This is a genomic window from Paenibacillus sp. GSMTC-2017, from assembly GCF_016019935.1.
Classification (GTDB): domain Bacteria; phylum Bacillota; class Bacilli; order Paenibacillales; family Paenibacillaceae; genus Pristimantibacillus.
Genome location: NZ_JAECMT010000001.1, coordinates 807,400 through 865,070, shown reverse-complemented (window position 1 = coordinate 865,070; position 57,671 = coordinate 807,400). Strand labels below are relative to the sequence as shown.

General features: G+C 40.3%; 44 protein-coding genes, 3 tRNA genes and 2 CRISPR repeat arrays (2 of these 49 only partly in view). Of the genes, 32 read left to right on the top strand and 15 right to left on the bottom strand.

The window, feature by feature from the left end:
- Both I6N90_RS04060 and I6N90_RS04055 read left to right on the top strand, forming a co-directional pair.
- Positions 1-196 carry the final stretch of a Bug family tripartite tricarboxylate transporter substrate binding protein gene (locus I6N90_RS04060; RefSeq protein ID WP_442950940.1) on the top strand. Its footprint begins 863 nt before the window's first position, so 196 of the gene's 1,059 nt are visible here — the last part of the coding sequence; the start codon falls outside the window, past its left edge; it ends in the stop codon at positions 194-196.
- A gap of 32 nt (positions 197-228) precedes the next feature.
- The gene (locus I6N90_RS04055; RefSeq protein ID WP_197934202.1) at positions 229-1,008 is read left to right on the top strand and encodes a class I SAM-dependent methyltransferase; all 780 of its coding nucleotides are present in this window, start codon (positions 229-231) and stop codon (positions 1,006-1,008) included.
- 63 nt (positions 1,009-1,071) lie between these two features.
- Here the strand turns inward: I6N90_RS04055 and I6N90_RS04050 are convergent, their stop codons facing one another.
- Together I6N90_RS04050 and I6N90_RS04045 are read right to left on the bottom strand one after the other, a co-directional pair.
- Positions 1,072-1,824 (bottom strand): response regulator, encoded by a 753-nt coding sequence (locus I6N90_RS04050; protein WP_232242517.1) that lies wholly within the window; start codon positions 1,822-1,824, stop codon positions 1,072-1,074.
- 12 nt (positions 1,825-1,836) lie between these two features.
- Entirely contained in the window at positions 1,837-3,429 is a 1,593-nt protein-coding gene (locus tag I6N90_RS04045) for an ATP-binding protein (protein WP_197934200.1), read from the bottom strand.
- A gap of 218 nt (positions 3,430-3,647) precedes the next feature.
- Between I6N90_RS04045 and I6N90_RS04040 the strand changes: the two genes are divergently transcribed.
- The 11 genes from I6N90_RS04040 to I6N90_RS03990 all read left to right on the top strand — a co-directional run bounded on the left by I6N90_RS04040 (position 3,648) and on the right by I6N90_RS03990 (position 12,672).
- Positions 3,648-4,079 (top strand): N-acetyltransferase, encoded by a 432-nt coding sequence (locus I6N90_RS04040; RefSeq protein WP_197934199.1) that lies wholly within the window; start codon positions 3,648-3,650, stop codon positions 4,077-4,079.
- A 278-nt stretch (positions 4,080-4,357) separates the two neighbouring features.
- Entirely contained in the window at positions 4,358-5,053 is a 696-nt protein-coding gene (locus I6N90_RS04035; protein ID WP_197934198.1) for an HAD family hydrolase, read from the top strand.
- 8 nt (positions 5,054-5,061) lie between these two features.
- Positions 5,062-6,627, top strand: a complete 1,566-nt coding sequence (locus tag I6N90_RS04030; protein ID WP_232242516.1) for an ABC transporter substrate-binding protein — start codon at positions 5,062-5,064, stop codon at positions 6,625-6,627.
- A gap of 36 nt (positions 6,628-6,663) precedes the next feature.
- The gene (locus I6N90_RS04025; RefSeq protein WP_197934196.1) at positions 6,664-7,611 is read left to right on the top strand and encodes an ABC transporter permease; all 948 of its coding nucleotides are present in this window, start codon (positions 6,664-6,666) and stop codon (positions 7,609-7,611) included.
- Positions 7,612-7,624: 13 nt separating this feature from the next.
- On the top strand, positions 7,625-8,434 hold the full coding sequence (locus tag I6N90_RS04020) for an ABC transporter permease (RefSeq protein ID WP_332262391.1): 810 nt from the start codon (positions 7,625-7,627) through the stop codon (positions 8,432-8,434).
- A gap of 20 nt (positions 8,435-8,454) precedes the next feature.
- On the top strand, positions 8,455-9,447 hold the full coding sequence (locus tag I6N90_RS04015) for an ABC transporter ATP-binding protein (protein WP_197934195.1): 993 nt from the start codon (positions 8,455-8,457) through the stop codon (positions 9,445-9,447).
- Positions 9,434-10,399, top strand: a complete 966-nt coding sequence (locus I6N90_RS04010) for an ABC transporter ATP-binding protein (protein WP_197934194.1) — start codon at positions 9,434-9,436, stop codon at positions 10,397-10,399. Before I6N90_RS04015 ends, I6N90_RS04010 begins: the two co-directional genes overlap by 14 nt.
- Positions 10,400-10,476: 77 nt before the next feature.
- The gene (cysK, locus tag I6N90_RS04005; RefSeq protein WP_442950939.1) at positions 10,477-11,439 is read left to right on the top strand and encodes a cysteine synthase A; all 963 of its coding nucleotides are present in this window, start codon (positions 10,477-10,479) and stop codon (positions 11,437-11,439) included.
- A gap of 243 nt (positions 11,440-11,682) precedes the next feature.
- Positions 11,683-11,988 carry a PadR family transcriptional regulator gene (locus I6N90_RS04000; protein ID WP_269669442.1) on the top strand — a complete coding sequence of 102 codons (306 nt, stop codon included), beginning with the start codon at positions 11,683-11,685 and terminating at the stop codon, positions 11,986-11,988.
- Positions 11,988-12,335 (top strand): DUF1048 domain-containing protein, encoded by a 348-nt coding sequence (locus I6N90_RS03995; protein ID WP_197934192.1) that lies wholly within the window; start codon positions 11,988-11,990, stop codon positions 12,333-12,335. The genes I6N90_RS04000 and I6N90_RS03995 overlap by 1 nt, the downstream gene beginning before the upstream one ends.
- A gap of 10 nt (positions 12,336-12,345) precedes the next feature.
- The gene (locus I6N90_RS03990; protein ID WP_197934191.1) at positions 12,346-12,672 is read left to right on the top strand and encodes a DUF1048 domain-containing protein; all 327 of its coding nucleotides are present in this window, start codon (positions 12,346-12,348) and stop codon (positions 12,670-12,672) included.
- A 200-nt stretch (positions 12,673-12,872) separates the two neighbouring features.
- Here the strand turns inward: I6N90_RS03990 and I6N90_RS03985 are convergent, their stop codons facing one another.
- Positions 12,873-13,472, bottom strand: coding sequence for a DUF11 domain-containing protein (locus I6N90_RS03985; protein WP_197934190.1), 600 nt, complete (start codon positions 13,470-13,472; stop codon positions 12,873-12,875).
- A 799-nt stretch (positions 13,473-14,271) separates the two neighbouring features.
- Positions 14,272-17,263: a CRISPR direct-repeat array (repeat unit 32 nt; unit sequence GTCACATCCTACATGGATGTGTGGATTGAAAT).
- A gap of 280 nt (positions 17,264-17,543) precedes the next feature.
- Here I6N90_RS03985 and I6N90_RS03980 point away from each other — a divergent pair.
- The 9 genes from I6N90_RS03980 to I6N90_RS03940 all read left to right on the top strand — a co-directional run bounded on the left by I6N90_RS03980 (position 17,544) and on the right by I6N90_RS03940 (position 31,823).
- Complete coding sequence (locus tag I6N90_RS03980; RefSeq protein ID WP_197934189.1) at positions 17,544-18,494, top strand: helix-turn-helix transcriptional regulator; 951 nt, start codon at positions 17,544-17,546, stop codon at positions 18,492-18,494.
- Positions 18,495-18,596: 102 nt separating this feature from the next.
- Positions 18,597-21,020 (top strand): CRISPR-associated helicase Cas3', encoded by a 2,424-nt coding sequence (cas3, locus tag I6N90_RS03975; RefSeq protein ID WP_197934188.1) that lies wholly within the window; start codon positions 18,597-18,599, stop codon positions 21,018-21,020.
- Between the two features lie 225 nt (positions 21,021-21,245).
- Complete coding sequence (cas5c, locus tag I6N90_RS03970; RefSeq protein ID WP_197934187.1) at positions 21,246-21,965, top strand: type I-C CRISPR-associated protein Cas5c; 720 nt, start codon at positions 21,246-21,248, stop codon at positions 21,963-21,965.
- The gene (gene cas8c / locus I6N90_RS03965; protein WP_197934186.1) at positions 21,962-23,863 is read left to right on the top strand and encodes a type I-C CRISPR-associated protein Cas8c/Csd1; all 1,902 of its coding nucleotides are present in this window, start codon (positions 21,962-21,964) and stop codon (positions 23,861-23,863) included. The genes cas5c and cas8c overlap by 4 nt, the downstream gene beginning before the upstream one ends.
- 16 nt (positions 23,864-23,879) lie before the next feature.
- Positions 23,880-24,743: a type I-C CRISPR-associated protein Cas7/Csd2 gene (gene cas7c / locus I6N90_RS03960; RefSeq protein WP_197934185.1), complete on the top strand. Its 864-nt coding sequence runs from the start codon at positions 23,880-23,882 to the stop codon at positions 24,741-24,743.
- Positions 24,733-25,389 (top strand): CRISPR-associated protein Cas4, encoded by a 657-nt coding sequence (gene cas4, locus I6N90_RS03955; protein ID WP_197934184.1) that lies wholly within the window; start codon positions 24,733-24,735, stop codon positions 25,387-25,389. Before cas7c ends, cas4 begins: the two co-directional genes overlap by 11 nt.
- Positions 25,386-26,417, top strand: a complete 1,032-nt coding sequence (gene cas1c, locus I6N90_RS03950) for a type I-C CRISPR-associated endonuclease Cas1c (protein WP_197934183.1) — start codon at positions 25,386-25,388, stop codon at positions 26,415-26,417. The genes cas4 and cas1c overlap by 4 nt, the downstream gene beginning before the upstream one ends.
- A gap of 9 nt (positions 26,418-26,426) precedes the next feature.
- Complete coding sequence (cas2, locus tag I6N90_RS03945; protein WP_197934182.1) at positions 26,427-26,717, top strand: CRISPR-associated endonuclease Cas2; 291 nt, start codon at positions 26,427-26,429, stop codon at positions 26,715-26,717.
- Positions 26,718-26,896: 179 nt separating this feature from the next.
- A CRISPR array of direct repeats spans positions 26,897-30,289; the repeat unit is 32 nt; unit sequence GTCACATCCTTCACGGATGTGTGGATTTAAAT.
- 676 nt (positions 30,290-30,965) lie between these two features.
- Entirely contained in the window at positions 30,966-31,823 is an 858-nt protein-coding gene (locus I6N90_RS03940) for a divergent polysaccharide deacetylase family protein (protein WP_232242515.1), read from the top strand.
- On the opposite strand, the gene I6N90_RS03935 is transcribed toward I6N90_RS03940, so the two are convergent.
- A complete protein-coding gene (locus I6N90_RS03935; RefSeq protein ID WP_442950931.1) occupies positions 31,788-32,507 on the bottom strand; it encodes an N-acetylmuramoyl-L-alanine amidase in 720 nt (239 codons plus the stop codon). The genes I6N90_RS03940 and I6N90_RS03935 overlap by 36 nt on opposite strands.
- A 132-nt stretch (positions 32,508-32,639) precedes the next feature.
- On the opposite strand from I6N90_RS03935, the gene I6N90_RS03930 reads away from it, so the two are divergent.
- A complete protein-coding gene (locus tag I6N90_RS03930) occupies positions 32,640-32,834 on the top strand; it encodes a YqzE family protein (protein ID WP_197934181.1) in 195 nt (64 codons plus the stop codon).
- Here the strand turns inward: I6N90_RS03930 and I6N90_RS03925 are convergent.
- The 3 genes from I6N90_RS03925 to I6N90_RS03915 form a co-directional block, all read right to left on the bottom strand.
- The gene (locus I6N90_RS03925; protein ID WP_197934180.1) at positions 32,825-33,724 is read right to left on the bottom strand and encodes a hypothetical protein; all 900 of its coding nucleotides are present in this window, start codon (positions 33,722-33,724) and stop codon (positions 32,825-32,827) included. The two genes, I6N90_RS03930 and I6N90_RS03925, sit on opposite strands and share 10 nt — an antisense overlap.
- A gap of 124 nt (positions 33,725-33,848) precedes the next feature.
- Positions 33,849-34,799, bottom strand: a complete 951-nt coding sequence (locus I6N90_RS03920) for a YqhG family protein (RefSeq protein ID WP_197934179.1) — start codon at positions 34,797-34,799, stop codon at positions 33,849-33,851.
- Complete coding sequence (locus I6N90_RS03915; RefSeq protein WP_197934178.1) at positions 34,796-36,616, bottom strand: SNF2-related protein; 1,821 nt, start codon at positions 36,614-36,616, stop codon at positions 34,796-34,798. Before I6N90_RS03915 ends, I6N90_RS03920 begins: the two co-directional genes overlap by 4 nt.
- A 216-nt stretch (positions 36,617-36,832) precedes the next feature.
- Between I6N90_RS03915 and I6N90_RS03910 the strand changes: the two genes are divergently transcribed.
- On the top strand, positions 36,833-39,535 hold the full coding sequence (locus tag I6N90_RS03910) for an adenosylcobalamin-dependent ribonucleoside-diphosphate reductase (RefSeq protein ID WP_197934177.1): 2,703 nt from the start codon (positions 36,833-36,835) through the stop codon (positions 39,533-39,535).
- 836 nt (positions 39,536-40,371) lie between these two features.
- Here I6N90_RS03910 and I6N90_RS03905 read toward each other — a convergent pair.
- Positions 40,372-41,721, bottom strand: coding sequence for a lytic polysaccharide monooxygenase (locus I6N90_RS03905; RefSeq protein ID WP_197934176.1), 1,350 nt, complete (start codon positions 41,719-41,721; stop codon positions 40,372-40,374).
- A 613-nt stretch (positions 41,722-42,334) separates the two neighbouring features.
- Here I6N90_RS03905 and I6N90_RS03900 point away from each other — a divergent pair.
- Positions 42,335-44,446 carry a methyl-accepting chemotaxis protein gene (locus I6N90_RS03900; protein WP_197934175.1) on the top strand — a complete coding sequence of 704 codons (2,112 nt, stop codon included), beginning with the start codon at positions 42,335-42,337 and terminating at the stop codon, positions 44,444-44,446.
- Positions 44,447-44,603: 157 nt separating this feature from the next.
- Here the strand turns inward: I6N90_RS03900 and I6N90_RS03895 are convergent, their stop codons facing one another.
- On the bottom strand, positions 44,604-45,581 hold the full coding sequence (locus I6N90_RS03895; protein ID WP_197934174.1) for a hypothetical protein: 978 nt from the start codon (positions 45,579-45,581) through the stop codon (positions 44,604-44,606).
- 395 nt (positions 45,582-45,976) lie between these two features.
- Between I6N90_RS03895 and I6N90_RS03890 the strand changes: the two genes are divergently transcribed.
- Together I6N90_RS03890 and I6N90_RS03885 are read left to right on the top strand one after the other, a co-directional pair.
- A complete protein-coding gene (locus I6N90_RS03890) occupies positions 45,977-48,511 on the top strand; it encodes a fibronectin type III domain-containing protein (protein WP_197934173.1) in 2,535 nt (844 codons plus the stop codon).
- Positions 48,512-48,532: 21 nt separating this feature from the next.
- Positions 48,533-51,070, top strand: a complete 2,538-nt coding sequence (locus I6N90_RS03885; RefSeq protein ID WP_197934172.1) for a fibronectin type III domain-containing protein — start codon at positions 48,533-48,535, stop codon at positions 51,068-51,070.
- A gap of 89 nt (positions 51,071-51,159) precedes the next feature.
- Here the strand turns inward: I6N90_RS03885 and I6N90_RS03880 are convergent, their stop codons facing one another.
- Complete coding sequence (locus I6N90_RS03880) at positions 51,160-51,369, bottom strand: DUF2536 family protein (protein WP_197934171.1); 210 nt, start codon at positions 51,367-51,369, stop codon at positions 51,160-51,162.
- Positions 51,370-51,756: 387 nt separating this feature from the next.
- On the opposite strand from I6N90_RS03880, the gene I6N90_RS25025 reads away from it, so the two are divergent.
- Entirely contained in the window at positions 51,757-51,879 is a 123-nt protein-coding gene (locus I6N90_RS25025) for a hypothetical protein (RefSeq protein WP_269669421.1), read from the top strand.
- A 157-nt stretch (positions 51,880-52,036) separates the two neighbouring features.
- On the opposite strand, the gene I6N90_RS03875 is transcribed toward I6N90_RS25025, so the two are convergent.
- The 4 genes from I6N90_RS03875 to pdxR form a co-directional block, all read right to left on the bottom strand.
- Positions 52,037-52,113 (bottom strand) — tRNA-Pro (locus I6N90_RS03875).
- A 7-nt stretch (positions 52,114-52,120) separates the two neighbouring features.
- A tRNA-Thr gene (locus I6N90_RS03870) sits at positions 52,121-52,196 on the bottom strand.
- A gap of 26 nt (positions 52,197-52,222) precedes the next feature.
- Positions 52,223-52,298, bottom strand: a tRNA-Thr gene (locus I6N90_RS03865).
- 88 nt (positions 52,299-52,386) lie between these two features.
- Positions 52,387-53,805, bottom strand: coding sequence for a MocR-like pyridoxine biosynthesis transcription factor PdxR (pdxR, locus tag I6N90_RS03860; protein WP_232242514.1), 1,419 nt, complete (start codon positions 53,803-53,805; stop codon positions 52,387-52,389).
- Between the two features lie 109 nt (positions 53,806-53,914).
- Between pdxR and I6N90_RS03855 the strand changes: the two genes are divergently transcribed.
- Both I6N90_RS03855 and I6N90_RS03850 read left to right on the top strand, forming a co-directional pair.
- Entirely contained in the window at positions 53,915-54,409 is a 495-nt protein-coding gene (locus I6N90_RS03855) for a pyridoxamine 5'-phosphate oxidase family protein (protein ID WP_197934170.1), read from the top strand.
- Positions 54,410-54,435: 26 nt separating this feature from the next.
- Positions 54,436-54,858 carry a GNAT family N-acetyltransferase gene (locus I6N90_RS03850; RefSeq protein WP_197934169.1) on the top strand — a complete coding sequence of 141 codons (423 nt, stop codon included), beginning with the start codon at positions 54,436-54,438 and terminating at the stop codon, positions 54,856-54,858.
- A gap of 85 nt (positions 54,859-54,943) precedes the next feature.
- Here I6N90_RS03850 and I6N90_RS03845 read toward each other — a convergent pair whose 3' ends face one another.
- Positions 54,944-56,263, bottom strand: a complete 1,320-nt coding sequence (locus I6N90_RS03845) for a hemolysin family protein (protein WP_197934168.1) — start codon at positions 56,261-56,263, stop codon at positions 54,944-54,946.
- A 238-nt stretch (positions 56,264-56,501) separates the two neighbouring features.
- On the opposite strand from I6N90_RS03845, the gene I6N90_RS03840 reads away from it, so the two are divergent.
- Both I6N90_RS03840 and I6N90_RS03835 read left to right on the top strand, forming a co-directional pair.
- Positions 56,502-57,251: a DUF1836 domain-containing protein gene (locus I6N90_RS03840; RefSeq protein WP_197934167.1), complete on the top strand. Its 750-nt coding sequence runs from the start codon at positions 56,502-56,504 to the stop codon at positions 57,249-57,251.
- Positions 57,252-57,260: 9 nt separating this feature from the next.
- Positions 57,261-57,671 carry the beginning of a prenyltransferase gene (locus I6N90_RS03835; RefSeq protein WP_197934166.1) on the top strand. Its footprint extends 504 nt past the window's final position, so the window shows 411 of its 915 coding nt (coding positions 1-411); it begins with the start codon at positions 57,261-57,263; the stop codon falls past the right edge of the window.

The following is a 57,671-nucleotide window of genomic DNA, read 5'->3' as shown; positions in this document are numbered from 1 at the left end:
GGAAATGCCTGCAGATGCTGTTGCTTATTGGGAAACTCAGCTAAAAGCTCTATCTGAAACGGAAGAGTGGAAAAAACAGTTAGAAGCGAATGGATGGGAAAATGGATATAAAAATGCAGCCGACTTCCAAAAGTTCCTTGAAGAGCAAGAAAAGGTTATCCAAGAAGTATTAGTTTCTCTCGGCATGCAAAAATAACGATTGAAGACTTACGAGGAGTGGAAATTAAGATGAATAATGATGAACTTGTTAAGGATGCAGTTCGGCAACAATTTGGTAAAAATGCTGAAAAGTATGTTGCAAGTGAATCACATGCTAAAGGCGACGATTTGACTCTAATGTTAGAATGGCTGCAGCCCCAAAAGAATTGGAAGGTTCTTGATATTGCCACTGGTGGTGGTCATGTAACAAAGCAATTATCACCTTATGTCTCATTAGTATGTGCAACTGATCTTACAGTAGATATGTTAAGCACCGCACAAAAACATCTAACGCCTAGCTGTGAAAATGTGATGTATGTTGTTGCGGATGCTGAAAATCTTCCATTTCTAGCGAACACCTTCGATTTGGTAACGTGCCGAATTGCTGCACATCATTTTCCCAACCCGCAACTATTTGTGAAGGAAGCTTCAAGAGTGTTAAAACCCGGTGGAAAGTTGTTGCTCATCGACAATATTGTGCCTGAAGACGAGCGGACAGCAACTTTTGTGAACCAAATCGAAAAGCTGCGTGATACAAGTCATGTATGCTGTTATTCTATTAATCAATGGCTTAACTTTGCACATGAGGCAGGGATAGCTTCTCAGCAATCTCGTATTCGCAAAAAGACGTTTGACTTCCCATCTTGGGTTAGACGCACAGCAGATACAGATGAGCAGGTAGAATCCGTTTGTTCGCATTTACTGGGTGCTGATGAAGACTTGCAACAGTATTGTGGGCTCGTTACGGAAGGCGACAACATCTTGTCAATTCAGATTGATGAATGGATGACGCTTTTTGAAAAAGAGTGATTAAAAAAGAGAAAGGTCTATCTCCTGCCATATTGCTGGCGTTAGAAGCTAGACCTTTCTCTATTAACTTTTGTTAGACCATCTATACTTACGTTCTGGTCGTCCTACTACCCCGTAGTTTATATCGATAATAACTTCCTCAATTGATACCATGTATTCCAAATATCTTCTCACTGTGGAGTAACTCATTCCTGCAATTTCGGACAATTCTTCCACGCCGACCGCTACTTGAATGGACATGATTTTCTCACGAACGAGCTTTAACGTTAACTTGTCTATCCCTTTAGGCAGATAGTTCTCTTTCGATGGATTGTTAGCTATTGGTGTCATTGGGCCGACAGGTCGGAACAACTGATCAACCACATGCTGATCTACAATTTGCTGATCACTCAGCTGAGTACGTATATTTTTGTATCTTTCGAGCGTACTAGTAAATTTATCTATCATAATCGGTTTAATCATGTAGCTGAAGGCACCGCCTCTAATAGCTTCACTTACGGTTTCGGAGTCATTAGCTGCAGTAATTAAGATGACATCGATTTGCAATTGTGACTGACGAATTTTCCATAATAGTTCAATTCCCCGCATATCAGGCAAAAAAACGTCGAGAAGCAGCAAATCTGGCGTGAACACTTCTAGTAGTTCCAAAGCTTGATTCCCATCGCTAGCCGATGCGACAATTTTGAACCCGTCTATTTTATTCGTAAATTGCTCATAAATTTTGACCGCGATGTTATCGTCTTCTACAATCATAACTTTAATATAATTGTCCGTTAATGCTACTGCCATCATCATCACCCCGTCTGAGTTGTACATGAATTAGATTATTTACTTTTTCGGTACAACGATCGTAAATCTTGCTCCGCCAAGTGAGCTTTTGTCGATGAATAGTTGTCCGTTTAATTCTTGTAAAGCATGTTTGGCAATAGTTAAGCCAATTCCATGGTTTTCTCCAGACTTTGTTGTATAACCATCCACAAATATAAGTTTTTCTTGCTCCTTCGTAACACCTCGGCCGTTGTCTTCGATATCGAACACAATATCATTGCCGAGATCAGTAAAAGAGACTTTTACAATAGGGTTGTGCTCGTTCTTTTCACGTGCAGATTCCATACCATTATCAATGATATTGGCAACGATAGTGACGAGTGCTTTCGAGTCTGCATCTGGTGGAAGATAGGTTAAGTGGCTATCAGCATCTATTTCCAAATTAACTTTTAATTCTTTTGAACGATTGATCTTACCTAGTAAACAAGCTGCAATTAGCGGTACTTTTACGGAAGTCATTAGGAAGGCTATAATATTTTGCCGTTCTTTGACTTCTTCAGAAATGATTTCGATCGCTTTATCGTAGTGTTTCAAGCTGATTAGCCCGTAAATGATATTTAGTTTGTTTAAATATTCATGATTTTGGGCGCGCATATTTTCAGAAAATGTTTTGATTTCGGAAAACTCGTTTGTTAGTTGCTCAATTTCCGATTCAGGTCGAAAAGTAATTACAGCACCTTTAACGACGTCATTTTGCAAAATAGGCTCCACTTGCATAGCGAACACTTGTGAATCAAGAAAAATTCTGCCATTGCTGTGCCCTTGACCCGTATTCGTCACTGTTCGGATAATTTCACGAAGATGATGATGGCTAAGCCTATGACCGACTAGTATATCCCTGTGCAGCAGTTCGCGCGCTCGACGATTCATCGTAACAACCTTTTCTTCCATATCAACAGCTACGATCGCATCGCGGATCGACTCTAACGTAGCTTCTCTTTCTTTATACAAAAAAGATATTTCACTCGGCTCAAGTCCTAACGTTAAATTTTTGACCCGGAGAGCAATAAGATAAGCTAATACAAATCCTAATAGAAACAGTACAAGAGTGAGCATAATAACTTTTTTTTGATATTGAGCGATCTTTTCATCAACTTCATCTAGGAGAAAGCCAACAGAAGAAACACCGATAATATCACCATGATGATCACGAATCGGAGTTTTTGCTTTTAAAGCTGGACCAGATATGCCGCTTCCTTCGTAAACAACAGACATTTCGTCCAAAAAAACGGGCTCGTTAGTCGTTCCCATTACTTTGCCGATCTGCTCGGGGTCGTAGTGAGAGTATCTAATGTTGTCTTTGTTGCCGATAACGACATAACTAGCGCCTGTTTCTAACCTCATCCTTTCTGCGATCGGTTGGATCTCTGCGGAAGGGTCGGGTAGAGCAAATGCATCTATAATTTGTTTGTCCATCGCAGCGAGCTTAGCTACAGTCATCGCTTGTTGTCCGATATTTTTCTTTAAAATGTCGTTAAGCATAAAAGAAAACAACATCCCAGCTAATGCCATTCCAATGAACACTACTGCACAAATTAAAATGACTAATTGTGTTAGAAAACGAACATTGAACATTTTTGCTTGTAATCTCATATACGGTCCACCTATGTAAGTTTGAAAGCGCTTTATATTAATCCTGAATTTAACTATAAACAATTAGTAGAGATTGAGCAACTAAATGATATCTAGTTATTTAAGATAAAGATGGGTCGATCAGTTGTGTGAGCAATAGACCATTTAAGGAAACTTATGGTAAAATAGTGTTGAAAATAACAACTGATTAAATAAATCAGAGATAGGTGGGATTGGAATTGATAGTACGTGAATATTCAACTAATGATTTAGACGAAATGGTACATATTTGGCTTGAGGCTTCCAAGCAGGCACATCAATTTATCGCTGAAGATTATTGGGTTTCCAACCAAAAGGCAATGAAAGAGGTCTATTTCCCAATGTCCCAGTCATTTGTTTTAGTAGAAGATGATAGTCTTATTGGCTTTATTTCATTAGTTGATAATTATTTAGCAGCATTGTTTGTAGATCCCGCTAAGCAGGGCAAAGGGTATGGTAAGGTGCTTTTGGATTACACGAAAGAACAGAAAGAGAGCTTGAAACTAAAAGTGTATCAGGAAAACAAAAGTGCGATTGGATTTTATATTAAAAATAAATTTACTATTGCAGAAGAGTCTGTTGATGAAAACACATCAGCAAAGGGGTATGTAATGGTTTGGAGAAAAGGGTGAGCAAGATGATCGCAACTCACAAAAATAATGTTGACCGATTTTCTAGGTCTGTGGTAGTATTGCCAATAACCAAGTAAGCGCATAGGTTAAATATAAATTAAATAACAAAAGTTAAATTGACCGGACTGCCGGAGATGTAGCTTCTACTCAGTATTGATTAGAAACCTGCATCTCCTTTTTGTGTTTATTTAGTGCTATAGGTAAGGAGTGAACCTAAATACGATGACGAATAGCAGACTCCCGTTAGATCGGATTGTAGCCGAAAGTGGAGAGAAGACATGAAAAAAACGTTCATATGGTTTGACCTAGGTTATACACTTGTGTATTTGCCAAGAGAACAAGTGTATCGACAATTTCTAGAGGAAAACGGGATTAATATGTCTTTGGAAAAGTTGGAGCGGGCATATCACGCAACAGATAAACAGTTTATGCGAGAATATCCAGGCGCGCTTGGCAAAGAAGTAACGACGTTTATGCCTTGGTATATCGGAGTGTTAAATTACAAGTTAGGTTTACAGTTCGACCTAAATAAGCAAAGTCAACGCATGCAGGAAATACAGCATGTACGTAAGCAAAAGTGGCTACCCTTTCCTTATTCGAAAAAAGTGCTGGAACAATTAAAGAAACACGCAATCGGAATAGGTCTAATAAGTAACTGGGATGCTTCGGCTAGAAAAGTACTGGAGGAAGGCGAGTTGCTTCCTTATTTTGATCATATTGTTATCTCGTCAGAGATTGGTGTGGAGAAACCTACGGAAGAAATATTTTTACGGGCGATGCGGTTAGCAGGTCTTTCACCAGAAGAGTGTTTGTATGTCGGGGACAATTATTATGATGATGTGGTTGGGAGCGCTAGAGTAGGCATGGACTCCGTATTAATTAACCGATTTGGAACGTATGGCATTGAAGAATTGACGTGTGAGCACATTGTAACTTCTATAGAAGAAGTACCGCTACTATTACTTGTTAAATGAGGAGAATAATGATGAAGATCAGTCGAAAACGAAAGTTTTGGTTCAAGATAGGGGCTATCGTGTTTGCTATTGCTCTTTTGTCGGCGTGCGCTAAGACAGAGCCGAAAGTAAATAAGGAGGAAGTGACGGCAACTCAGCAAGCTGCGGAAACTCCAGTTAAAGGAGGGAATATCGTCGTTATCGTCCCTCAAGATATTGATTTTTTGGACCCTCACTTAGCAGTTGCCGCAGGAACATCGGAAATGTTGTTTAACGTGTTTGAAGGATTACTTAAACCAAATAGTAAAGGTGAAGTATATCCTGCTATTGCGGAGTCATATGAAATTTCAGCAGACGGACTTGATTATACGTTCAAACTTCGTGAAGGAGTAAAGTTCCATAATGGAGCACCGTTAACTTCCGAAGATGTGAAATATTCGTATGATCGATTAGCAGGCAAAGATACAGGCAAGCCGCTTTCACCAGCATTTGCAGCTGTTGATTCGATAGAAGCTAAAGATGCGAAGACGATTGTCATTCATTTGACGGCTAACAACTCATCGTTTCTTACTTCACTTACAACGGCGATTATCCCTAAAGGATATGAGGACAGCAACAAAACACCAATCGGTACAGGGCCATTTAAGTTTGTTGAATATTTGCCCGGTCAGAAGCTTGTACTTGCTAAATTTCAAGATTATTACGTAAAAGATACCCCTAAACTCGATCAAGTGGAATTCCGAATTATTACGGATGCGGAAGCAGCACTTCTTGCACTTAAAGCTGGGGAAGCAGATATTTATCCGAGAATCGGGACGGAGAAGCTGGAGCAATTAGATCCAGATTATCAAAGTGTAAGTGCACCGCAAAATCTTGTTCAACTTCTAACGTTTAATATTGCAAGAGAACCGTTCGACGATATATTAGTTCGCCAAGCGATCAATTATGCAGTAGATAAGGATGAAATTATTGAGGCTGTCGCCTTTGGCAAAGGAACGAAGTTAGGTTCAAACTTAAGTCCTATCTTCAAACAATATTATCAAGAAGGTTTGGAAAATACGTATAGCTTTAATGTGGAAAAGGCAAAAAGCTTGCTAGCTGAAGCGGGGTTTAAAGATGGTTTTTCTACAACATTATCGGTTCCTTCCAACTATCAATTCCATGTAGATACGGCACAAGTTATTGCACAGCAACTCGATAAAGTCGGCATTAAGGTAAAAATTGAGCCTGTCGAGTGGGCAGTATGGCTGGAGCGTATTTATAAAGGAAGAGATTATGATACAACCATAATCGGGTTAGATGGAAAGTTGAATCCGCACGATATATTAAGCAAATATTTGTCCGATGCCAAAAACAACTTTTTTAACTATAAAAATACGGAGTTCGACGCAACATTAAATAGTGCTTTAACAGAAAACGATCTCGCCAAACGAATCGAGCTGTACAAAAAAGCACAAACGATTTTAACAAATGATGCAGCAGCCCTTTACATTATGGACCCGAATCTAAATGTCGCTTTGAAGAAGAACATTGCGGGTTATACGCAATATCCGATTTATGTGCAGGATCTATCAACCGTATATTTAACGGAATAATGGGATAAATGCTGAGTGCTCGAAGGAGAAAAGGATATGATTGATAGCTATGTGTTGCGCCGACTTGGTACACTCCTTCTGACTGTTGTGTTCGTTATCTTGTTAACCTTTTTTGCCTTTCGTATCATTCCGGGAAACCCAGCACTTGCGATTTTGGGGACGGAAGCATCGGAAGAGCAAATTGAAGCTTTATTAGCGAAGTTAGGGGCTAATCAACCGCTGTATGAGCAGTTTTTTCATTGGCTACAAGACTTAGCAATCTTCGAGCTTGGTGAGTCGCTTCGTTACTCGCAGCCTGTGCTTGAACTTATTGCTGATCGTATACCAGTTACTGTTTCTTTAGCATTCATGTCATTTGGACTAACGATCGTTATCGCTATCCCTTTAGGTATTACCGCGGCAAGGGCGAGAGGGAAGTTCATTGATTTGGTCATTTCTATCGGAACACAGTTGGGGCTCGCTATTCCATCCTTCTGGTCAGGTATTATGTTAATTCTCGTGTTTGGTCTTGCTCTTAAGTGGTTTTCGATTAGCAACTTTGTGCCATGGTCGGAAGATCCTTGGTTGGCATTTAAATCGTTGCTGCTACCGTCCATTGCTATCGCGATTCCACAAGTGGCGATTATCGTTCGTTATTTACGGACGACTATGCTGGAGCAGTTAAATTTGGACTATGTGCGAACAGCATATAGTAAAGGATTGTCTGACTTCACTATTTACTTTAGACATGTGCTCAAAAATGCACTCATTCCTGTCATTACAGTGGCAGGCATGAACTTTGGTGAAATTGTTGCAGGCAGTTTGGTCATTGAACAAGTATTCACATTGCCTGGACTCGGAAGATTACTCATTACAGCGATTGGTAATCGCGATTATCCTTTAGTTCAAGGGATTGTGCTTATCGTTGCATTTGCTGTTGTGCTCATTAATTTTGTTGTAGATCTTTCTTATCGCTGGTTAGATCCGAAAATTCGACTGAAGTAGGGATGGGATAATAGTGAAGAAGAAAAAAGGAATAACGTTATGGATTGGAATCATCTTCGTTTCCTTTCTCTTTCTCATGATGCTGATCAGCTTTGTCTACATCCCCTACGATGTGAATGATATGAATATCGCTAATCGTTTGCAAGGTCCATCATTGTCAAACTGGCTTGGGACTGACAATTTTGGCCGTGATATATTGAGCCGAGTAATGGAAGGATCGAAGACTGCAATTGCGGTTGGAGCGGTTTCCGTTGGTATTGGATTAGTTGGTGGAGTTATCATTGGGGCGTTAGCAGGTTATATAGGGAAATGGGTCGATGAAGTGTTTATGCGTTTGATCGATGCACTTATGGCATTTCCCGGTATTATGCTTGCATTAATACTTGTAACCTTATTTAAACCTAGCTTGTTCCAGACGATGATAGCGATTGGTGTGTTATCGATTCCTACCTTTGCAAGGGTAAGTCGCAGCGGATTTCTTCAATTAAAGGAAGCTGAATTTGTGAAAGCAGCGCGGGGTATTGGTGCGGGGCACCTTACGATTGTACGGAGACATATTGTACCTAATATGATCTCATCGATAGTGGTGACGGCTTCGTTAAGCTTCTCGACCTCTATTCTTATAGAAGCTGCACTCAGTTACCTCGGTTTAGGTGTCCAGCCGCCTGATCCAAGTTGGGGCAGTATGCTAAATGAATCGCAAAGTTATATGAGCAAAGCACCTTGGTTTACACTTGCTCCGGGCATCATCATTACGATAACGGTTTTAGGATTCAATTTGCTTGGTGACGGTATTCGAGATTTAAGGGATAGCAGGACATAAGAGATTAAGAGGAGGAAACGATGAAGCCACTGCTCGATATTCGTAATTTGCATGTCGAAGTGAAATCTTCTAGGCCGCGACTGTCTGTGTTAGATGGAATATCTTTATCGATCTATCCGGGTGATGTAGTTGGAATTGTAGGTGAATCTGGTTGCGGGAAAAGTGCATTATCGCTTTCCGTATTAGGTTTGTTGCCAAGTGCTTTGAAAGTAAGTAGGGGAGAAGTAGAGTACAAATCACAGTTACTGGATCCTTCTTCTAAAGACGAGTTGCGGAAGATTAGAGGAAAAGAGATCGCAATGATTTTCCAAGATTCGATGACGTCGTTAAATCCGACTTTACCAATTGGGAAACAAATTATAGAAATGTTAACGTATCATCTTAAAATGTCTCGAAAACAGGCAAAAGAACATGCCGTGCAATTGCTACACAAGGTAGGTCTCCCTCACCCGGAAGCGTTGATGAAGGATTATCCACATCAACTATCTGGTGGTATGAGACAACGTGTCATGATTGCAATTGCGATATCATGCAATCCGGGATTATTAATTGCAGACGAACCGACTACTGCACTCGACGTTACCATTCAAGCTCAAATACTGGATGTTTTGAAGCAAATTCGGCAACAGTTCGGAACGACGATCATGCTTGTTTCTCATGACTTGGGAGTTATATCCGAAGTGTGCAATCGTGTGGCGGTTATGTATGCAGGACAAATAGTGGAAGAAGGAACGGTAGAAGAAATATTTGATCATCCCCAACATCCTTATACGTTAGCACTGCTTGATTCAATTCCGACTCCAGCGAAAAAGAATGAGCGGTTGTTCTCGATTGCGGGCACAGTTCCAGCACTACATGAGAGAGGAGCTGGCTGCAGATTTAGCTCAAGATGCGAACACGCAGCTAAGCAATGTTTTGTGCATTCACCTCCCCGTATTGAAATAAACAAGATGCATGCTGTCAGCTGTTTCTTGGCCGTAGAAGAAGGAGCACTCGCATATGCCGTTAACTGAGCCAATTGTGCAATTACAGCACTTGCAGAAGCACTATGTACGTAAAGGTATGTGGAGAAGGGATGAAGTGCTTCGTGCAGTTGATGGCGTATCTCTTTTTATAAAAAAAGGCGAGACGCTTGGATTAGTAGGGGAGAGTGGAAGCGGGAAATCGACGACAGGACAATTGGCTGCGGGACTAATCCCTACTTCTACAGGAACCATTTTGTTCAAGGGTAAGGATGTTACAAAGGTTAGTGGAACCGAAGCGAAAGCTATGCACAAACAAATTCAATATGTATTCCAAGATCCATACGCCTCATTAAATCCTAGACATCGAATAGCGGAATTGCTTGAAGAACCGCTGCGTATTCATCGGATCGGCAATAAAGCGGACAGGAAACGTATGGTTATGGAGATGCTTGAGCGAATCGGTCTAAATGAATCATATGAAAGAATGTACACGCATGAGCTTAGCGGTGGTCAACGGCAGAGGATTGGAATCGCACGATCACTTATGTTGAATCCTGAATTTTTAATATTAGACGAACCTGTTTCTGCACTTGATGTGTCTGTTCAATCTCAACTATTAAATGTACTAAAGGAGTTACAGCGGCATTATTCGCTCACCTATTTGTTTATTTCACATGATCTAAACGTTGTCCATTATATGAGTGATCGAGTCGCGGTTATGTACTTGGGCAAAATCGTAGAAATTGCTGAAGTGTCTGAAGTTTATGAAAAGCCGCTCCATCCGTATACCCAAGCTTTAGTGTCAGCCATTCCGAGTGAGAACAGGCATAGTCGGCGAGAAAAAATTATTTTGAAGGGGGATATTGGGAGTCCTCTTGCACTTTCGGGTGGATGTGCGTTCCAATCTCGTTGTATGTATGTGGAGGATCGTTGCAAGCGGGAAGTGCCGGAGCTTAAAGAAGCACGCAGAGGGCACTCTGTTAGTTGTCATTTGGTTTGATGAAGTTAAGCAGGCGATGAACCGTGAATAGAAATGGAATATATCAATCATGGATGAGTTGAGAGGGAGTGTTGTATCTGTCCAGTAGACGTGGAGAACTTGTACAACGTATCGATGAATTGATAGGTAATACTCCAATAATAAAAATTAATCGGTTGACTGAGCTAGGTGATGCAGAACTGTATGTAAAGCTGGAAGCTTACAATCCAAGTGGCAGCATTAAAGATCGAGCAGCACACAATATGATTGTGCAGGCTGAACAGGGCGGTCGATTGCAACAAGGATCTACCATAATAGAAGTAACTAGTGGAAACACGGGAATTGGTCTCGCGATGAATGCGGCTGTTCGGGGGTATAAAGCGATATTCATTATGCCTGATTCCATGTCGCGTGAGCGGATCAGCTTGCTGAAAGCATATGGAGCTGAAGTGATCCTTTTCCCAGCAGCGGATGGGGTAGAGGGTGGCGTACGTATTGCAAATGAATTGAAAGTGAGCATTCCACACAGTTACATTCCAAATCAATTTGAAAATGTAGCAAATCCTGATGCTCATCGGATAACTACCGCGATTGAAATATGGGAGCAGCTCGAAGGAAGGCTCGATGCTTTTGTATCTACCGCTGGTACGGGTGGAACCATCACTGGGGTAGGAGGGAAGCTCAAACAATTGAAGACTGACATTCAAGTGATAGCAGTTGAAACGATAAACTCACCTGTACTCTTCTCTGGTGGCGAGCCGGGGCCTCATCAAATTCCGGGCACAAGTCCCGGCTTTATTCCACCTATATTAAATAGAGACGTCATTGATGAAGTACTGCAAATAGAAGATGAAGCTGCTTGGCAAACGGCAAGGGAACTTGCTCGCAAGGAAGGTATTTTAGTAGGCCCATCTTCAGGGGCAGCCGTGTGGGCAGGTCTACAAGTAGCACGTAAGTTAGGTCAAGGGAAGCGGGTGCTTTGTATAGCCCCGGATACAGGAGAAAGATATTTAAGTTTGGGGTTGTTTGATGAACCGGAAGTTATTGAAGTTAGTGGATAATAAAATAACATTGTAATTCGACCATTTATTGTGAAAAATGGTTTTATAAACGATCAGGAATGAAGCTGCCAGCGTCAATCGGTAGCTTCATTACGTTTACGGACAGTATAGTGAAAATTAGTAATAGAGAAAAGGCATTTGACACCACTGCTACTACGTGTTACTTTATAGCTGTAGTAAGTATCACTTCATACCAGTGATACAGAATAGTAAGGAGTGATTGTGCTGGAAAACTTAACGGAAATGCTCAAAGGGGCGCTCGAGGGCTGTGTGCTTGAGATTATAAGCCGCAAAGAAACCTACGGCTACGAAATCACGCGGGAGTTGAATGCTATTGGCTTCACAGATGTTGTGGAGGGAACAGTGTACACCATCCTAATCCGGCTTGAAAAAAACAAGTTGGTGGAGATCACTAAGAAGCCTTCCGACATGGGACCGCCGCGCAAGTTTTTCATGCTAAACGACGCAGGGCGCAAGGAACTACAGAAGTTCTGGGAAAAATGGGAGTTCGTTTCATCAAAAATTAACGAGTTAAAGGAGGGGGGATAATGAACTTTTGGGAAAAAGTAACGGGAAGTGACATGACTAAAGAGATGAAATCTTTTGAGTCGCGAGCCAAAAAGCTGCCGGCTGATTATCAAGCAGCATGGGGAAAAATTAATGCAAATCTTTGGGCGCACTCAGATTTTACTGGTCGCAACCTCATGCCAATTCTTGACGGTGTACTTGGCCTGCTCGAAGAAACAGCAGCGGACGGTCAGAGTGTCCAAGAGGTTTTGGGTGATGATATCAAAGGTTTCTGTTCAGCGCTGGTCGGCGAAGAAGGGGCAAAGTCTTATCGTGACAAGTGGCGTGAGCAACTCAATAAAAATATCGCGAAAAAATTAGGGAAATAGGAGGGGGAAAATGAAAATACAAGATATCATCCAAGGCAAAAAGGAGTGGCGAGCGCACATAGCGCGTGTCAAAGCGCTTCCAAAAGATTATCAAATTGTTTATAAAGAGATTCAAAAATATTTCTTTAAGGTCGGCCCTGTTGAACTGACCGATGGGATGGATTTACTCTCGGGGATTGTTGATTTTTTTGAAGAAGGTGCGGCATTAGGGAAAGGTGTGCTTGAAGTGACTGGCAATGACGTAGCTGCTTTCTGCGACGATCTAATCAAAGATTCAATAACTTACGCTGACATCTATCAACAATCTGTTGACCAAGAAGGTAACTCCCAACGGTAATTCTATCCACTTAGTATTTGAATGAGCTACGGGGTATAATTAAGTGTTTTCACTCTATGCCGTTTGCACGTTCCTCCGGTTTCTTTATTTGTCATAGTCATTGGGGATAAAGATAGCTAGGGAGCAGACTGCCACGTATGCCTGTTCCCTTTTTAATAAAGTAGGAGAAAAATCGTGGAGACCGTTAAAATAACAAAATATTATGGAGTAATCGATATACATTCCAAAACATCCTGCAATTGTTCTACTAATTCCCTTTCTTCGTCAGTTGCCTCCTCGATTGCCTCTTCAGCTGCTTCGTTTACTGCAAGTAAATCAGATATGGAAACCCCACTTTGGATGGCTGCTTGAATATTCTCTCCTTGCTCGTTCAATGTTTCTGCAATATTTAATTCATCAAGTGCAATTTGCAACAGCGCATCATCAGCAGCTAGTACTTCTGTCGTTACTGTATTACTTGTCACGATGACGGCATCGAATGCAACTGATGCATCATTTGAAATAATTGTTGTAGCAGAAAGACAGTTAATCTCAACTTGGAATAAAACCGTCGCAAATCCACCAGCAACAATCGTCCCGATATTTACCCCCACGTTCGGATCTGCACCTATTTGCTCCACGCCATTTAATATAAAGCTATCTGGTTCAAAAGTCGTATCAGTAGGCACAATATCAGTAAAAATGACGTTGTCAGCGGCATCAGGTCCACAGTTCGTAATGACGATGGTATACGTCAACGTCTGATTCACGACAGCACATACTTTGTCGACCAACTTCACAGCTATTAGATTAGCAGCCATAACATTCCCTCCCTTAGTGTCACAAGTTATCGGTGAAGCTACTTGTACATGTTGTATTAGATGCGTGAAGGGAGGTGTTTTGGAACGGCGGGTTGCTAGAACGGCCTGTAGATTGGTAAATTAATTAGTGGTCAATATGTTATATATCTAAAGTGGAAATTAATTGAAGGAAAAATGATAAAGGTAGTTCAAATAGATCTATTTGATAGATTAATATACTATTGTAGAAATTTGAGCTCTAATGTGAATGAAAAATATCTACATGAAATTAACGAAGACAATTTCAACGAGTCTGTATAGCAAGAGCGATAGCGCTGAAACCATAGCTCATCATGTTTGTTGAAGCAGTAAGCAGCTTGGATTGTCTTATTTGTTCATATCCCATGATATGCAGATGATAGGGAAGTTCGCAAATGAAGTTGTTGTAATGGATTAAGGTCGAATTGTGGAGAAGTTACAAGAAGCTCAATCGCTTGGTCGCATACACCCAGCGTCTCATCATTTAGTTGATTCGATATTGCCGATGCATGCAATTACATTTTATTGAATTAATCAGGAAGAATATGTTACTATCACAACAAATAGATTCAAAACTTTTAAAATAAAATTATTTTATCCATTTTAATAATGGTGCGAATGTGGAGTGTACATGAAAACCCTGGTACATTCGCACCACTATTAGAGCGACTTTTTATGTAAAAATGCACAAAACTGTTATCGTAGTATTGAATTTTTTATAAAAATATCTGATAGATGAGTAAATTTGGTCTCTATTTCAAATATTTTATTTAAATTCGCTGTCACATCCTACATGGATGTGTGGATTGAAATGGCAAATGGCATCCGCAAATCAAATTTCAAGGCAGTCACATCCTACATGGATGTGTGGATTGAAATCTAACTTTAAACCAAAGTCAGTAGCAATTTGGTTGTCACATCCTACATGGATGTGTGGATTGAAATTAACTATTTTGTGAAGAAGTTGAAAGAAAAAGCTGTCACATCCTACATGGATGTGTGGATTGAAATCACCATAGTTCGGATACTAGAGCTTGGTTATTTGTCACATCCTACATGGATGTGTGGATTGAAATTCCTCTGTGCGATCCTTCTGCTATCTCGTCTTTGTCACATCCTACATGGATGTGTGGATTGAAATAAAACTATGTAGGAGATCAAGCTCAGAAGCATGCGTCACATCCTACATGGATGTGTGGATTGAAATTACACAGAATAATTTCAGCCTTTTATGCTCCTGCGTCACATCCTACATGGATGTGTGGATTGAAATTCCACTCATTTGAACCGTCAAGCTTTCACCTGTGTCACATCCTACATGGATGTGTGGATTGAAATTTACTGTGAAGAACGAAACAAAGGCGTTGATCCGTCACATCCTACATGGATGTGTGGATTGAAATTATTCACTTGATTATCGATCAAATGAAGCTTTTGTCACATCCTACATGGATGTGTGGATTGAAATACAGTAAGAAATGACATCTTCAAAATTAGGAGGAGTCACATCCTACATGGATGTGTGGATTGAAATTTAATAGATTATCTAGAAATAGAACCACGTCCAAGTCACATCCTACATGGATGTGTGGATTGAAATTATTATATCAAATTAAGAGTTTACCACAAGGTAAGTCACATCCTACATGGATGTGTGGATTGAAATTATCTATCAATCTTCCATCCACATCTAGCGGCTCGTCACATCCTACATGGATGTGTGGATTGAAATCATCCTGACATACTGCATTACTTAGTGATTGATAGTCACATCCTACATGGATGTGTGGATTGAAATTTGATGTCTCCACAGATTATCTTTTAGGTATGTCGTCACATCCTACATGGATGTGTGGATTGAAATCTAAACTATGGGCAATGGTTACACCGATACTTGCAGTCACATCCTACATGGATGTGTGGATTGAAATCCATTATTTCTTTCTTGTAAGTGAAAACCACCTTGTCACATCCTACATGGATGTGTGGATTGAAATATCATCTCGGAGTCGTTTGCAGAAGCTAGTCAAGTCACATCCTACATGGATGTGTGGATTGAAATTTTAACAAGAACAAAATATGAAATATGGGACTTGTCACATCCTACATGGATGTGTGGATTGAAATAGTACCGGTCGGGCTAATTCTCGGAATGTTAACTGTCACATCCTACATGGATGTGTGGATTGAAATTCAAATGTCAGCCACTAAAGAAGAGAAGCGCAATGTCACATCCTACATGGATGTGTGGATTGAAATACTCCCTCTTTTATACAAAGTGCCGCCCCCATCGTCACATCCTACATGGATGTGTGGATTGAAATTGCTGGTTTGGTTAATTACACCAATCATAAGCGTGTCACATCCTACATGGATGTGTGGATTGAAATCTGCAAGGTATCCAGATAAACGGACGTTTGGGCGTCACATCCTACATGGATGTGTGGATTGAAATGGGCAGGGTATCTTACTGTGCTGGATGAATCTCGTCACATCCTACATGGATGTGTGGATTGAAATTATGACTACGAGTCTCCATGAGTCCCTTACGAAGGTCACATCCTACATGGATGTGTGGATTGAAATTCTAACAATGCCTTCTGCTAATCTTGTAGCCAAGTCACATCCTACATGGATGTGTGGATTGAAATAAATTTCAGCACTCTTGCCAACCATGCCAATAAGTCACATCCTACATGGATGTGTGGATTGAAATTATTTGCTATATGTATATTAGGACTCATTGGATAGTCACATCCTACATGGATGTGTGGATTGAAATTTATAGATGATAAGATCAGAGTCATTTGCTGGTGTCACATCCTACATGGATGTGTGGATTGAAATCTTTTGATAACTCTGCGTTTATGTGGTTTAAAACCGCCAGGTCACATCCTACATGGATGTGTGGATTGAAATTTCTGCTGGCACTTTGGTGTGTTCCGTGAGATCGTCACATCCTACATGGATGTGTGGATTGAAATCCTTCGCAGCCATACATTGCGGTAGAACGCAGAGGTCACATCCTACATGGATGTGTGGATTGAAATATCGGTCTACTACTTGGGGGCATTGGAGCAAAGGTCACATCCTACATGGATGTGTGGATTGAAATTTCTATACTAAGCTCCCTACTTGGATTACTGATTGTCACATCCTACATGGATGTGTGGATTGAAATTGTAAATAATCTGTTGTGATATCCCTTATGTACGGTCACATCCTACATGGATGTGTGGATTGAAATAAATTCGGGGTTGCCGTTTGAAGCAGTTTACAAGTCACATCCTACATGGATGTGTGGATTGAAATACGCCCGTCACCCTAGTAAATCAAAGACGGGTGAGTCACATCCTACATGGATGTGTGGATTGAAATGATGATTATGGGCTGGATTAATTACTTTGTGCCAGTCACATCCTACATGGATGTGTGGATTGAAATGGGATGGCTTTATTCGCCTTGTTGCGGACGAAGAGTCACATCCTACATGGATGTGTGGATTGAAATCTATTAGAATGTGGGGAATTGAGTAGAGAAGACGTCACATCCGACATGGATGTGTGGATTGAAATCCTAGAACGACTGAATTAATTAGAGGAAATGATGGTCGCATCCTACATGGATGTGTGGATTGAAATGGTCAGATCACAGGGCTTACAGAGGCACTTAAAGGTCACATCCTACATGGATGTGTGGATTGAAATTAATCTCAAATCAGCAACAGCGAGTTCAGCACGTGTCACATCCTACATGGATGTGTGATATGAAATAATGTTGTTTTATATATTACTAATGCTGTAAAACACTAAACTAACCGAGACATAGTCGTAGCAATGAACTCAGATTAAAAGATATCTCGTTTTAGGATTATATAGATCTTCTTTTAACTAGTTAATTTCAATATGGAAACGACAATATGCTGCCAATTCGTCTTTTATTCTATAGTTTTGCGTCAGATGAAGACAAAAAATATCTTTTATAGAGGAAATTATTGGATTTTGTCGAATTTATAATCATAGTATCTCATTTCCTGAAATAAGGAGCGAATCTATGATTGATAAAGTTATTCGACTAATAAATATTATTATCGCAATTCAAGCAAAACCAGGAATAACTGCGTCCGAATTAGCACTCAAATATGATGTTACTATACGTACGATTTATAGAGATATAGATATTATCAGCTTAATTGCCCCCATTACAAGTGAAGGTAGAGGTGCTGGATTTAGATTTATCGGTCATTTTTTTATGTACCCTCTTAACTTCTCCGAACAAGAAGCACTTGTATTTTCTTTGTTGCCCTCAGTATTAGATTTAGAAAAGCTACCTCTTGGTTTTGAAACAGCCTACGACAAGGTTATGTCTACTCTTAATAAGGAAAAATCACAGCAGAACAATGTATTTGAGAATATCGCAGTAATTATTCAAACAGGAACACCTGCATATCGAAAGGACAGTCCTAACTATCTACAAACGATAATACAAGCTATTTTGGAGCAGAAAACGATCGAGACCGTCTATCACAGCCAGTATAGAAATGAAACGAAGGAACGGAAAATTGACCCATACGTTCTTGTGCCTCGTGATCAACGTTTTTATCTGATTGGCAAATGCCTTCAAGATGAGAAAGTGAAAACATTCAGGGTTAGTCGTCTGCTTGAAGTTAAAATAACTTCGGACACATTCCATAAAGGCGATTTTAATATAAAAAATCATTTGAAAAATACGTGGTCTATTCAACAAGGTAATCGGAATGTTACTTTTAAAGTTCGATTTAGCCCTAATGTGGCTAGATATATAAAAGAAAAGGAATTATTTGTTCGTCCAAGAATGAAAGATATGACTGACGGAAGTATTCTATTTGAGGTCACTGTAAATAACGAAGAAGAGTTTATTAGATGGGTCCGACAGTATGGACCAGAAGCAGAGATACTAGAACCATTGCAGGCTAGAGATTCAATTAAAAAAGAATTGGATGTATGGATGAAATTATACCAATAAATCGAACGTACATTCGAGACGAATGGTTGTCACTTCAAAATTGCATAATTACATCATAGCATCTTAACGATAATCAAAATAAAAAGAAAGCAGGTCATTTGCATGGATTATTTTGCTCACATTCGAGGGAAAGATAAAGCTATTCAAAGTGTTGAGGAGCACTTGCTTGGAGTTAAGAAGTTGGCCGAATCGTATGGGGAGAAAATTGGTGTAAAGCATATTGCTGGATTAGCTGGTTTACTTCATGATATGGGTAAATTTACAGCTGAATTTCGAAAGTATATATTGGACGCGGTGAATAGTCCGGATAATCCGCCGAGGCGTGGAAGCGTAGACCACTCAACAGCAGGTGGTAAATTGTTATTTGAACTATATCATAATGAACCTAATCCTAGTTTGAAATGGATTTTGGCAGAAGTAGTTGGCAACGTTATTATTTCACACCATTCCTATTTGCATGACTTTTTGAATCCTGATCTAGAATCCGATTATTTGAAACGTGTGTTTGAAAAAGAACTTAAATTTTATGAGGAAGCAAAAAAAAACTTTTTTGATGCTGTTGTAAGCGAGGATGAACTTAGACAATACGTACAGAAAGCATTAACTGAACTAGAATCCTTTATGTTAAAACCATCAACAGAATCTCAAGAAAGTAAACTTATGTTTTTAACAAAGTTTATATTTAGTGCATTAATTGATGCAGATCGTACAAACACACGATTGTTTGAGGAAAACAAAAGTATCGAGCCACCCGTAGAAAGCAGTAAGTTATTTCAAGATTATTATGGGAAATTGATGAACAAAATAAATTCATTTAAAGAGCATAAGGACGCTAACTCCACTATCAATCTATTAAGAAAGCAAATGTCGGATCGTTGTGATGAGTTTGCGATGAAAACGCCAAGTATTTATAAACTTTCGATTCCAACAGGCGGTGGAAAAACGTTAGCGAGCTTTCGCTATGCTCTCAAACATGCAATGGAGTTTGGGAAAAAACGTATTATATACGTAGTTCCGTTCACAACGATCATTGAACAAAACGCTGAAGAAATACGCAAAATCATTCAAGATGATGCTAGTTTGCTTGAACATCATTCGAATGTTATTAATGATACGGAAGATGATGAGGATATTGATGGCATTCTAAATAAAAGTCAGAAGCTGAAGCTTGCAAAAGATAATTGGGATGCTCCGATTATTTTTACAACGATGGTACAATTTCTAAATGTTTTTTATGAACGGGGAAGTCGGAATATTCGGAGAATGCATAATCTGAGCGAATCTGTAATTATATTTGATGAAGTACAGAAGGTTCCTGTTCCATGTGTTTCATTATTTAATTACGCTGTTAATTTTCTTAAAATATATGGTCAATCCACACTTATCCTATGCACAGCGACACAACCGACTCTTGATTTTGTAGAACATAAGCTTGAATTAGAAGCCGAATCCGAAATTATTAATCATTTGGATCAAATTATAGAATCATTCACACGTGTGGAAATAATAGATAGAGCGACAGATGAAACATTTACGAATGAAAAACTTGTTCAATTCGTAGAAGAGAAGATTGAGGAAGTCGGAAGTGTTCTGGTGATTCTTAATACGAAGTCGGTTGTCAAACGACTTTATGAGCTATTGAGAAGTAGCGAGGACGTGTCGATCTATCATTTGAGCACTGCTATGTGTGCTGCCCATCGAAATGATATCTTGGGGAAAGTTCGAGAACACCTTGCTAGGGAAGAGAAGGTGGTATGTATTAGCACACAGCTGATTGAAGCGGGAGTTGATGTAAGTTTTAAATGTGTCATTCGTTCATTGGCTGGATTGGATTCGATTGCCCAAGCTGCTGGCAGATGTAATCGTCATGGAGAATGGGATATTCAGTATGTATATGTCATTGATCATGAGGAAGAAAATTTAAAACATTTGAAGGAAATAAGGATTGGAAAAGAGATTTCAAAAAAGTTACTAATTGATATAAAACAGGATCGTAATAATCACGGTGGACATGTCCTGTCTGTCGATGCGATGAAACAATATTTCCAAAGATTTTATAACCAATTAAAATCAAATTTGAACTATCCGATTTCAAAATTGGAGAGAGATATGACGGAGTTATTACTCGCCAATCGTAAAGATAGTTCTTTCTATCTTGCGAACAAATATGAAAACGGTACAGCATTGCCACTTTTTATAATAAATAGCTATCGAACAGCTGCGGATCACTTTCAGGTTATAGATAATTATACAACCGCTGTAATTGCACCTTATGGAGAAGAAGGAAAGGACATTATAGCGAAATTAAATGGAAGTGAGACGATTGAAAATTTAACAAAGCTGTTACGGAGCTCACAGCAATACACGATTAATTTGCTTCCTTATGAAATCCAGAAGTTAACTCAGAATAACGGATTAGTAAGTTTATTTGATGGGAAGGTATGGGCGCTTAAGGAAAGTGCTTATAGTGATAGATTTGGTGTTGATATTGAGAATGAGAGTGGCTTTGAAGGCGGCTTTTTTTAAGGGTGTAAATGAAAGAAACCTATCTTCTTTATGAAGTAGGTTTTCATTTCATACAATGTATATTTCAATCCACACTATAAAAATAGCGACATTTAATTATAACATATATGGGTTTGATTTAAAAAAATTCATACAATGTATTAAAACAAAAAAACATTTACAATATCATCCATTTGAGATATATTGAAATAGAAACAAATGTCATTAAAGTAAGGAGGTGATTGCATGAGGAATTCGGTGGAATTTTTGGCATATGGAAGTTACGCATTGTTTACAGACCCTCTAACTAAGTTGGGAGGAGAAAAGCTTAGTTACCAAGTCCCAACCTATCAGGCTCTTAAAGGGATTGTTGAATCTATTTATTGGAAGCCCACACTCATTATGGTGATAGACGAAGTGAGAGTCATGAATGCAATCCGTATGGAGTCAAAGGGTATTCGTCCGCTGGAATACGGTGGTGGCAATACGCTAGCAAATTACACTTATTTGAAGGACCCTTGTTATCAGGTAAGAGCTCATTTTGAGTTCAACTTGAACCGTCCAGAGATGGCTTTTGATCGTAACGAAAATAAGCATCACAACATATTTAAGCGTTCACTGCAAGCGGGAGGACGTAGAGATATCTTTCTTGGGACTAGAGAATGCCAGGCATATGTTGAACCCTGTGTTTTCGGTGAAGGTAAAAGCTTTTATGACAATTACGGGGATATTCATCTTGGCAATATGATACATGGTATTAACTATCCTGATGAAACAGGAAGAGAGCAGCTAGAAGTACGTCTATGGAGTCCGGTAATGAGAGATGGCATTATTCAATTCAAAAAACCAGAACAATGTGAGCAGGTTCGAACGGTCTCTGCGATGAAGGCTAAATATTTTGATCAGGGCAATGTTGAGCAAGTGGATGTATTATCTGATGAATTAGAAGGGAGGGGGAATCTATGAGTTGGCTACTCCATCTATATGAAACTTACAAATCTAATCTAGAACACGTTGGTAAGATAGAAAAAAAACATAATGATCAAGAGTATACATTGCTACCAATTTCTCACACGACACAAACCGCACATATTCAATTAGACATCACTGAGGATGGAAGGTATCATTCTGCAATAGTCATTGATAAGTCCGATGCTAGTACTCTTCTTCCTTGTACGGAAAAATCTGCTAGCAGAGCAGGTGCTGTAGTAGCACCTTACCCACTACATGATAAGTTAAGTTATGTAGCAGGGGATTTTGTAGCCTATGGTGGAGAAGTGAAGAAGGGAGAAGATCCATTTGCAGCTTACATTAGTAAATTAGGCCAGTGGGCTGAATCTCCTTACGCTGTCCCCAAGGTTAAAAGCATCTACTCCTACTTGGCCAAGGGTTGTCTTATTCAAGACTTAGTTGAAGATAAGGTGCTTTATACAGATGAAGACGGACGTCTAATCACTAAATGGGACAAGGATTCTGAAGCACGATATGGCCCTAAACCACCCATTTATTCGGTTATGGTTGGTGGTCCAGAAAGTATATTTATCAGATTTAATGTCTATTCACAGAACCCGTTATCGAATGATGTGTGGAAGGACAAAGAGATGCATGAATCATTTATTCAGTACTATAGACAGCAACTCGGAGAGATTGATTATTGTTATGTGACGGGTGAATTATTGCCAAGTACAGATAAACATGCAAATAAAATCAGACATGCTGGCGATAAGGCAAAATTAATTTCAGCAAACGATGATACTGGGTTTACGTTTCGTGGACGTTTTAATAAGGGATTTGAAGTGGCAAGTATTAGCTATGATGTATCACAGAAGGCACATAATGCCTTAAAGTGGCTCATTAATCGGCAAGGCAAAATCATTGATGGACGAGTCTTTCTTGTATGGGCGAATACGGAACTAGATTTGCCAGGATTAACAGAGGAATCTTTTGATATCTTCCCATCTGTTGCAAAGGTAAGGGACACCATCCCATTCACGTATCGAGAATTTGCTAATGAAGTTGCGAAAGCATTAGATGGTTACAAAAATCGGCTTTCCATTCCTACAAAATCTGACGTAAACATTATGATCCTTGATTCTGCAACAACAGGACGCATGGCAGTACTGTATTATCGAAGTTTGAATAAAGAGTTTTATTTGGACAGACTTGTAAAGTGGCATTCATCATGCGCATGGTTACACCGTTATCGTAAAGATGAAGAAGGCAATTTTGTTAAGTTTTATGGCGCTCCTGCTACAAAAGATATTGCATTTGCTGCATATGGATCAAGGGCGGGAGATAAAGTTGTCAAAGGCTTGATAGAGCGAATGTTTCCATGTATTGTGGATGATCAAAAAGTACCTCGTGATATTGAAATGAGTGCGTTTCACCGTGCATCTAATCCGGTTGCTATGGAAAATTGGGAATGGGAGAAGACGCTTAGTATCACATGTTCATTAATCAACAGAAGGGAGAAATTGAATGTGGCATTAGATTATGATAATAACGATCGAAATTATTTATTTGGACGGTTATTGGCAGTTGCAGATGTGCTAGAAAGACGTGCACTAGGTCCCGATGAGAATCGTGCGAGTAACGCCATTCGCTTTATGAATGCGTTTTCAAATCATCCAGAGAGAACATGGAAAACTATACAGCAATGTCTCCAGCCATATCAAGCAAGACTAGGGAGAAAAGCGACTGATTTAAATAAGATTATTGATGAAGTTGGATCGCGTCTCCCAATTGATGAATTTAATAATAAACCATTAACAGGTCTATATTTGTTAGGTTACTATAGCCAGCGGCACGAGCTTTATCAGAAAAAGGATAAAGATGAAGCTGTAATTGAAGAGACAATCAACTAATAGGGAGAGATAAAATATGACGATTTTGGATTATAAAATTGATTTTGCCGTTGTACTATCCGTATCGAAGGCTAACCCCAATGGAGATCCGCTTAACGGAAACCGTCCACGTCAAAATTATGATGGGTTCGGTGAGATTTCCGACGTTGCCTTGAAGAGAAAGATTCGTAACCGCCTGCAAGATATGGGAGAATCCATTTTTGTACAGTCCAATGACAGAAAAAATGATTCGTATGGTAGTTTAAGAGAACGTGCTGATTCCAATGCTGAATTAGGGAAAATATTGAAGTCAAAAACAGGATCAAGTGATGAGTTTGCTCAGATTGCTTGTCAAGAGTGGATTGACGTTCGGAGTTTTGGTCAAGTATTTGCATTCAAATCAGATAAGGCTGGATCAGGTGTTTCAGTAGGTGTAAGAGGTCCAGTATCTATTCATACAGCAACAAGCATTGATCCTATTGATATTACAAGTATGCAAATTACAAAAAGTGTAAATTCTGAACCTGGCTCATCGAGAGGATCTGATACGATGGGTATGAAGCACCGTGTAGATTCAGGTGTATATATTTTTAAGGGAAGCATTAATACGCAATTGGCAGAAAAAACGCAATTTACAAAAGAGGATGCAGAAAAGTTTAAGCAGGCACTTATTACATTATTCGAAAATGATTTATCATCTGCAAGACCAGAAGGAAGTATGGAAGTTCATAAAGTATTTTGGTGGGAGCATAATTCCAAGTTAGGGCAATACTCATCAGCTAAAGTACATCGTTCACTATTAGTAGAGAAACGTGTAGCTGAGCCAAAAGAATATACAGATTACAGCTTTGATTTGCAGCCATTGGAAGGTTTGAAAGTCGAGATTATTGATGGCCTATAACGAAGATGACTTTCTTATGTTATCGGGGATACAACATTTTCAATTTTGTAAACGTCAGTGGGCATTAATTCACATAGAACAACAATGGGAAGAAAATGTGAAGACAATTGAAGGGCAACATCTTCATAGGAATGCTGATAAGCCGTTTACAAGAGAGAAACGGGGAGATAAGCTCGTCGTTCGCGGAATGCCTATAATGTCAAATAAGCATGGCATTTCAGGCATTTGCGATGTGGTGGAGTTTATAAAAAGTGATCACGGTGTCGAAGTATTTGGAGCCGAGGGGAAGTATATCGCTTACCCGGTTGAATATAAACGTGGCAAACCAAAAACAAATGATGAAGATATTTTACAATTAGCTGCACAAGCAATTTGTTTGGAAGAGATGTTGTTATGTGAAATAGATGTAGGCTATATGTTCTACAATGAAATAAAGCATAGGGTTGAAGTACCAATTACTTCGGAAATAAAGTTTAAGGTCCAGCGAATCTTCACAGAAATGCAAGATTACTACAGACGTAGACATACACCAAAAGTGAAAACAGGTTCATTTTGTAAAAGTTGTTCCCTTCATAATATATGCTTACCAGAATTGATGACTAAACGGACAGTGAAAAGTTATCTTGAAGGGAAAATCAAGGAATGAAAAAATTACTGAATACATTGTACATTACACAACCGGATATTTATTTGTCACTCGATGGAGATAATATTTTATTACTAAAGGAACAAGAAAAGTTAGGCAGAGTACCGCTTCATAACATCGAATCTATAATTGCTTTTGGTTATACAGGAGCGAGCCCAGCTCTAATGGGCTATTGTGCAGAACGCAATATCGATATCGTTTTTATGACGATGAATGGGCGTTTTCTAGCAAGAGTAATAGGTCAAAGCAAAGGTAATGTGATCTTAAGAAAGAAGCAATATTTGGTGTCTGAAGATGAAGTGGTATCAGCAAAAATTGCTCGTAACTTCATTGTCGGTAAAATTTATAATCATAAATGGATGCTTGAAAGAATGACAAGAGATTATCCATTGCGGATAGATGTTGACCAATTTAAAGCTGCCTCGCAGCATTTATCATCTATCATTATTGACGTTAGAGAATGTGAAGATTTAGAGAGATTACGAGGTTTGGAAGGTCAAGCAGCTGTTTCTTATAATCGGTTGTTTGACCATATGATATTGCAACAAAAAGAGGATTTTTATTTCCATAATCGAAATCGAAGACCGCCGCTTGATAATGTGAATGCCATGTTATCTTTTGCTTATACATTGTTATCTAAAGATATGGCTGCTGCTTTGGAAGCTGTTGGATTAGATGCCTATGTCGGCTTTTTGCACCGAGACCGCCCAGGGCGAGAATCTTTGGCACTCGATGTAATGGAGGAGTTGCGAGGGGTTTTTGCAGACAAATTTGTATTGTCATTGATCAATAAGAAAATTGTGAACAATGACGATTTTTTTAAGAAAGAAAATGGTGCGGTTATTATGAAGGACGAAGGTAGGAAGAAGTTTTTAACGGCCTGGCAAGATAAGAAACAAGAGAAGATTACACATCCTTATTTAGGGGAGAAGATATCTTGGGGACTTGTGCCGCATACACAAGCATTGTTGTTAGCAAGGTACTTGCGCGATGACCTAGACGAGTATCCACCTTTTCTATGGAAGTAGGTGCTTTAGTTGTTGGTATTAATAACTTATGATGTAAGCACTATCAGCAGTGGTGGTCAGAGAAGGTTGCGGCATGTATCTAAAATATGCCAAAACTATGGTCAGAGGGTCCAGAATTCTGTATTTGAATGCATTGTAGACGCAGCTCAATTTACGGAATTAAAATTAAAACTTCTCGATATCATCGACAAAGATCAGGATAGTCTTAGATTCTACCAACTAGGAAATAACTTCAAGAATAAAGTAGAACATGTTGGTGTGAAAGAAGCATTGGATCTAGAAGGTCCACTTATATTTTAGTGCGAAAGCGTGGTGCGAATGTATAGTGCACATGAAATCCCCGGGACATTCGCACCAGATATAAAGAAGAAATTGTTAATAAATAAGCCGAAAATGAGACGGAATCATGTGTCAGGTTAATTTTCATACGATTTTTCATGAAAATATAGTCTTTTTTATATTTTTAGCGTAAAATCGCCGTCACATCCTTCACGGATGTGTGGATTTAAATTTCACCCGTAATGCGGATGTACCTGGTCTCCGTAGTCACATCCTTCACGGATGTGTGGATTTAAATACCGATCCTGCCGCTACTTGTGAGGATGAAATACGTCACATCCTTCACGGATGTGTGGATTTAAATAGCTATACAGGTACTTACACGGATGATGCAGGTCGTCACATCCTTCACGGATGTGTGGATTTAAATTTCATACTCAGCAAGTCGTGGTGCGCTTTTGGAAGTCACATCCTTCACGGATGTGTGGATTTAAATATATAGCGCGTCACATTTAAGACTACACATTGAGTCACATCCTTCACGGATGTGTGGATTTAAATACATCAAGTAGTTTTTTAATGTCGTCGAGTTGTAGTCACATCCTTCACGGATGTGTGGATTTAAATTTTGTTGGTCAGGTAATTGATATCATCGATAGCAGTCACATCCTTCACGGATGTGTGGATTTAAATCATCCATGATTAAGTGTTCGCCTGTATGAGGGTTGTCACATCCTTCACGGATGTGTGGATTTAAATATTAGTTACCGCGATGAAGAGGAACTAGTGCAAGTCACATCCTTCACGGATGTGTGGATTTAAATATCATATTTGGTGGTCGTATGGATGGAAGCTTCCGTCACATCCTTCACGGATGTGTGGATTTAAATGTTGAGCGTATTCGGTCGAATCGGAGTCTTTAAAGTCACATCCTTCACGGATGTGTGGATTTAAATAAACTCTTCATGCGTTAGCCTAGCTGCTTTTGCGTCACATCCTTCACGGATGTGTGGATTTAAATAATCATCATGCGAATTGGATCTTGTGACTTTCCAGTCACATCCTTCACGGATGTGTGGATTTAAATTTCCTCCCTCACCTCATCTGGGTCAAGTACCCAAGTCACATCCTTCACGGATGTGTGGATTTAAATTGATTCATCAAGGACATTTGTAAACCATAGCACCGTCACATCCTTCACGGATGTGTGGATTTAAATATTAACCCGACTAACTTTACGCTGAGCCATCATGTCACATCCTTCACGGATGTGTGGATTTAAATATATGCCATTCATTGCGATTATCCCGGCGTGGGGAGTCACATCCTTCACGGATGTGTGGATTTAAATTACCAAGTAACCACTTTTCGAAATCATCGCGGCGTCACATCCTTCACGGATGTGTGGATTTAAATAAAACAGAGCTGAAGCTTAATGAGGACAAATTAAGTCACATCCTTCACGGATGTGTGGATTTAAATACAAATGGCAAGTTACGATAAGAGCTAACGGCAAGTCACATCCTTCACGGATGTGTGGATTTAAATTATAACAAAAAAGGAAGCCGCTAGGCTCCCTCTCGTCACATCCTTCACGGATGTGTGGATTTAAATATATCTATTGCGTCTCTACGAGTCTATTAGGCGGGTCACATCCTTCACGGATGTGTGGATTTAAATATAATAACGAAGATGACCTAGCGGTCCACGAGGTGTCACATCCTTCACGGATGTGTGGATTTAAATAACTATTGCTATTACTGCGCCTAATGGCAGGTTAGTCACATCCTTCACGGATGTGTGGATTTAAATCTACATAGTCCAAACGATCACGCAGACTTGCATAGTCACATCCTTCACGGATGTGTGGATTTAAATACGCTACGGAGCTAGGAATCAATTGGATATCTAGTCACATCCTTCACGGATGTGTGGATTTAAATCACATCATTGCACCAGTATATAATACCGTTGCGAGTCACATCCTTCACGGATGTGTGGATTTAAATCTCCTTGTTTTTGAACGTAAAACAACGGCTCCATGTCACATCCTTCACGGATGTGTGGATTTAAATTATGGTATCCAAGAGGAGGAGCAGCATGACCGAAGTCACATCCTTCACGGATGTGTGGATTTAAATTCTCGTTTGTTGAAATCGAAATTAGATTAATTAGTCACATCCTTCACGGATGTGTGGATTTAAATTTAAAGAGTATGACTTGGATGATGGTGATAAAGCGTCACATCCTTCACGGATGTGTGGATTTAAATATTATGACTCTTAACCGTTTGAGTATCCCTATGCGTCACATCCTTCACGGATGTGTGGATTTAAATCCCAAAACTGAATAGGATCAATCAATCCCGATGCGTCACATCCTTCACGGATGTGTGGATTTAAATTGAACGTCGTAGAGCAGAGGTGCGATTAGTATTTGTCACATCCTTCACGGATGTGTGGATTTAAATGATCACAAATGCCTGGAATGGTAGAGAAGATGGGGTCACATCCTTCACGGATGTGTGGATTTAAATAAAGTGACTTTATTTATGTATGTCTATAAGTGGTGTCACATCCTTCACGGATGTGTGGATTTAAATTCCATCCTCCTCACGATATCGCTTGCCAATTCTAGTCACATCCTTCACGGATGTGTGGATTTAAATGGTTAAAGGCAATGTCCTAAAGTAGGGATAAACAAAGTCACATCCTTCACGGATGTGTGGATTTAAATTGTCAATTGTGACCTTAAGATCTGAAATCGTAGAGTCACATCCTTCACGGATGTGTGGATTTAAATTATTAGCGCGACGACACTAGGCCCAGTCAACGTTGTCACATCCTTCACGGATGTGTGGATTTAAATATGTGCTTTAGTTGGGCGATCTTGCACACTCTCAGTCACATCCTTCACGGATGTGTGGATTTAAATATAGTTTCAACCGATATCTCAAACATATGACTGAGGTCACATCCTTCACGGATGTGTGGATTTAAATACGGATCGGATGAGCTGCTTCCTGAACTTAACATGTCACATCCTTCACGGATGTGTGGATTTAAATTCACCTTTGTCCGTTGCTTCGATATACCTACGTTGTCACATCCTTCACGGATGTGTGGATTTAAATATCACAAGTATGTGACTGAATGGTTTGTTGAAAGTCACATCCTTCACGGATGTGTGGATTTAAATAATATTGCGTAGTGAAAGACTACCCATATCGTCGTCACATCCTTCACGGATGTGTGGATTTAAATAATCAAGTCCCAAGCACCACTATAAGGTGGTAAGGTCACATCCTTCACGGATGTGTGGATTTAAATATGTCCTAACCTCGTACGTTGAAAATCATACTTCAGTCACATCCTTCACGGATGTGTGGATTTAAATATCATCTTCCAATAGTTCTCTTACGGACTCGTGTGTCACATCCTTCACGGATGTGTGGATTTAAATCACCAGATGCGGCGAAAGGGATGGCGAATGTAATGTCACATCCTTCACGGATGTGTGGATTTAAATAACTCTTACCGGTGGTGGCTCAAGCTCTTGCATGTCACATCCTTCACGGATGTGTGGATTAAAATTTAGCTAGGACGTTTTAAGTCTATGCCTTCGTAAATGATATGTCCTTCGTGCGGGTTATATCATGCTAAAGACCTCAATGCAAGTATGGTTATCCTGAAAGAAGGCTAAAGCTATTGTCAATATAATCGTAGATAACGTAGGGACTAGGAGGCTACTTTACTTCAAGAAAATCTTCAAGACTTTCGTATACTATATACACACACAACGTTAGTGTCTTTTTCATGTCACTCGTTAATATTAACATAGTAGAGAACAGAGATCCAAAAGTATGGTACGTAGAGATGCGACAATATGGAGGTTTTTACAGCAGTGAATCGATAGTTTACAACAAGGAGGGGCAGGAGCCTGTCCTTGTTTTTTACATGGTCTTGGTGGAAACTCGAACAATTGAATATATCAGCATCAGCACTTCAAGTCTCCGCAAACTGTCATTTCGGAGGACTTGCTTGGTCATGGTCAGTTTGAAGGAGCTAGTATCGGCTTCCGGTAATTTTGGAAAGTGATTGCACCCTGCTAGAGGAACTGTTGAAATCAAGGTTCACTATCCGAGGGGGAGAATGAATGAATCATCATAATCCTGTTAATTATGGGGAATGTTAACGATTAGTGGGTAGCATATTTTCGTTTGGTCACGGACAGATAGCGTATTACAACAGAGAACGGAGCTCGGATAAGATGAAGCTAATTCATAACAAAGGACTAAAAAGTTGGAAAGTAGCTCGTATGATAGGCATTTTTGTATTTTGTATCGTTTGTATATGTACATCCTTTCGTACAAGCAATCAAATCGTTGCCGCAAGTGTAGACGATACAGGCAAGAACGCAAAAACTCGCACCCTCGCCATAGTCATCGATGATTTCGGCAACGGAATGACTGGAACGGAAGAGATGCTTAAACTTCCGATCCCCTTTACGGTAGCAGTAATGCCATTTATGCCAACGTCAAAGCAAGATGCGGAGGCCGCATACAAGCTTGGTCATGATGTGATTGTTCATATGCCTATGGAACCGAACAAAGGCTTAAAATCATGGCTTGGTCCAGGGGCTATTACAGCTGATTTGAGCGATGCGGAAGTGAGAAAGAGAGTGGAGGACGCCATAAATGACGTTCCTCACGCAATAGGAATGAACAACCATATGGGCTCTAAAATTACAGCTGACGAAAGAATTATGCGAGTCGTACTTACCGTTATTAAGGAACATGGCATGTTTTATTTAGATAGTAAGACAACTCCTAAAACGGTAGTTCCTCAAGTTGCAAAAGAATTAGGTGTGCCAACGCTCGGGAATAACGTTTTCCTTGATGACGTATATACGGAGCAACACATTTCCAAGCAAGTTAATTTACTTAGAAGACATTTAGAAAATAATGAAAGTTGCATAACGATAGGTCATGTTGGACCGCCTGGGAAAAAGACATCAGCAGTATTACTAAGGTCTATTCCTGACTTACGGTCAGTTGCGCATTTCGTTAAATTATCCGATATGGTTCGATCATCAATGATTGATCCATTTATATTGCCTAATCCCTGATGCAATAGCCCCAGCAACTTGTAATTGACTTCGTGAATCAGTTAACATGTCGCGATCGGCTTGGTTACTAATAAAACCCATCTCGACAATAACAGAAGGTTGCTCTACGCGTCTTAGTAAATAAAACGGATTCCCAAGTTTAGGAAGGGCATTTGAAGATTGTTGACGATTTAAGGCGTCTTGTATACAAAATGCTAACAGAGCACTTTCTCCAGATTCCTGATGTAAGACGAGAGGGCCTCTTCTGGAACTGTTTTTACCCCAGTTCACATGTAGACTAACAAGCAGCTCACTGTCAATTTCTTCGGTGAGCTGACGTCTTTGCGACAAATCTTTGCGATGCCTCGATTTCGAGTTGTGCCAGTGATTGTCATCACTAAGTGCGTAATCGTCTGTACGATTCATAATAGCTGGAATGCCTTGACTTCTAAGAAGAAGATACAATTTACCTGCAATAGCGAGGTTAATATCTTTCTCCAGCAAATCTCCGTGTGACGCACCACCATCAATACCACCATGACCAACATCGATAATAACGGTTGTATGAGGAAGTGAAATGTTTTGGTCTTTAATTTGTGCGACTTGCTCTTCTTCTTTTCGTTTATCCATTGCTTGTGCAGGTGCAGACCCAGTTAAACCAAGCACACATACACATATCAAGCACAATAACGATTTTTGCATCATATGCTCAGTCCTCCGCATGTTGGCGTTTTATATTCCATTAGCGTGGCTGATCTGAGGAAAACTCATACATGATTATGTTCAAAAAGAATGGGGTATGCTTTAGGTAAGAGTTTAGCGTAGGAGGTGATTCATGTGGCTGGAGGAAATGATCTCGTTAAATATATGACGGAGCAATTTATACATTATATGGAGACACCGGCTGATGAGCGAAAACAAGCAAAAACGTCAGCCAAGGCGGCTAGAGAGCCGTGGCTGACGCGTTGGTTTGGTTGGGGCCCGGTAAGTTTTATTCTTTGGTGGAGAGGTAGAGCTGATCGTCAACGATAAAATTTGCCTTTTTCCACAAGTAATGCCATCGGAATATAACGGCGATCTGAGCTGTCTTCATCCGTGTCGAGAGCAACGAACAGTTCGCCGTTTTCCCACTCGTCATATCCAACTACCGACCATACTGCACGGTAAGAATTGTCTTCTGAAACGTAAGTGTAGCGAAGCTGCTTTTTGTTTTTTATTGCTGTTACTATAGTGGAATAGTCATTAGATTGTATAGCGATAGGTTTTTTTGTTAACCAGGGCATCCGTCCATAAGGATCAAATGAACCGATAGAACGATAATGAGCCAATTTGGCATGGGAGGAAAGTAACCCATGTCTATTTTCTAATTCATTGTCACCTGCAGGCTTGTCCCAGTTGATGTTATACTCAGGCAGATCTTCACCTGAGTTAGCATCTCTATAATAGACAGCTTTTTTGGATGTAATTCGCCATGCAGCTTGAAGCGGGTGTACGTAAACCTTTTCGGCTTGATTAGGCTGATTTATTAGTTCAAGCTGCAGCAAGGAAAGCTGCAGCGATTGTTCATTAAATAACGGGTATTCCCCAATGCCATATTCCCCTAGCTGAAACTTCCCATCTTCGGTCGCATTTACGACCAAGTAACCAACAATTGTTTCTTTTTTCGTAAGTAAAACTAACCAGCTATGTGTTCCCGGACCGAGTGGAGAAATAGCGAGAGTGGCTGACTTCCACTCTGAGTAATCTGATTTAGAAGCAAGTTCGTCAACCCAGCTTTGTGCCTGTGACTCTAATGTAGTTTCTGCAGATATGCTAACCTCTAACACGGAGAGGGCAGCAATAGGGACAGGGGGGCTACTTGCCGCGAGCAGTACGGTTGATAATACAGCTACAGTTGTCCATCTAATCAATAATTTTCGCAAATGTTTTCACCTCAGCTACATTGTAGCGGACAGGCTTTAAGAATGCTGTTACAACCTGTCGGCATCAATGAGTCGTAATAGCGCTTTTTTTTGCCGTAATGATGCGGTTCCCGTCTAATTGTATTCAATCGATTCCCTCCAGGTGGAAAATGCCGCAGTTAATGGCGGAAGCCGTCACACGAGGTTCATATTGCCAACGAATTTCTGCTTGGCGCTGCTCGTATTGCTCGGTGACGGCAGGTTTGTTTTCTTCTGTTGCATGTTCCAATAGCGGCTCATAATAGGCATTGATTCGATCCATTTCATGTTTAAGTCTGTTAGTGGCATCAACTGCCCAGTTATAATCATACGATTTTAGCTTTCGTTCCAGTGTTTGCTCGACAATCGTTAACGCTTTGTTGAAGGAAATTCCTGTTTTCGTCACATGAATGTTGGCAGGTAGCCTTGGAGTCAGCTTCGTAGCAACTAGTCGATCATGAAAGCGGTCAACACAATGACCAGTCACCAGCGAAACACCAAAGCTATGAATTTCTTCCCGCTTACGATCACAGGCAAATTCTATCCGAATGTTAACACCAAGCCAAGCTGTATATGGTGTGGAACTAAAAGGGCTACTCCCTCGTTTATCAGGTTCTTGAAATAAATAAACAAAACTGCCCTTCGTTTTTGCAGCACCGAATAATTGTTCCAGCTTGCGTGAGCCGAAATATAAATCTTCTCGCGGAATTCGAGCTGGTGCAGTCAAATTATTATTAATGAAGCCGAACGACCTTGTGAGTGCAGCATCGACCGCAGAAGTTTGGTTACCCGCTTCGGCTTGACCACTAGGTGTTAATTCTGGCGTAGAAGGCAACGCATCATATCGTTCTTTATCTGTCACGAACAGAAAGGTCATCGTCTCAGGTTCAGTTCCAACACGATCTACGAAGCTCCAATAATAGGGTCTGTTCGTTAGTTCACGATCAGCACTAGGTGACAATTTAACGGTAAAGTGGGCTGGTGACTTTTCGATGATAGAACAGTCGGTTGCTTCCAAATAGCGGTTCACAAATTTATGCACTTGCTTCTCATTCATGGCTTTACCTCCACCGTTTGACCAAGTTGATCTACTTTTATCAGCAATTCCGGGCCAGCGGATAATGGATTAGTTGTCGATTTAACTTCATCTCGCACTTGGCTGAGTGAACTTCCTAGTTGATTTAATTGCTTCTCTAAATCGCGATCGTCTCCAGACTCCAGTAATGCGCGGGCAAGCCGCTTTTCGATCGAGTCGCCGCCTTCGAACCGTTCTAATATGTGATCTAGTTCACCTATAACTAGCTCGAATAGATTGATTTTTTCGTGTAGCAGACTAACGATATGTTCTTCTATTGTGCCAAGCGTGCATAAATTGTAGATACGTACATCCTCCGTTTGACCGAGCCGATGAACGCGGCCGATTCTTTGCTCAACTCGCATAGGATTCCATGGCAAATCAAAGTTGATCATATGGTGACAAAACTGAAGATTGATTCCTTCACCACCAGCTTCTGTTGCGATAAGCACCTGAGCTCGCCCACGGAACAAATCCATCATCCAATCCTTTTTACCGCGGTTCATACCGCCACGGTATGGCACAGCCATTATGTTTTGTGCACGGAAAAATTGGAGTAAATATTCTTGCGTCGCCCTGTACTCTGTGAAAATAATGACTTTTTCGTTCATCTCTTTCACAAGTTCCATCGCTTTTTCCGCTTTCGTGTTGGCTTTGATACTTTTTATCTTCTCCACCAGTCCCCAAATCTTTGGTCTAAGCGGTGAATCTTCCTCCGTTTTTTTAAACAGATTGATGAGTGTTAGAAATACAGCATCTCTACTACTACATACTTCGCGCTGCAAAGTGACAAGTGAAAGCATGCTGCTCATATCGCCGCCGCTTTCGTTATATCTTTCCTTCACGAAGCCGGTAACGGCATCATAAAGTGCTTTTTCATCAGCGGAAAGCGCGAGTGGAATGTTTTTGACAATTCGTTTCGTAAAATGAATGCCTCCATCGCCGCGACGATTGCGAATCATTACGGTAGATAAAGCTTCTTGTAATTGATCCTCATTTTTTGGGAGCCGCTTATCTACGACGAAATTAGCTGCAAAATCACTTTGTCCACCAAGTTGTCCAGGCTTTAACAACGTGATGAGATTAAAAAGCTCGTCCAAATCGTTTTGGATCGGTGTCGCTGTTAGCAGTAGGCAATACTTTTTGCGAAGCAGAGTAGCAAACTGGTAGTTAGTCGTTTTTTTATTTTTGAGCTTGTGAGCTTCATCAATAATAATAAGATCGTATTCAGTTCCTAGTACACGTTCTCGATGCGGCTCGCGTTTGGCAGTATCGATAGAAGCGACAACAACGTCATACCCCCAAGTATGCTCTTTCTTCTGCGCGAATGCAGAAATACCGAACTTTTGGTTTAGTTCTCGCACCCATTGAAGCACTAGAGATGCAGGCACAAGAATGAGGGCTCGCTTCACAAGGCCGCGCACCATATATTCTTTCAGCACAAGTCCAGCTTCAATCGTCTTGCCAAGTCCAACTTCATCCGCAAGAATAGCTCTGCCGCCCATTTCATGAAGCACTTTGCTCGCAGTGCTGATTTGATGAGGCATTGGTACGATTGCAGGCAACGTCCGTAAACATTGTAGTTCTTCGAAACTTTCGACGCGTTTAGCTTGTTCTGCTTCAATAGCTAGCTGATAGAGCGTCCAATCATCCCAGGGGCCATTTTTCGAGAGTCGATCTTGCAATTCATCAAACCAAGTACGATCTACTTGTAAATCTACATGTGAATGTAGTTTCCGTTTCATTATGGATGAGCTACTCTCTGCTGTAGCAGCTTGCGGCGATATTTCGAATGTCATGAAGAGCGCTCCTTTTCGATAACAAGGGATAAGTTGTCATTAGTATTGCCTTATAGAGCAATAATAATAAGAAGCATCTGTGAACAGAGTATAAATCAACATATAGTATGATATAATCCTTTTGAATACAATATATTGAAGTTATATCGTTTGATCGGATAGTTGCAATGCGGGAAAGTTTCAATTCAATGACCTATTTAGGAGGAGTTGATCGGAATGCGGCGGCTTGAAGGGCTAAGTGAAAAAATATTTTTGGACCGGTATGCAAGGAAAAATGTCGATGCAAGTAAGGTGAAAACGGGAGATACGGTTCTAGTACTGCTAAAGGAAGATGCTAAGTTTCCGGTAAAAGAAGTTGGAGAGGTTGTTAGTCGGAAGCATGAAAGTGTGGAAGTTCGTCTGCACAATGGAGACATCGTCTCTACTAGTATCCATAAATTGATGCACCCTATTGAACGTCATCCAGAGGAAATGTGGGATAGACTTGCTACTTCTATTGCTTCTGTGGAGAATTCGCTTGCAAAGTCAGTAGAGTGGGAGAGAAAGTTTAGATATATTTTGGATGATTGGAAGCTTGTACCCGGAGGGAGAATTATGGCTGGAGCGGGTGCGAGTGAAGAGCTAACGTTGTTTAACTGCTATGTCGTTCCATCTCCAATCGATAGTAGGGGCGGCATAATAAAGACATTATCAGATATGACGGAAATTATGGCTAGAGGCGGAGGAGTAGGCATTAATATTTCGTCACTTCGTCCACGGCGTGCAAATGTGGCTGGTGTGAACGGTTCTTCGAGTGGTGCAGTATCTTGGGGTGGTTTGTTCAGTTATACGACTGGACTTATTGAGCAAGGTGGTAGCAGGCGGGGGGCACTTATGCTAATGATGAACGATTGGCATCCCGATATTTTGGAGTTTATTACAGTGAAGCAAAAGAGCGGAGAAGTGACGAACGCAAATTTGTCTGTTTGTGTAAGTGATGCTTTTATGGAAGCTGTGAAGCAAGACGGAGAGTGGGAACTCGTTTTCCCTGACACGAAGGAAAGCGGTTATGACGAGCTGTGGACTGGAGATATCGAGGCATGGAGACAATTGGGAAAACGAGTTATTTCATATAAGAAGGTTCGAGCGAAAGAAATTTGGCAAACCATTATTGAGTCTGCATGGAAGTCAGCTGAACCGGGTGTCGTGTTTATGGAGCGTTATAACAAGATGTCAAATAGCTGGTACTTCAACCCGATAATCTCAACGAATCCATGTGGGGAGCAAGGTTTGCCAGGCTGGGGTGTATGTAACTTGTCCGCTGTTAATTTATCTAAGTTCTACGATGCGTCTCGCAAAGATGTAGATTGGGATGAATTAGGTAAAGTAACACGGTGGTCAGTGCGGTTTCTAGATAATGTGATCGATAAGACGCCCTACCATTTCGCTGAAAATGAAGCCAATCAAAAAAAGGAGCGGCGCATCGGTCTTGGTACGATGGGACTTGCTGAGTTATTGATTAAGCTTAACATACGATACGGAAGTAAAGAGTCGCTAACTTTCTTAAATAAGTTATATGGTTTTATGGCGAAGGAAGCTTATTTAGCTTCATCACAGATCGCTTCAGAAAAGGGCTCGTTTCCGGCATTTGACAGAGAAAAGTATGTACAAAGCGGATTTATGAAGGAACTACTTGCTGCTTATCCTGAGATTAGCGAAAAAATTGCGAAACAGGGTATACGTAACGTGACTGTTTTGACACAAGCACCAACAGGAAGTACAGGTACTATGGTGGGTACATCGACGGGTATTGAACCCTATTTCGCTTTCGAATATTTCCGTCAGAGCAGGCTTGGCTTCGATAAGCAGCTTGTCCCGATTGCTCAGAAGTGGAAGGACGACCATCTGGATCAGGAGCTGCCCGATTACTTTGTATCAGCAATGGAGTTATCTGCTGAAGATCATATTCGAACGCAAGCCGCTATTCAGCGTTGGGTAGATAGCTCCATTTCGAAAACGGCAAATTGTCCTGCAGACTTCACTGTAGAAGAGACGGGGAGACTTTACGAACTGGCTTATGAGCTTGGTTGCAAAGGAGTCACCATTTATCGTGACGGAAGTCGTGATGTACAAGTGCTTTCAACAAGTTCAAGTTCGGACGAGAAGAAGACTGATGATACATTAGACGAGGAGAAATGGTTACCAGATGAGGCTCCTCCTGTAGATTCGCCATTATTAGTTAACGTGGATGCTAGTGAAAGTTCGTTAGGTGTAAGTAATGCAAGTGGAAGCTCATTAGTAGCTGCAAGTAATACAAGTGAAGGCGCGTTAAGAGTAAGTGCGTTAGCAGAAAGCACGTTAGACAAACAGTACAAACGCAGGCCGAGTGTACTACGTGGAGCAACTTATAGGTTTAATACACCATTTGGCATGGCGTATATTACAATCAATGATTTGAATGGGTCACCTGCCGAAATTTTCCTCAATGTCGGAAAAGCAGGCTCAGATGTATTTGCCATGTCAGAAGCATTGGGGCGGGTATGCTCATTGTTTCTCCGTTACGGTGACCATGGTAACAAGGTTCAATTGTTAGTTAAACATCTGAAAGGTATTGGTGGTTCGGGTGCAACTGGATTTGGTGCGAATCGTGTTGAATCAATCGCAGATGCGGTTGCAAAGGCATTGGATTTGCATGGGGATAGTGAAATGAGGCAAGTTGACGGTGAAAATGTAGTTGGTGAAGAGGTGGACGTTGCAAGTGATAGAGAAGTGCCGCAGCAGGAAGAAGTTGGCGCGAGTGTACTTACGAAAGAGTCGCATTCGATAAATTTATACCCTGAAACGGAACGTGATCTCTGTCCTTCGTGTGGTTCTGCAGCGCTAGTTAACTTAGAAGGTTGTAAGCAATGTAGCGTTTGTGGATTTAGTAAGTGTAATTAGGGCTTGGTTAATAGGTGAGGACATAAGATGTATGTTCTCACCTTTTTGCATGGAATAAGAGGTAAATGTATGACATTACTTGTTGTCATATGAAGTTTGACCAATTCCAATAATGATTTGTTGTACCTGTGCTGAAAAGTTTAAAAAATCGTTAAAAAGTAATATAGTTCAATTTATTACAAAATGCGGTTATTATAATCTTCTTAATTAAGAACGCTTGGTTCTGAATACATTTTCGAAAGTGAGGTGTTTTGATGAGTCGAGCTATCGAATTGAGTAGAGTAAAGCTTGTTATGTGTCTGTAGATGAGAATGTAGTAATTAATGGTTTGAATCATTTCTTGCAAGTGAAGCTTACTAATCTATAATTTACCAGATCACTATTGACTAATAGTGAATGTTCTAGTTTAGTTCAAAAGGTCGAAGATAGGCGTCATCGCGCTATCTCGATCTTTTTTATTATCTGATTATCAAAAAGTCATTTGCCATTTTAACGAATTGTATCATGCTTATTTTATGAAAATTCGTAATTAATTACATCTAATGAACTCCATTGATGTTATTTCATCATAAATAGCAGTAATATGGATGTTTTCTTGAAATAGCGAATCTGGGGTTCGTTACTACTGTAAACGATTACTATTTGACCTTATAAGAGTTACTAGGTTCGTTAGAATTCCGACAGAAAATGTTACATGCCGATATGCGCGCCAGACCGCAAAACAGAAGGTGATGTAACGATTAATGAAGATAATAATAATAAAATAAGGCCACTGTGACAAAATGTCCACAGGGCCTTAATCTTTTCACGGCCAAGCTCCAAAAAAAACAGAATTATTATGGCTGCAACAGCCACAAAGCAGGAACTGCAGTTGGCGTCCAGCCAGCTAGTGAGGTATGAGTTTGACGACATTTGTAGATTGCGCCGTTATAAGATACTAACGTATTTACCGCATAGGCAGTGTTAGGAGCCCATGCTTGTACAGCAGGTGGTGCAGCAGTTGTACCTGAGATTGAATTGCTGACAGCAGATTGATTGCCTGCAGCATCTAACGCATAAACGGTGAATGAATAGGTTGTACTTGGTGTGAGGCCAGATACATTAAATGATGTTTGATTTCCGGTAACAACAACTAAGAGTGCAGAGCCTTGGTAGATCTTATAGCTGTCAACTCCAATATTGTCTGTCGATGGCGACCACATTAACTGAAGTGAGTTTGAGGTTGGTGTACCCATAACATGCAAGCCGCTTGGGGCGGTTGGCGGGGTTGTATCAATAATAGGAGCTGTCGTTGTAGCAATGACGGTAGCACTTGCAGGTGAAATGTTGCCAGCAGCATCAAGTGCGACAACGTGGTACGAATACGAGGTAGAAGGTGAGAGCCCAGTTACAGTATACGTCAGGTTGGAACCTGCTACGGAATTAACGAGTGTTGAGCCATTGTATATTCGATATTGAGTTACACCATAAGCATCTGTTGATGCACCCCATGAAAGTGTTGCTGTTGTACTTGTTGTTCCAGAAACAGAAATAGGGGACGGTGCAGTAGGTGCAGTTGTGTCGTTAGAATTGCCGAAATTTACGTCTATGACGTTGTAGAAAGCATTTGGTGTGTCTGCAATTTCCCAAACAGCGAGGATAACTTGATAACCAGTTCTTGAAGGAACGTTGCAAGTATCTGAATAGTTGAATGGAGGTCTAGTTCCTCCATGGCTGACTGAACAAAACGGTGTAAGATCAAAGGAATCCCGAGTTAACGCGGCATCCGGGTTCCAGTTCTGCTTCGTAATATAATATTTCCAACTTGTAGTAGCATGAGCAGCAGTCAACTTCCAATAAAATGTGTTCTGACCACTTGAAATATTCACTTTAGTCCATCTAGTCGAGCTTTGTTGATCTAGCAATGGGAAAGCCCCGTTAGCGCTTGCAATTTGCCCGTCAGCAGGTCCAGCAGCAGGAAATCCTTTTAGTGCTTCTAAGCTTTGCGGCTCGTAGATGATTGCACCACAGTTAGTGTTCTGTCCTAACTTACATAGATAAGCTCTGCTAGAAGGTCCTTCCACATAACCATGAGCATTTGCCTTCTCCGAAAATATTAGTGTGCAGATGATAGCAAGTACCATTAAACTACCGATAGTAATCCACTTGAATAGACCCGACTGGTGAATGCGTAAATCCCTCGTCATAATAATGCCTCCTTTAATGGTTAAATTCGTACCTGTTCGTACAAAATAGTCCACTTCTTGGAGTAAGCACCCCCTTCATATCATATTTATATAAACGCAAACAAGCTACGCTCATATACAACCGTAATGATAGATTCGAGTTCGAGGTCAGTTTATTGTAAGAGATCACTTTTTGTGAGGGCATGATTAATATTTGGATTATAAGAGAATGACATTCTCCGAAAAATTGAGTTGAAGTATCCAAATATTTGGGATGTCTGTATTGGAAAAAAGTAAGGTAAGCTGCGGGTTGATTAGATAAATAAGTGCGCTAGCATGAAAATGTCAGCGCTTTCACATTTGCTCGTGAGGAGCTGTAGACTGAGGATAATAGTAGGTTGTTTATTTTGAGAATAGACTATCACTTGTGTCTAGCAATGTAAAGCATAAGTTGAAACTTAATTTTAGTTTTTACGAGATAAAAAAAAGTTATTTTCATATGTTTAATATGGTTTGACTGGTAGTTTTTATGTTACATTTAGCTATGTTGTCACAATTGGGAGCTTTTACACTGAAATTCGATGATTGACACGATAATAGAGTAGTTCAAAAGAATGAATGAGGAGAGGCAATTATGGTTCAAATGTATCGTAATTTAAATTTATCTGTAAAATTAATTTTTATGCTTTGTTTAGTATTAGTAGTTGTATTCGGACTTTATGGCGTCGTCAATCTTAAAACGCTCAAAAAAACGAGTATCGAGAAGGCAGAGATTGAAGCTCATAGTGCTGGTAAAGCTTACGCCGAACTAATTTCTACAACGATGCATGGATACGAATCTACTTTAGTTACGTTATCTGAATCTTTAAAGAGTATGCGTATGCAAAGTGGAAGTAGCAGGCCTGCTGCAGCAACATTGTTAAATAACGTTCTCGAGGAAAATCCGAATGCCTATGGATTATTTATGCTTTGGGAGCCGAATGCATTTGATGGGAAGGACACGGATCATGTTAGTTCACTGGGTAATGGAGATGCGACAGGTCGCTTCAATATTTATGTAGAGCGTCATGGTGCGGAGATTAAGAAGGATCAACTTATTAATTATGATAAAGAGGGTTCAGGTGATTATTATTTATTGACCAAACAAACATTAAAAACACAATATATGGAACCTATGCTTTACGATGACGGCAATCAAAAAGTAATGAAAGCAACAATTGTGATGCCGATGTTAGACGATTCGGGCAAATTGCTTGGTATAGTGGGATTCTTTTTATCAATGGATAGCTTACAAGAGGCTGCCGCTAAATATACGCCAATGGGTGGTTACGTAGCACTAATTACAGAAGCGGGAACATATTTGACTAATCCTACTGACCCAGATTCGATAGGGAAAACATTCGGAGACAACCCGGAGAAAGTGCTACTTTGGGAAGAAATCGTTAAAAATAAACAGGATACAGGCTATACGATGAATTCAAAGGGTAAGCGAGTTATGCGTTCGTTCGATGGGATAAAGCTGCCTGGAACAGACCAAGTGTGGTACACACAAACAGCAGTTGAAGAAAGCCGTATTTTAGAAGATTATGAGAAAAGCAGGCTAACAACGATTGCATTGACGATAGCTGCAATGATGTTGCTTGGCGTTGTTGTGTACATATTAGTAAGGCAGATGATCGTTAAGCCTGTACAGTCGCTAATGAGTAAGATGAAAGAAATGGCAGAAGGCGATCTGACTGGCCAATTAGACATCCGTACAAATGATGAAATTGGACAGATGGGTCAAGCATTTAATGCGATGTCAGTAAAGTTACGGGATATGTTTAGACTTGTATCTGAATTGGCGACTACAGTAGGACAAACCTCACAGCAGCTTACTGCGGGAGCCTCGGAGGCAAGCGAAGCTTCAAGGAAAATTGCTGAGTCTATACAGCTTGTGGCTGATGGCGCACAGTCGCAGAGTAGATCGTCTGAAGATACGTCACTTGCTATTCAAGAGATGGCCAATGGAGCGATGCGTATATCTGAATCTAGCGCTGACGTTTCAGCGACTACAGAGGAAGTTGCAAAACAGACAAGATGCGGGAATGTAAAGATGCAGCAGGCAGTAGGCAAGATGGACTCAATCCATCATACAGCCGATGAAACTGAAAAGGCGTTGCATCAATTAGCACTTAAATCTGAGGATATTGGCAGTGCTATTCAATTGATTGCTGATATTAGTGTGCAGACAAATCTACTATCGTTAAATGCTGCAATCGAAGCATCTAGAGCAGGTGAACATGGTAGAGGGTTTGCTGTTGTAGCAGGTGAAATTAGAAAGCTTGCGGAAGGAGCCAAATCTGCTACAACCCAAATTTCTACGATCTTAAAAGAGATTCAAACGGACACTAAACGAGTAGAGTCAGCAATGAAAAAGGGAATTGGGGAAATCGCGATTGGTGTAGAGGCAGTAGGCGAAGGTGGCCAACTCTTTAGATCTATCTTACAAGAGATTGAACGAGTGAATGGACAGTTACAAGCGGTTAGCGATGCTTCACAGCAAATGACTGCAAGTACGGAAGAGATTTCTGCTACAATGGATTACCAATCCGATCTTGCAGATTCTGCATCTATAGAGTCATTGCATGTGGCGGGAGCAGCTGAACAGCAGCTTGCTTCGATGGAGCAAATATCTGTGGCTGCAGTATCTTTAAACGGTACTGTTCAGCAATTACTAGATAATTTGTCACGCTTCAAAATATAAGCACGGAGCAACAAAAGACGATCTACTCTCAATTTAATAATTGAAGGAAGATCGTCTTTTTCAGTATAGTGTGATCGCAATGAGATTACTCAATTACATTTGAGAGTAACTTTCACCTATTCGCTTCCCAAAATTGATTACAAGATTAAGGGTATGTTTATTGAATAGAAGATGATGGAACAGGGAAAGTTTGGCCATTACTTAATTCGATTTTCGTTTCAGTAGAGTTAAAACTAATGGTGCCTTCACGAGCAAACTTTGTATCATGTATCTTCCATTGTCCAACTTCCCAATTGGATTTATTTAAGGTTGCAATCCAAAGTCTTGATTTTCCAGCAGGTACGATATGAGTCCACGCTGCTATAGTTGATAAATGATCAGATATTCGAATATCGAGAAATTGTTCTTCGTAAAGATCTTCTTCAAATAGCTTATTAAGGGTGCCGTCTTCAGCTAATGCTTTTATAACAGTAGGTGTTCGGACAGAGGGATCAGATTGCCCATTGTTACCTAACAATATTTTCAGTGATCTATCGTTGCTATCAAGAACGGTCCCAAACACTCTACCTGATAATATTTGCTCTCCAGTACTCCCATTCAGCAAGATAAAATCTGATGGTATTAAACGGCTATCGGTTTGCATAAATATATTTTGTCCGAACCAATTAATGGATTTATAAAGATCAAAATGATAATCTTCCGTTTCAAGAATGTCTTCCTTACTTTCAGCAATAGAATATGTTGCAAGCCGAACTTTAAATGGTTCAATGGATTTATCAACAAATTGATATAGAAGAGTCTTCCCGTCATTGGATAGATCTACGCTTTTTTTAGTAATAGCGGGGTTACCTATTTCAATCGTTTCTTCCCCTTCTCGCAACAAATAGAGATGTCCATCTGCTTCATAAATAAGACCATTGTCACTTTCTCCGATAAGATTTGCTGTTTTAATGTCCAAGGTGATGTTAGCTGTTTGGGTAGGATGTGGTGTAGTTGTAGCGCTATTCTCAATCAGGACGAATTGTGATGGCAAAGCAGAAGGAATGATTATGATTGTTGAACTTTTATTCCGATCTCCGTTAGTCGTACATCCCGATAAGAGCAGAGCCAAGATGATTAAACTACACGTTTTCAAAGTATCTCCCTACTTTCTAAACCTCATTAATGAGTCTTCATACACAGAAGTAATTTCCTTTTATTTCAAATAAAAAGACGCGAACGTATGGAAAAATGTTGCACTAAGAGATATTTCCCCCTCCTATTACAGGAAAATACCCTTTATTTCCTACTGTCTTCCCCCTCAGAATAGAAGTTACTCCCACAGAAAAAGTGTTCTCTCCAATGGATCTACCTTCTATCCTCTAAAGGTCACAACAAAATTCAAATGCTATTTGTATCTCCCAATGTTTCTCTTATCTCTTTTTGCAGCTTATTTTTATAGTTAGGAGGTGATGTTTTCAATAATGAGTGAAATGTAATCGCTTACAAAGCTAGTACACAGTGTTTGCAAAATGAGAAGGGAGAGATGAAATGATGAAACCCTATTCGCTAAAGATAAGTCCGATCATGCGATCTTGTTTAGCTGTGTTTGCTGCGATAATCGTTATAACAGGGGTACAGATGAAAAACGAGAGAGTTGAAGCTGCGACCGCGCGTAACAAAATAATAGTTGGCTACTGGCATAACTTTGATAATTTTTCTACTAATATTCGTTTGAGAGATATTTCTCCTAATTATGATGTTATTCAAGTTGCATTCGCTGAGCCAACTGGTGGTTCACATACGGGCAATATGGTGTTTACACCTTACAATTCAACAGTTAGTGATTTTCAAGCAGATATTGCTTTCCTTAAAGCACGTGGTCAAAAGGTACTCATCTCCATCGGTGGAGCAAACGGTACGGTGGAGCTTACAACAGCTGAGGCCAAAACAACGTTTGTAACAACGATGAAAAATATTATCGACACCTATGGATTTGATGGCCTTGATATCGATCTTGAAGGTAGCTCACTTGCACTTAATGCTGGAGATACCGATTTCAAAGCACCAACAACTCCAAAGATTACAAACTTAATTTCTGCGACTAGAGAAATATTAAACAGCTATAGCGCAGACTTTCTCCTAACGATGGCACCTGAAACAGCTTATGTACAAGGAGGATCTGGTTCCTATGGAGGAATTTGGGGTGCTTATCTCCCTGTCATTTATAATTTCCGAAATGATCTGGATTACTTGCACGTGCAACATTATAATACAGGTCCAATGCCAGGTCTTGACGGAAGATCATATTCACAGGGCACAGCAGACTTTCAAGTGGCTATGGCGGAAATGTTATTAGCTGGCTTCCCGGTTGGGAACAATCCTAACAATGTATTCCCAGCATTACGTCAAGATCAAATTGTTATTGGGTTACCTGCATCGACACAAGCGGCTGGCGGAGGTTATACGACACCAGCGAATGTGCAAAAGGCACTTGATTACCTAATTAAAGGTGTCCCTTTTGGCGGGACATATGTTCTTAGAAATGCTGCAGGGTATCCAAACTTTAAAGGCTTGATGACTTGGTCTATTAACTGGGACAAAGTTAATAACTTTCAATTTTCCACAAGTCATCGAGCATACTTAGATCAATATAGCTCTGGCGGATCAGATACGACAGCACCAACAATTCCGAGTAATCTACAATCACCAAGCAAAACTTCTTACAGTGTAAACTTGTCTTGGAACGCATCAACCGATGATCGTGGCGTTACAGGATATATCGTTACTTTTGGTACGAATTCAACGACTGTAACAGGTACAAGTACAACGATCAGTGGATTGTTGCCGAATACAGCATACACATTTACAGTAAAGGCAAGGGATGCAGCAGGCAACATATCGGGTGTAAGCAATTCAGTTACTGTGACTACAGAATATTTGCATGGAGATCTGATCGCTCCGACAGTTCCAACCAATTTACGATCACCAAATACGTATTCGACTAGTTTGACACTAGCTTGGAATGATTCTACGGATAATGTAGGAGTAGTTGGCTACACAGTAACTTATGGTACTACAAGTCTAACCACAAATAGCCCTGCCATCCATATACCGAACTTAACACCTAACACTTCTTATACTTTTACAGTAAAGGCATATGATGTAGCAGGAAATGCTTCAACAGCAAGTCTACCTCTAACTGTAAGAACAACTTCGGGGAACTCTTGTATCGTACAGCAATGGAATGCAACTACCGCATATACGGGAGGTCAACGAGTTGGTTTTGAAGGTAATGAGTACGAAGCGAAGTGGTGGACGAGAGGTGAGAGGCCTGATTTAAGCAGTGTTTGGAAGTTGATAGGTCCATGCAATGATGGACCAGGCGAGCTTTATCCACCAACCGCTCCAACCAATTTACAGTCAACGGCAATAACGAGCACAACAGTAAGTCTAACATGGGGTGCTTCTACCGATAATGTTGCCGTTACCGGCTATAGTGTTTATTACGGTTCAACAATCGTCAATGTTGGGGGTACCACTGCAACGATAACAGGACTTTCTCCGAACACACCTTACACATTTACTGTAAAAGCAAAGGATACATCGGGTCTTTTATCACAAGCAAGTAATGCGGTTCAAGTTTTAACTCTCCCATCCATAACTGATACAATTGCCCCAACTCCACCAACAAATGTTCAAGCAAGCGGGATAACAGGCTCGAGTGTAACGTTATCATGGGGAGCATCAACTGATAACAATGCTGTAACAGGCTATACCATTTCATATGGAACAACAAGAATTAATGTTACGGGGACCACAGCAGTCATCAGTAATTTAACAGCATCTACAGCCTATACATTTACCGTTAAAGCGTTTGATGCTGCAGGCAATTCTTCTACTGGTTCAACTGTTCAAGCTACGACGAGTACAACAAGTGGTCCTGCCGCATGGGGGGCTAATGTTAGCTACAAGGTCGGGGATCAAGTAACCTACAGTGGCCGCACTTATAGTTGTCGCCAACCACATACATCACTTCTCGGCTGGGAACCTACAAATGTACCAGCGTTATGGAGCGTGATTTAGATGAGGGGGCGAACGATTAGGATGAGCTTCATTCGTACGGAAAATGTAACGCTACGTCTGTTGATCATTGTGTTAGTTATGTTGCTTGTTATAACTGGATTCTCCTTGAGCCCAGCAAAAGCGCATGCAACTATTCCTGTAGATTCCAAGGTCATCGTAGGTTATTGGCATAACTTCGATAATGGGTCGGGTTTTATTCGTCTACGTGATGTCTCCCCAGATTTTGATGTTATTAACGTTTCCTTTGCTGAGCCAACAAATGGCCCGCAAGGAGGTACGATAGGTTTCACGCCATTCAACGCTACGGAAGAACAATTTAAATCGGATGTTCAATATTTGCAAAGCCAAGGGAAAAAGGTAATCATCTCGATAGGTGGAGCAAATGGTCAAGTACAACTTGTGAACGCTAACGTTAGAAATCAATTTATTTCATCGATGAAAACGATAATAACGAAATATGGATTCGACGGATTGGACATTGATTTCGAAGGCCATTCCCTTTATTTTAATAGCGGTGATAGTGATTTCAGAAATCCGACAACTCCAGTTATTACAAACTTAATTTCAGCTGTGCGAGAGCTACATGATTTCTATGGAACCAACTTTATGTTAACGATGGCTCCGGAAACTTTTTTTGTTCAAGTTGGATATAAGTTTTACGGAGGAAGCTGTTTATCTTGCGATAATAGAGCAGGCTCATATTTACCAGTTATTCATGTGCTTCGTGACATCATAGATTGGGTGCAAGTTCAGCATTACAACTCTGGTCAAATTTCAGCTCTTGATAACCAGTTTTATGCGATGGGTAATGCCGATTTCCATGTGGCGATGGCTGATATGGTACTTACCGGATTCCCGGTAGCGGGTAACAGTAATCACTTTTTTACTGGGCTTCGTCCAGATCAAGTTGTAATCGGATTGCCTGCGAATGTGAATGCCGGAGGCGGATTTACGACGGTTGCTGAGGTCCATAAAGCACTAAACTATTTGTATAAGGGTGAATCTTTTGGTGGTAGTTACGTGTTAAGAAATGGTGCGCATCCAGGTATGCGCGGATTAATGACGTGGTCGATTAACTGGGATAAATATAACAACTTCCAGTTTTCTACGAGTCACCGCGCCTACTTGAATCAATTAAATACGGGTGGAGGAGATGTTATTGCTCCGACTATCCCAGGAAGTCTACAGGTCGTCAGCGTTATTGATAGAAGTGTCAACTTATCATGGATTCCTTCTACCGATAATCGAGGTGTTACGGGCTATATCATTTCGTATGGAACGATGACAACATCCGTTAATGGAGCCACTACAAATGCAACAATTAGCGGACTGAATCCAGGTACCACATATACATTTACGGTAAAAGCGAGAGATGCAGCGGGTAATCAATCAGCCGCAAGTAATGCTGTTACGGCCACCATTTCTTATCCATTGGAGCCTCCGATTCCGAGCGGATTATATGCAACGAACGTAACTTCATCAAGTTTACATTTGGGATGGCTTGCTGATACGGAAGGAAGGGATGTTGCAGGCTATAGTGTTTCCTATGGAAATACCGTGATCAATTCGAGCACCAAAAGTGTGCAAATTAACGCACTAACACCGAACACAACCTATACCTTTGTAGTAAAGACTTATGATTCATTCGGTAATGTATCTAGATCTAGCTTGCCGTTGTCTGTGACGACAAATCCAGCAAGTGTATGCACGGTGCAAGAGTGGGATGCCAACACCGTCTATACGGGAGGACAAAGAGCTTCCTACAACGGGAATATCTATGAAGCGAGATGGTGGACGAAAGGGGAACGTCCAGACATAAGTAGCGTGTGGAAATTGATAGGACCATGTGGTCCAGCAGATCTCATTTCACCAACAACGCCAACAAATTTGCAATCGATTAGTATGTCTGCTACTTCGATTGTTCTAGGCTGGTCTGCATCAACGGACAATGTTGGAGTAACAGGCTATACCGTTTATTATGGATCGTCTAGTGTTAATGTTGCTGGTAATACTACCACTGCAACGATTACAGGACTTACTTACAACACTATTTATACTTTTACTGTAAAGGCAAGAGATGCTGCAGGCAATTTGTCATTAGCTAGCAATCCTTACACCCGATTAACACCGTCCTCACCTGACACCACGGCACCAACTGTGCCAACTAATGTTCAAGCTAGTGGAATTACGAATTCAAGCGTAACATTATCTTGGGCTCCATCGACCGATGAATACGGTGTAACAGGTTATACCGTTTCGTATGGTTCAACGAGCATTAATGTGATGGGAACAACGACTACCATTAACAACTTAACTGCTGGGACATCATATACGTTCATAGTTAAAGCATTGGATGCTGCAGGCAATGTATCCATTGGTTCAACCGTTCAAGCAACGACGAGTACTACAAATGGTCCAGCAGCATGGGCACCTAATGTTAGCTACAAAGTAGGTGACCAAGTCACTTTTGGTGGTCGAACATATAGTTGTCGTCAACCACATACATCACTTCTAGGCTGGGAGCCTACAAATGTGCCAGCGCTTTGGAGCTTGGTGTAGAAATGCTGTATTAACGGTTTAGAAATAAACGTAAAAAACGGACTAAGGGGAATTCATCCCGAAGTCCGTTTTTTGCATGTATACTCAAATTATCGCTTGATCTTAAAATGTACAACTGCACTGAAATGCATCTTTTCCGTACGGTGATTAAACGCTGCCTGATGAGAAATGGAATAAACATCAAGCATAAGTGCTTTATTAATATCGATCGACTTCTCTATTCTGGACTCTAGTGACTTTAAATCTGCTGCTTCAAAAAATTCAATTTTCGTTTCCATTAAATCTAATCTAAATTCCATTAAACGTTCCTCCTCAACTTCCAATACATAATAATTATACGATTATTAATGAATAAATCCAACTAATCGATATACATAAACATAATATTATGGTATCTTTTAGAAAAAAAATACATCCTTACATTGGGAGGATTTAAAAAATGGAACCACAAGCTCCAATTCAAATGACTTCTGAGCTAATTCACAAAGAATCTCCAAATGGCTGCTTTAATTAGCATTCCACCATTAGTGTTATTCCTCTTGTTCCGTAGATGCCTGACACCTGATATGTGGCTCGGTACGATGCGTCGGGGCTAGTTTACAAAAATGTTCGTTAATTGTTAACGACTGTTATGAATATAAGCATAGAAATATTGTAAAATAAAGAAGAGGAGAGGGGGGACAAGCATGGCTAATGTTCCAGTGTCGGTTTGGATTTTCTCAGCTATTATTATTGCATTAGTAACGTGGGTTACGTTATGGGTGACAAAAAAAGCGTACTCGAAAAAATGGGATGAGTCGGATAAATGATTTATCTAACATAGGAATAAAGAACGGAACTTGATGAGTGAGCATATGTTCTCCTCAGCGAGTTCCGTTTTTTTAAATGAATAAAAAAAGCTCTCCATCTGATTTGATCAGTGTGGAGAGCTTCCTTTGTTATATGTATTTCATAAGTTCGTGGTAATGGTCGGGACGACACGATTTGAACATGCGACCCCCTGGTCCCAAACCAGGTGCTCTACCAAGCTGAGCTACGTCCCGGAAAAGATGGTGCCGTCGAGAGGACTTGAACCCCCAACCTACTGATTACAAGTCAGTTGCTCTACCAGTTGAGCTACAACGGCGAATCTTAGTTACGTCCGGGAAAAAATGGTGCCGTCGAGAGGACTTGAACCCCCAACCTACTGATTACAAGTCAGTTGCTCTACCAGTTGAGCTACAACGGCGTGTTTTTTTCTTGAACACAAGATGTATTATTGCATATTACCAATAATAATTGCAAGCCTTTTTTTGAAGTTTAAATTTTCTAAAAACTTACTGATGGAACCAAACCTTGTTAAGTCGATCGATTCCTTCTTGCAGCTGTTGCTCCGTCAATCCACCGAAGCCAAGCATAACATATGATTCAGGGCATTCAGAAGGAATGTTCCAGTGTTTGCTCGGCGTATAAACTCTACAATTTACTTCTTCGGCTAGCCGAAGAAGTTCTTCGTTATTTCGTTTTTTTACATTAAGCAAGAGATGCATACCGGACTGATCGCCAATGATTTCAACACAATCACCCATCCTGACCCTAATGGCGTCGGTCAATGCCTTGTGTCTCGCTTGATAGATTCGTTTCATTTTGCGAACATGCCTTGCAAAGAATCCATACTTCATAAACAGCCATATCGCGTGTTGAATCATTGGTGAAACCGCTTGACTGTAGTTCGACAGCTTATCCCGTACTTTATTCATTTGGGGAGTAGGCAAAATAATGTAGCTGAGTCTTGCTGCTGGTAGGAATGACTTAGAGAATGTCCCTAAATAAATGACATGTTCATTTTTATCAAGCGCCTTTAAAGAGGGAATGGGTTGACTATTGTATCGAAACTCGCTGTCATAATCGTCTTCAATAATAAGTCCATTTCTCTCAGCTGCCCATTGTAATAATCGTTGGCGCTTTTGGATTGGCATGACCATACCTATTGGAAATTGGTGTGAGGGTGTTACATAAACAGTGTTAACTCCAGTCGTTTGTAATTTCTCCAAACTGATACCATCCTGTTCTAATGTAACGGGGTGTAGATTACATCCCATATTGCGCAGCACAGTTTTGACACCGAAGTAACCTGGCTCTTCCATAGCAATCGGGTAATGTTGTAGTCCTAATAGTTGAACAATCATACTGATCGCATGTTGTGTACCTGCACTAATAAAAAGTTGATCTGGATGGCAAACAACACCTCGAGTTTGGAAAACATATTGTGCAATTTCTTGACGAAGCTCATAAAAGCCGAGTGGGTCCCCGTAACCCAATATGGATGATGGGGGAGAAGCAAGAGCCTGAGCGATACACGATTTCCATTGTTCGTGTGGAAAGCGATCAAATGCGATGTCTCCATAACGGAAGTCGTATTCTGGTCTGTGATGCTTTTCTAGTTGATGTAGAGGAGGGTGAGATGCATTTCTTTCAACTGGAAGTTTCGGCATCAACAACTCTTCAAGCGGGAGAATCGTGTATCCCCCTCGTGCACGACTTTCTACATACCCTTCAGCAAGTAGTTGATTATAGGCGGATTCAACTGTGTTTTTGCTCAGAACAAGATGCTGTGCAAGCTGTCTGATCGAAGGTAAGCTCAGACCTGCTGAAAGCTTACCTGTCTCGATCTGATCGCGTATATATTTATAAAGCTGAATATAAAGAGGAATGTCTCCTGATTTGTTCAATAAAGGTGTAAATGATAACATCATTATTCTCTGACCCCTTTGTAAATAATGTTTTTGTCACTTTTTAAGGTGACACAGTTGTCATATAGTGACAATATCACAACAGATATAGATTGAGAAGGGGATGAGGTTCATGTTTACAGTTCGGATGAAAAAACGAGAGTGCACCGACCAAGTTAAAATTGAACAATTTGTTGCAAAAGCTCAGACAGGGTTTTTGGGACTTTCTGATGGTCAACAACCTTATGTTGTTCCACTTAATTTTGTTTGGATAAACGAGTTTATTTACTTCCATGGAGCTGATGAAGGTCGCAAAATTGATATTATCGGTAAAAACAACGAAGCATGTTTTACCATAAGTGAGGCATATGGAACAATACCAGATCCAGTCCCAGCAAAGACAGATACTGCGTATATGAGTGTAATGGCATTTGGATATGTAGAAGCTGTATATGATATTGATGAAGCAACGGAAGCGATGCAGGCGATGTTGGATAAGTATGTACCAGGATATTATAATTCCCCGTTAGCGAAGTCGCATATGGAGCGTTATCGCTCATCGCTCGGAAGTAAGACTGCAGTATTCAAGTTAGTTGTTCGTTATAAGTCGGCTAAGGAGAACGAATAATTATTTTCTAGAGATGAGGAAGATACATGCCCGTCATACTTGCAAAAACGGATGAAGATATAGTTGCAAGCTACCCATTGATGAAGCAGTTACGTCCTCATCTTGAAGAAGAAAACTATTTGTGCAGAATCAAGCAACTTCAACTGGAGTACGGCTACAATTTAATTGTACTAATAGAAGGTGGGGAAGCAAAGGCATCCGCTGGTTACCGAATATGTGATTCATTAGCTTGGGGCAAGTATATGTATATTGACGATTTAATAACGGATGAAGATAGACGTTCAAGAGGATATGCAAAACAGTTGTTTGATTGGTTGGATGATGAATTAATAAATAATCGTTGTGTGTCTATGCATCTAGACTCTGGGGTACATAGATATGATGCGCATCGGTTTTACTTAAATAGAAAAATGAAAATAACATGCCATCATTTTGAGAAATCTTATTAATTAACATCATGTTTCACATAGCCCAAATAACGAAAGAAGCAGCCCCATTTAATTAGGGCTGCTTCTTATTGTAACTAGGAACTATCTAAGCTGACTCGCCTTCCAATGCTGGATGCTCGATTTGTAGCTCGATTTTCCGTATACGGTTTTTACTTGTTTCACGAATAATAAATTTTAAGTGCTCATAATGATGTTCTCTGCCCGGCTTTGGATCTACGAGCTTGCTATACAACCAACCACCGATTGTATCAACGTCTTCTTCTTCAAACTTCATGCCAGTAAGTTCACCAAGTTCATCGAGAAGTACTTTGCCATCTAGTAAATAACAATTGTCAGCTAATTGCTCGATTTCTTTACGTTCATCAGCATCAAACTCGTCACGAATTTCGCCAACAATTTCTTCAAGAATATCTTCAATTGTTATAAGTCCGGATGTACCACCATATTCATCAACCAATATTGCGATATGAACACGTTCAAGTTGCATTCTCTTCAATAACAGTTTTACTGGTGTTACCTCAGATACGCTAAGTACAGGATGAATGAGTTTTTTTATTTCAAATGCTTTATCCGCTTCATATTCAAGGAAAAGTTGCTTCGTATTTATCATACCGACGATATTATCTTTACTCTCAAGTGCAACTGGGAATCGTGTATATTGTTCTTGACGAATAATATCTAAATTATCTTTTAGAGAATAGTTCGTATATAAGCAAATCATGTCCGTACGAGGTACCATGATCTCTTTTGCCAACAATTCATCGAAGGCGAAGATTCGGCTCACATAACCAAATTCGGTATTGTTGATTTTGCCGCTTTGGTAACTTTCGTTAAGAATGATTTGAATTTCTTCCTCGGAATGTGCATCTTCATGCTCTTTCATCGGTTTTAATCCGAACATGCGCACAAGTGCGTTAGCAGAACCGTTCAAGAGCCAGATGAATGGGTACATTAGTTTATGGAAAAAGATAATCGGTTTTGCAGTCAAGAAGGAGATCGCTTCAGCCTTCTGAATGGCAAGTGATTTAGGTGCTAACTCACCAACGACAACATGTAGAAATGTAATAAAGATAAATGCGATAACGATGGAAATAATATGGCTGACATTTTCGTTAAATTCTAGTCCATTAAATACGGGTAAAAGTATTTTTTCCACTGTCGGTTCGCCCAAGAAACCAAGTCCAAGAGCTGTAATCGTAATACCAAGTTGACACGCCGACAAGTAGGCATCCAGATTGCTCGTAACCTTCTGAACAGCTAATGCGTTCTTCCGGCCCTCCAACACTAACTGATCAATTCGGCTCCCCCTGAGCTTAACAATGGCAAACTCTGTGGCGACGAAAAAAGCAGTTAATAAAATTAGAATTGCAATCATGATTAAATTAAGTCCTATACCAATATCCATTCCGGAATCTCACTACCCTTTGTTTTTTGGATTTTTGTTTACTTATGATTACTATAACGAAAGATTACAGGTAATGACAACTGTCAAAAGGGACGCTCTAAGCCTTTGAGACTCTATTAGAAGCATTTACAGGACTATGGAGTAACGTTCTCATCGTTTTTCGAGTCTTTACAACTCTATTTCACAGCCTTAAGATGAGTTCATATGAACTGATTGCTTGAAATTGGAGGTTATTTAGATGGAATCCTATTCGCTTACACGCCAAGAGCTAGCTTCCCTCCTGCTCGCACTGGACGAAACAAATGCAAATAAAGCAAAAGACATTTTGCAAAAAGCTTGGAAAAAGGTTCGAGTTACAACATTTGAAAAAAATGATACAGAGCGTTTGCTTTCATCACCTGTTCTTCCACCTATTATAGAGAAATTAATGAGATGTAGTGAGAGGAATGGCTTTTCCTTGCATGAAATTGCTGACTTAGGCAATCTGCTTGAATTTTCTACAGCATCGGCAACATCAATGCAGAACTGGGTTAAACGAGATTTTAAGTCCTATTTCAATTGTCCGCTTGCCGGGAAAAAATATTCTCTAAATCAAGCAGCAATGTTGTTAATCATTGACGATTTGAAATCAAATCTAGATTTCGAGACGATTAGAAATTTGTTTTCTATTCTATTCGAACCATGCCTAAAAGAAGACAAGTCACCAGCACATTTAGTATCGCCGCTTATTTTACTATCAGCGTATGCAACTATGTACGAAAAATTGGACAAGAGGACGATTTGGGGAACGATGAAAGCGGATGAATTGGAGAAGATAATAGTTGAAGAAGCTTCTACTATTGCAGATAACATACTGGGTTTAACAGCAGAGCAACATACAGCACTCAGCAACATCTTATTTGTTGCAGTTATTTCAATACAATCCGCGTATTTTCAAACACTTGCTAGACGATATTGTCATGAGATTATATATATGAGGAAAGGGTAGTGAGTAATCATGTTGAAGCAATTTATGAAGGCATCTAGATTCAAGGTGATACCGGTCATGCTCATTCCCGTTGTGCTTGGCGCGTTGGGAGCTTTTGTCTGGGTAGGACAATTTCGTCCAATATTGTTTGTACTCACATTAATTGGTGCAGGAGCAGCACATCTATTTTCTAATATGATCAATGATTTGTGGGATTATTATAATGGGACGGACGATGCTGCAAAAGGGACAGAAGGTGCAATATCCACGAATTCCGGATTTTTGACTAACGGTACATGGAGTATAGGGGTCTTTAAAATGATTACATGGTTGCTCTTCTTCATTGCTGCCCTTTGCGGTATAATTCTAAGCTTATTTAGCGGATGGGCTGTGCTAATGTTTGGACTTGCAGGTGCATTCATTGCATACTTTTATGTTGCT

What these genes read in the sequence shown, in the direction of transcription:
- I6N90_RS04055 (WP_197934202.1), top strand. Translation starts at nt 229, where the DNA reads ATGAATAATGATGAACTTGTTAAGGATGCAGTTCGGCAACAATTTGGT.
- I6N90_RS04050 (WP_232242517.1), bottom strand. Translation starts at nt 1,824, where the DNA reads ATGTACAACTCAGACGGGGTGATGATGATGGCAGTAGCATTAACGGAC.
- I6N90_RS04045 (WP_197934200.1), bottom strand. Translation starts at nt 3,429, where the DNA reads ATGAGATTACAAGCAAAAATGTTCAATGTTCGTTTTCTAACACAATTA.
- I6N90_RS04035 (WP_197934198.1), top strand. Translation starts at nt 4,358, where the DNA reads ATGAAAAAAACGTTCATATGGTTTGACCTAGGTTATACACTTGTGTAT.
- I6N90_RS04030 (WP_232242516.1), top strand. Translation starts at nt 5,062, where the DNA reads ATGATGAAGATCAGTCGAAAACGAAAGTTTTGGTTCAAGATAGGGGCT.
- I6N90_RS04025 (WP_197934196.1), top strand. Translation starts at nt 6,664, where the DNA reads ATGATTGATAGCTATGTGTTGCGCCGACTTGGTACACTCCTTCTGACT.
- I6N90_RS04015 (WP_197934195.1), top strand. Translation starts at nt 8,455, where the DNA reads ATGAAGCCACTGCTCGATATTCGTAATTTGCATGTCGAAGTGAAATCT.
- I6N90_RS04010 (WP_197934194.1), top strand. Translation starts at nt 9,434, where the DNA reads ATGCCGTTAACTGAGCCAATTGTGCAATTACAGCACTTGCAGAAGCAC.
- I6N90_RS04000 (WP_269669442.1), top strand. Translation starts at nt 11,683, where the DNA reads ATGCTCAAAGGGGCGCTCGAGGGCTGTGTGCTTGAGATTATAAGCCGC.
- I6N90_RS03995 (WP_197934192.1), top strand. Translation starts at nt 11,988, where the DNA reads ATGAACTTTTGGGAAAAAGTAACGGGAAGTGACATGACTAAAGAGATG.
- I6N90_RS03990 (WP_197934191.1), top strand. Translation starts at nt 12,346, where the DNA reads ATGAAAATACAAGATATCATCCAAGGCAAAAAGGAGTGGCGAGCGCAC.
- I6N90_RS03985 (WP_197934190.1), bottom strand. Translation starts at nt 13,472, where the DNA reads ATGGCTGCTAATCTAATAGCTGTGAAGTTGGTCGACAAAGTATGTGCT.
- I6N90_RS03980 (WP_197934189.1), top strand. Translation starts at nt 17,544, where the DNA reads ATGATTGATAAAGTTATTCGACTAATAAATATTATTATCGCAATTCAA.
- cas3 (WP_197934188.1), top strand. Translation starts at nt 18,597, where the DNA reads ATGGATTATTTTGCTCACATTCGAGGGAAAGATAAAGCTATTCAAAGT.
- cas5c (WP_197934187.1), top strand. Translation starts at nt 21,246, where the DNA reads ATGAGGAATTCGGTGGAATTTTTGGCATATGGAAGTTACGCATTGTTT.
- cas8c (WP_197934186.1), top strand. Translation starts at nt 21,962, where the DNA reads ATGAGTTGGCTACTCCATCTATATGAAACTTACAAATCTAATCTAGAA.
- cas7c (WP_197934185.1), top strand. Translation starts at nt 23,880, where the DNA reads ATGACGATTTTGGATTATAAAATTGATTTTGCCGTTGTACTATCCGTA.
- cas4 (WP_197934184.1), top strand. Translation starts at nt 24,733, where the DNA reads ATGGCCTATAACGAAGATGACTTTCTTATGTTATCGGGGATACAACAT.
- cas1c (WP_197934183.1), top strand. Translation starts at nt 25,386, where the DNA reads ATGAAAAAATTACTGAATACATTGTACATTACACAACCGGATATTTAT.
- I6N90_RS03940 (WP_232242515.1), top strand. Translation starts at nt 30,966, where the DNA reads ATGAAGCTAATTCATAACAAAGGACTAAAAAGTTGGAAAGTAGCTCGT.
- I6N90_RS03935 (WP_442950931.1), bottom strand. Translation starts at nt 32,507, where the DNA reads ATGATGCAAAAATCGTTATTGTGCTTGATATGTGTATGTGTGCTTGGT.
- I6N90_RS03920 (WP_197934179.1), bottom strand. Translation starts at nt 34,799, where the DNA reads ATGAATGAGAAGCAAGTGCATAAATTTGTGAACCGCTATTTGGAAGCA.
- I6N90_RS03915 (WP_197934178.1), bottom strand. Translation starts at nt 36,616, where the DNA reads ATGACATTCGAAATATCGCCGCAAGCTGCTACAGCAGAGAGTAGCTCA.
- I6N90_RS03910 (WP_197934177.1), top strand. Translation starts at nt 36,833, where the DNA reads ATGCGGCGGCTTGAAGGGCTAAGTGAAAAAATATTTTTGGACCGGTAT.
- I6N90_RS03905 (WP_197934176.1), bottom strand. Translation starts at nt 41,721, where the DNA reads ATGACGAGGGATTTACGCATTCACCAGTCGGGTCTATTCAAGTGGATT.
- I6N90_RS03900 (WP_197934175.1), top strand. Translation starts at nt 42,335, where the DNA reads ATGGTTCAAATGTATCGTAATTTAAATTTATCTGTAAAATTAATTTTT.
- I6N90_RS03890 (WP_197934173.1), top strand. Translation starts at nt 45,977, where the DNA reads ATGATGAAACCCTATTCGCTAAAGATAAGTCCGATCATGCGATCTTGT.
- I6N90_RS03885 (WP_197934172.1), top strand. Translation starts at nt 48,533, where the DNA reads ATGAGCTTCATTCGTACGGAAAATGTAACGCTACGTCTGTTGATCATT.
- I6N90_RS03880 (WP_197934171.1), bottom strand. Translation starts at nt 51,369, where the DNA reads ATGGAATTTAGATTAGATTTAATGGAAACGAAAATTGAATTTTTTGAA.
- I6N90_RS25025 (WP_269669421.1), top strand. Translation starts at nt 51,757, where the DNA reads ATGGCTAATGTTCCAGTGTCGGTTTGGATTTTCTCAGCTATTATTATT.
- pdxR (WP_232242514.1), bottom strand. Translation starts at nt 53,805, where the DNA reads ATGATGTTATCATTTACACCTTTATTGAACAAATCAGGAGACATTCCT.
- I6N90_RS03855 (WP_197934170.1), top strand. Translation starts at nt 53,915, where the DNA reads ATGTTTACAGTTCGGATGAAAAAACGAGAGTGCACCGACCAAGTTAAA.
- I6N90_RS03850 (WP_197934169.1), top strand. Translation starts at nt 54,436, where the DNA reads ATGCCCGTCATACTTGCAAAAACGGATGAAGATATAGTTGCAAGCTAC.
- I6N90_RS03845 (WP_197934168.1), bottom strand. Translation starts at nt 56,263, where the DNA reads ATGGATATTGGTATAGGACTTAATTTAATCATGATTGCAATTCTAATT.
- I6N90_RS03840 (WP_197934167.1), top strand. Translation starts at nt 56,502, where the DNA reads ATGGAATCCTATTCGCTTACACGCCAAGAGCTAGCTTCCCTCCTGCTC.